The 57,671-nt window shown below is 49.7% G+C and carries 53 protein-coding genes and 1 tRNA gene (2 of these 54 only partly in view); 8 read left to right on the plus strand and 46 right to left on the minus strand.

The window, feature by feature from the left end; all coding sequences use genetic code 11:
* Together BM318_RS02275 and BM318_RS02280 are read right to left on the minus strand one after the other, a co-directional pair.
* Nucleotides 1-1,396, minus strand: partial view of a RagB/SusD family nutrient uptake outer membrane protein gene (locus BM318_RS02275; RefSeq protein WP_092980334.1) — the 5' portion only. It extends 332 nt beyond the left edge of the window; the window shows 1,396 of its 1,728 coding nt (coding positions 1-1,396); the start codon lies at nucleotides 1,394-1,396; its stop codon lies beyond the left edge, outside the window.
* 4 nt (nucleotides 1,397-1,400) lie between these two features.
* Nucleotides 1,401-4,649 carry a SusC/RagA family TonB-linked outer membrane protein gene (locus tag BM318_RS02280; protein WP_177218241.1) on the minus strand — a complete coding sequence of 1,083 codons (3,249 nt, stop codon included), beginning with the start codon at nucleotides 4,647-4,649 and terminating at the stop codon, nucleotides 1,401-1,403.
* A gap of 809 nt (nucleotides 4,650-5,458) precedes the next feature.
* Between BM318_RS02280 and BM318_RS14475 the strand changes: the two genes are divergently transcribed.
* Complete coding sequence (locus BM318_RS14475) at nucleotides 5,459-5,923, plus strand: helix-turn-helix domain-containing protein (protein WP_245759718.1); 465 nt, start codon at nucleotides 5,459-5,461, stop codon at nucleotides 5,921-5,923.
* Here BM318_RS14475 and BM318_RS02290 read toward each other — a convergent pair whose 3' ends face one another.
* The 25 genes from BM318_RS02290 to mraZ form a co-directional block, all read right to left on the minus strand.
* Nucleotides 5,924-6,514, minus strand: a complete 591-nt coding sequence (locus BM318_RS02290; protein ID WP_143099900.1) for a hypothetical protein — start codon at nucleotides 6,512-6,514, stop codon at nucleotides 5,924-5,926.
* Nucleotides 6,504-7,820 (minus strand): serine hydrolase domain-containing protein, encoded by a 1,317-nt coding sequence (locus BM318_RS02295; protein WP_092980341.1) that lies wholly within the window; start codon nucleotides 7,818-7,820, stop codon nucleotides 6,504-6,506. The genes BM318_RS02290 and BM318_RS02295 overlap by 11 nt, the downstream gene beginning before the upstream one ends.
* A 91-nt stretch (nucleotides 7,821-7,911) precedes the next feature.
* Nucleotides 7,912-8,136 carry a hypothetical protein gene (locus tag BM318_RS02300; protein ID WP_092980343.1) on the minus strand — a complete coding sequence of 75 codons (225 nt, stop codon included), beginning with the start codon at nucleotides 8,134-8,136 and terminating at the stop codon, nucleotides 7,912-7,914.
* Nucleotides 8,137-8,224: 88 nt separating this feature from the next.
* A complete protein-coding gene (locus tag BM318_RS02305) occupies nucleotides 8,225-8,620 on the minus strand; it encodes a VOC family protein (RefSeq protein WP_092980345.1) in 396 nt (131 codons plus the stop codon).
* 48 nt (nucleotides 8,621-8,668) lie between these two features.
* Nucleotides 8,669-9,055, minus strand: coding sequence for a helix-turn-helix domain-containing protein (locus tag BM318_RS02310; RefSeq protein ID WP_092980347.1), 387 nt, complete (start codon nucleotides 9,053-9,055; stop codon nucleotides 8,669-8,671).
* 3 nt (nucleotides 9,056-9,058) lie between these two features.
* A complete protein-coding gene (locus tag BM318_RS02315) occupies nucleotides 9,059-9,586 on the minus strand; it encodes a DinB family protein (RefSeq protein WP_092980349.1) in 528 nt (175 codons plus the stop codon).
* Nucleotides 9,586-11,055, minus strand: coding sequence for a serine hydrolase domain-containing protein (locus BM318_RS02320; RefSeq protein WP_092980352.1), 1,470 nt, complete (start codon nucleotides 11,053-11,055; stop codon nucleotides 9,586-9,588). Before BM318_RS02320 ends, BM318_RS02315 begins: the two co-directional genes overlap by 1 nt.
* 60 nt (nucleotides 11,056-11,115) lie before the next feature.
* Complete coding sequence (locus BM318_RS02325; RefSeq protein WP_092980354.1) at nucleotides 11,116-11,823, minus strand: DUF6090 family protein; 708 nt, start codon at nucleotides 11,821-11,823, stop codon at nucleotides 11,116-11,118.
* Nucleotides 11,816-12,406: an O-methyltransferase gene (locus BM318_RS02330; RefSeq protein ID WP_092980356.1), complete on the minus strand. Its 591-nt coding sequence runs from the start codon at nucleotides 12,404-12,406 to the stop codon at nucleotides 11,816-11,818. The genes BM318_RS02325 and BM318_RS02330 overlap by 8 nt, the downstream gene beginning before the upstream one ends.
* Before the next feature lie 68 nt (nucleotides 12,407-12,474).
* A complete protein-coding gene (locus BM318_RS02335; protein ID WP_317040330.1) occupies nucleotides 12,475-14,730 on the minus strand; it encodes a S9 family peptidase in 2,256 nt (751 codons plus the stop codon).
* A 295-nt stretch (nucleotides 14,731-15,025) separates the two neighbouring features.
* Nucleotides 15,026-15,099, minus strand: a tRNA-Arg gene (locus tag BM318_RS02340).
* Between the two features lie 67 nt (nucleotides 15,100-15,166).
* Nucleotides 15,167-15,619 (minus strand): GatB/YqeY domain-containing protein, encoded by a 453-nt coding sequence (locus tag BM318_RS02345; RefSeq protein WP_092980358.1) that lies wholly within the window; start codon nucleotides 15,617-15,619, stop codon nucleotides 15,167-15,169.
* Nucleotides 15,620-15,792: 173 nt separating this feature from the next.
* Nucleotides 15,793-17,745 carry a cell division protein FtsZ gene (ftsZ, locus tag BM318_RS02350; protein WP_092980360.1) on the minus strand — a complete coding sequence of 651 codons (1,953 nt, stop codon included), beginning with the start codon at nucleotides 17,743-17,745 and terminating at the stop codon, nucleotides 15,793-15,795.
* 37 nt (nucleotides 17,746-17,782) lie between these two features.
* A complete protein-coding gene (gene ftsA / locus BM318_RS02355; RefSeq protein ID WP_092980362.1) occupies nucleotides 17,783-19,099 on the minus strand; it encodes a cell division protein FtsA in 1,317 nt (438 codons plus the stop codon).
* A 6-nt stretch (nucleotides 19,100-19,105) separates the two neighbouring features.
* Nucleotides 19,106-19,825: a cell division protein FtsQ/DivIB gene (locus BM318_RS02360; RefSeq protein ID WP_092980364.1), complete on the minus strand. Its 720-nt coding sequence runs from the start codon at nucleotides 19,823-19,825 to the stop codon at nucleotides 19,106-19,108.
* Nucleotides 19,800-21,167 carry a UDP-N-acetylmuramate--L-alanine ligase gene (gene murC, locus BM318_RS02365; RefSeq protein ID WP_092982033.1) on the minus strand — a complete coding sequence of 456 codons (1,368 nt, stop codon included), beginning with the start codon at nucleotides 21,165-21,167 and terminating at the stop codon, nucleotides 19,800-19,802. Before murC ends, BM318_RS02360 begins: the two co-directional genes overlap by 26 nt.
* Complete coding sequence (gene murG, locus BM318_RS02370) at nucleotides 21,167-22,261, minus strand: undecaprenyldiphospho-muramoylpentapeptide beta-N-acetylglucosaminyltransferase (RefSeq protein ID WP_092980365.1); 1,095 nt, start codon at nucleotides 22,259-22,261, stop codon at nucleotides 21,167-21,169. Before murG ends, murC begins: the two co-directional genes overlap by 1 nt.
* Complete coding sequence (locus tag BM318_RS02375; RefSeq protein WP_092980367.1) at nucleotides 22,248-23,444, minus strand: FtsW/RodA/SpoVE family cell cycle protein; 1,197 nt, start codon at nucleotides 23,442-23,444, stop codon at nucleotides 22,248-22,250. Before BM318_RS02375 ends, murG begins: the two co-directional genes overlap by 14 nt.
* Nucleotide 23,445: 1 nt before the next feature.
* Complete coding sequence (gene murD / locus BM318_RS02380; RefSeq protein WP_092980369.1) at nucleotides 23,446-24,867, minus strand: UDP-N-acetylmuramoyl-L-alanine--D-glutamate ligase; 1,422 nt, start codon at nucleotides 24,865-24,867, stop codon at nucleotides 23,446-23,448.
* A gap of 2 nt (nucleotides 24,868-24,869) precedes the next feature.
* The gene (gene mraY, locus BM318_RS02385; protein WP_092980371.1) at nucleotides 24,870-26,090 is read right to left on the minus strand and encodes a phospho-N-acetylmuramoyl-pentapeptide-transferase; all 1,221 of its coding nucleotides are present in this window, start codon (nucleotides 26,088-26,090) and stop codon (nucleotides 24,870-24,872) included.
* 2 nt (nucleotides 26,091-26,092) lie between these two features.
* Nucleotides 26,093-27,556 (minus strand): UDP-N-acetylmuramoyl-L-alanyl-D-glutamate--2,6-diaminopimelate ligase, encoded by a 1,464-nt coding sequence (locus tag BM318_RS02390; RefSeq protein WP_092980372.1) that lies wholly within the window; start codon nucleotides 27,554-27,556, stop codon nucleotides 26,093-26,095.
* Nucleotides 27,553-29,559, minus strand: a complete 2,007-nt coding sequence (locus BM318_RS02395) for a penicillin-binding protein (RefSeq protein ID WP_092980374.1) — start codon at nucleotides 29,557-29,559, stop codon at nucleotides 27,553-27,555. The genes BM318_RS02390 and BM318_RS02395 overlap by 4 nt, the downstream gene beginning before the upstream one ends.
* Nucleotides 29,560-29,562: 3 nt before the next feature.
* On the minus strand, nucleotides 29,563-29,880 hold the full coding sequence (locus tag BM318_RS02400) for an FtsL-like putative cell division protein (RefSeq protein WP_092980376.1): 318 nt from the start codon (nucleotides 29,878-29,880) through the stop codon (nucleotides 29,563-29,565).
* Between the two features lie 4 nt (nucleotides 29,881-29,884).
* The gene (gene rsmH / locus BM318_RS02405; RefSeq protein ID WP_092980377.1) at nucleotides 29,885-30,802 is read right to left on the minus strand and encodes a 16S rRNA (cytosine(1402)-N(4))-methyltransferase RsmH; all 918 of its coding nucleotides are present in this window, start codon (nucleotides 30,800-30,802) and stop codon (nucleotides 29,885-29,887) included.
* Complete coding sequence (gene mraZ / locus BM318_RS02410) at nucleotides 30,780-31,244, minus strand: division/cell wall cluster transcriptional repressor MraZ (RefSeq protein WP_092980378.1); 465 nt, start codon at nucleotides 31,242-31,244, stop codon at nucleotides 30,780-30,782. The genes rsmH and mraZ overlap by 23 nt, the downstream gene beginning before the upstream one ends.
* Before the next feature lie 272 nt (nucleotides 31,245-31,516).
* Here mraZ and BM318_RS02415 point away from each other — a divergent pair, with 272 nt between their 5' ends.
* The 4 genes from BM318_RS02415 to glgP all read left to right on the plus strand — a co-directional run bounded on the left by BM318_RS02415 (nucleotide 31,517) and on the right by glgP (nucleotide 35,466).
* On the plus strand, nucleotides 31,517-32,281 hold the full coding sequence (locus tag BM318_RS02415; RefSeq protein WP_092980380.1) for an alpha/beta fold hydrolase: 765 nt from the start codon (nucleotides 31,517-31,519) through the stop codon (nucleotides 32,279-32,281).
* A 46-nt stretch (nucleotides 32,282-32,327) separates the two neighbouring features.
* On the plus strand, nucleotides 32,328-32,939 hold the full coding sequence (gene yihA, locus BM318_RS02420) for a ribosome biogenesis GTP-binding protein YihA/YsxC (protein ID WP_092980382.1): 612 nt from the start codon (nucleotides 32,328-32,330) through the stop codon (nucleotides 32,937-32,939).
* An 86-nt stretch (nucleotides 32,940-33,025) separates the two neighbouring features.
* Complete coding sequence (locus tag BM318_RS02425; RefSeq protein ID WP_092980384.1) at nucleotides 33,026-33,739, plus strand: pirin family protein; 714 nt, start codon at nucleotides 33,026-33,028, stop codon at nucleotides 33,737-33,739.
* A gap of 74 nt (nucleotides 33,740-33,813) precedes the next feature.
* Nucleotides 33,814-35,466, plus strand: a complete 1,653-nt coding sequence (glgP, locus tag BM318_RS02430) for an alpha-glucan family phosphorylase (RefSeq protein WP_092980386.1) — start codon at nucleotides 33,814-33,816, stop codon at nucleotides 35,464-35,466.
* A 45-nt stretch (nucleotides 35,467-35,511) separates the two neighbouring features.
* Here the strand turns inward: glgP and gldC are convergent, their stop codons facing one another.
* Both gldC and gldB read right to left on the minus strand, forming a co-directional pair.
* The gene (gene gldC / locus BM318_RS02435) at nucleotides 35,512-35,856 is read right to left on the minus strand and encodes a gliding motility protein GldC (RefSeq protein WP_092980388.1); all 345 of its coding nucleotides are present in this window, start codon (nucleotides 35,854-35,856) and stop codon (nucleotides 35,512-35,514) included.
* A gap of 4 nt (nucleotides 35,857-35,860) precedes the next feature.
* Nucleotides 35,861-36,874: a gliding motility lipoprotein GldB gene (gene gldB / locus BM318_RS02440; protein WP_449619005.1), complete on the minus strand. Its 1,014-nt coding sequence runs from the start codon at nucleotides 36,872-36,874 to the stop codon at nucleotides 35,861-35,863.
* Nucleotides 36,875-36,925: 51 nt separating this feature from the next.
* Between gldB and nadE the strand changes: the two genes are divergently transcribed.
* The gene (nadE, locus tag BM318_RS02445) at nucleotides 36,926-37,723 is read left to right on the plus strand and encodes an NAD(+) synthase (RefSeq protein WP_092980390.1); all 798 of its coding nucleotides are present in this window, start codon (nucleotides 36,926-36,928) and stop codon (nucleotides 37,721-37,723) included.
* A gap of 153 nt (nucleotides 37,724-37,876) precedes the next feature.
* Nucleotides 37,877-38,506 carry a response regulator gene (locus BM318_RS02450; protein ID WP_092980392.1) on the plus strand — a complete coding sequence of 210 codons (630 nt, stop codon included), beginning with the start codon at nucleotides 37,877-37,879 and terminating at the stop codon, nucleotides 38,504-38,506.
* 51 nt (nucleotides 38,507-38,557) lie between these two features.
* On the opposite strand, the gene dnaG is transcribed toward BM318_RS02450, so the two are convergent.
* The 13 genes from dnaG to rsgA all read right to left on the minus strand — a co-directional run bounded on the left by dnaG (nucleotide 38,558) and on the right by rsgA (nucleotide 53,646).
* Nucleotides 38,558-40,543 (minus strand): DNA primase, encoded by a 1,986-nt coding sequence (dnaG, locus tag BM318_RS02455; protein ID WP_092980394.1) that lies wholly within the window; start codon nucleotides 40,541-40,543, stop codon nucleotides 38,558-38,560.
* A 126-nt stretch (nucleotides 40,544-40,669) separates the two neighbouring features.
* On the minus strand, nucleotides 40,670-41,731 hold the full coding sequence (locus BM318_RS02460) for a porin family protein (protein WP_092980396.1): 1,062 nt from the start codon (nucleotides 41,729-41,731) through the stop codon (nucleotides 40,670-40,672).
* 86 nt (nucleotides 41,732-41,817) lie between these two features.
* The gene (locus BM318_RS02465; RefSeq protein WP_092980398.1) at nucleotides 41,818-42,573 is read right to left on the minus strand and encodes a hypothetical protein; all 756 of its coding nucleotides are present in this window, start codon (nucleotides 42,571-42,573) and stop codon (nucleotides 41,818-41,820) included.
* A complete protein-coding gene (locus BM318_RS02470) occupies nucleotides 42,560-43,120 on the minus strand; it encodes an RNA polymerase sigma factor (RefSeq protein ID WP_092980400.1) in 561 nt (186 codons plus the stop codon). The genes BM318_RS02465 and BM318_RS02470 overlap by 14 nt, the downstream gene beginning before the upstream one ends.
* Nucleotides 43,121-43,282: 162 nt before the next feature.
* Entirely contained in the window at nucleotides 43,283-44,260 is a 978-nt protein-coding gene (locus tag BM318_RS02475; protein WP_092980402.1) for a polyprenyl synthetase family protein, read from the minus strand.
* Nucleotides 44,261-44,362: 102 nt separating this feature from the next.
* The gene (gene rlmN / locus BM318_RS02480) at nucleotides 44,363-45,421 is read right to left on the minus strand and encodes a dual-specificity RNA methyltransferase RlmN (protein ID WP_092980404.1); all 1,059 of its coding nucleotides are present in this window, start codon (nucleotides 45,419-45,421) and stop codon (nucleotides 44,363-44,365) included.
* 3 nt (nucleotides 45,422-45,424) lie between these two features.
* The gene (queA, locus tag BM318_RS02485; protein WP_092980406.1) at nucleotides 45,425-46,474 is read right to left on the minus strand and encodes a tRNA preQ1(34) S-adenosylmethionine ribosyltransferase-isomerase QueA; all 1,050 of its coding nucleotides are present in this window, start codon (nucleotides 46,472-46,474) and stop codon (nucleotides 45,425-45,427) included.
* A gap of 148 nt (nucleotides 46,475-46,622) precedes the next feature.
* Entirely contained in the window at nucleotides 46,623-47,861 is a 1,239-nt protein-coding gene (locus BM318_RS02490) for a 3-phosphoshikimate 1-carboxyvinyltransferase (protein WP_092980408.1), read from the minus strand.
* 36 nt (nucleotides 47,862-47,897) lie between these two features.
* Nucleotides 47,898-48,224 carry a nucleotide pyrophosphohydrolase gene (locus tag BM318_RS02495; RefSeq protein WP_092980410.1) on the minus strand — a complete coding sequence of 109 codons (327 nt, stop codon included), beginning with the start codon at nucleotides 48,222-48,224 and terminating at the stop codon, nucleotides 47,898-47,900.
* Complete coding sequence (locus BM318_RS02500) at nucleotides 48,190-50,181, minus strand: transglutaminase family protein (protein ID WP_092980412.1); 1,992 nt, start codon at nucleotides 50,179-50,181, stop codon at nucleotides 48,190-48,192. Before BM318_RS02500 ends, BM318_RS02495 begins: the two co-directional genes overlap by 35 nt.
* The gene (locus tag BM318_RS02505) at nucleotides 50,178-52,079 is read right to left on the minus strand and encodes a DUF3857 domain-containing transglutaminase family protein (protein ID WP_177218242.1); all 1,902 of its coding nucleotides are present in this window, start codon (nucleotides 52,077-52,079) and stop codon (nucleotides 50,178-50,180) included. Before BM318_RS02505 ends, BM318_RS02500 begins: the two co-directional genes overlap by 4 nt.
* Nucleotides 52,080-52,212: 133 nt before the next feature.
* Nucleotides 52,213-52,665 carry a D-aminoacyl-tRNA deacylase gene (gene dtd, locus BM318_RS02510; protein WP_092980415.1) on the minus strand — a complete coding sequence of 151 codons (453 nt, stop codon included), beginning with the start codon at nucleotides 52,663-52,665 and terminating at the stop codon, nucleotides 52,213-52,215.
* A 30-nt stretch (nucleotides 52,666-52,695) separates the two neighbouring features.
* Nucleotides 52,696-53,646 (minus strand): ribosome small subunit-dependent GTPase A, encoded by a 951-nt coding sequence (gene rsgA, locus BM318_RS02515; protein ID WP_092980417.1) that lies wholly within the window; start codon nucleotides 53,644-53,646, stop codon nucleotides 52,696-52,698.
* Between the two features lie 84 nt (nucleotides 53,647-53,730).
* Between rsgA and BM318_RS02520 the strand changes: the two genes are divergently transcribed.
* Complete coding sequence (locus BM318_RS02520; RefSeq protein WP_092980419.1) at nucleotides 53,731-54,171, plus strand: hypothetical protein; 441 nt, start codon at nucleotides 53,731-53,733, stop codon at nucleotides 54,169-54,171.
* An 86-nt stretch (nucleotides 54,172-54,257) separates the two neighbouring features.
* Here BM318_RS02520 and BM318_RS02525 read toward each other — a convergent pair whose 3' ends face one another.
* The 4 genes from BM318_RS02525 to BM318_RS02540 form a co-directional block, all read right to left on the minus strand.
* Complete coding sequence (locus BM318_RS02525; RefSeq protein ID WP_092982035.1) at nucleotides 54,258-54,935, minus strand: head GIN domain-containing protein; 678 nt, start codon at nucleotides 54,933-54,935, stop codon at nucleotides 54,258-54,260.
* A gap of 63 nt (nucleotides 54,936-54,998) precedes the next feature.
* Nucleotides 54,999-56,087: a bifunctional 3-deoxy-7-phosphoheptulonate synthase/chorismate mutase type II gene (locus BM318_RS02530; protein ID WP_092980421.1), complete on the minus strand. Its 1,089-nt coding sequence runs from the start codon at nucleotides 56,085-56,087 to the stop codon at nucleotides 54,999-55,001.
* 5 nt (nucleotides 56,088-56,092) lie between these two features.
* Nucleotides 56,093-56,956, minus strand: a complete 864-nt coding sequence (locus tag BM318_RS02535; protein WP_092980423.1) for a prephenate dehydrogenase — start codon at nucleotides 56,954-56,956, stop codon at nucleotides 56,093-56,095.
* A protein-coding gene (locus BM318_RS02540; protein WP_092980425.1) for a pyridoxal phosphate-dependent aminotransferase crosses the window boundary here: on the minus strand, nucleotides 56,953-57,671 show its 3' portion. Its footprint extends 466 nt past the window's final position; 719 of the gene's 1,185 nt are visible here — the last part of the coding sequence; its start codon lies beyond the right edge, outside the window; it ends in the stop codon at nucleotides 56,953-56,955. The genes BM318_RS02535 and BM318_RS02540 overlap by 4 nt, the downstream gene beginning before the upstream one ends.

Here is a 57,671-nt window from a genome sequence, read left to right on the forward strand (position 1 = left end):
TATTCATAGCACGCTCACGCACCTGATTTACGTAGTTTAGTGCCGTTCCGGTATCCCCCAGTTCTGCAGCAGCCTCAGCGGCCATCAGCAGTACATCGGCATAGCGAATAATGTTGTAATTCAACCCGGAGTGCTGCTGTCCCCAGCCACCTACTCCCTGGCTTTCGCCAAGCTCGCTGGCCTGATAAACATTCTTCTTAGGCAGGTAAGGCCCGGAGATATCAACAAAACCGGCACGGATCCAGTCTTTACCGATATGCTCCCCGAAACCGTTATAGTCGATACCTCTTCTACCTACTGTATAATCCAAACGCGGATCTACAGGGGTTGTGGTATCCGGATCAAAAGCTTCACTACTTTCTATTCCGTAGTCATTCAGGAAATCCTGGTCATTAAAAGTATCGATAAGTGGAAGTCCGTTAGCATCTACCTGGAAGGCGTTGGCCAAATCAATGGTAGGCTGGTAGAATCCACAACAGGATCCGAATGGACCTCCTCCGGGGAAGTTCAGCGTACCCGCAATATTCCCATTAAAGGATTGCCCGGCATCAGCAGCAAATTGAATCGCAAAAACAGACTCCGGTCCATTCTCGCCAGCGGCATTGAAGTTATCCAGGTATTCTGCATTCAAAGCGAATTCGCCACTATTGATTACCGCATTAAGCTCGGTTAAGGCAGCGTTCCAATCCCCTTGATATAGGTGCGCTTTGCCCATATAAGCTCTGGCTACAAATGCCGTTGGCCGTCCCGGATCAGGTTGATCAGCACGCGATGCCGGTAGGTTGTCTATCGCAAATTGGAAATCAGATTCGATCTGCTCCCAGGCAGGACCCGTATTGGGCTGATTGAATTCAAGATTTTGGAAATTCTCCACACTAACGATGGACACATTCCCAAACAACTTAGTCAATTCAAAATAGAAATGTCCGCGCAAAAAACGCGCTTCTGCCTCCTGACCGGTGATCGTGGCTGCTTCACTGGGTAACAGCGATTCTCTATCGATTCCTCCGATGACAGCCAGTACATTGTTTGCACGATTCACACCGGCATATAAGGCTGTAAACTTGCCTCGGAAATAATCGTTGGCGGTCTGCCAATCTAACGTCTCAATTTGAAATAGTTCGATCTGGTCACCATCGTTACTCCCTTTATGGGCGTCATCAGTGATTACATCGCACCACCAGCAATCGCCTCCAACGGCAAACTGGTTTCCTTTATTATTTGATCTCCATCCATCGAGCATTCCGTAAGCTCCATTCAATAAGAGGTCTACCCCTTGCTGATTGGCCAAGGCCTCGTCGCTTAATGCGCCAATGGCCGGAGTTTCTGAAAATTCATCTCCACAGGAAAGCCCCACAAATAGAATTGACAATAAGTAAATAAACTTCTTTTTCATCTTTTTACATTTTTAAATTTACGCCAAACACAAAGATCTGAGGAACGGGGAACGTATTGAATTCCACCCCTTGAGTAAAAGCAGAGTTAGCTCCACTACTAGGCAGAATTTCCGGATCTACCCCATCGTACCCCGTGATTGTGAATAAGTTAGTAGCATTTGCATAAATACGCAAACTGGAAATCCCCCAGCTATCGGTAACACTAGCAGGTAGTGTGTACCCGATCACCAGGTTTTTTAATCTTACAAAAGAACCGTCTTCAACGAAGAAGGAACTCGGATTGGTCTCCCCGTTTAAAAGCGTAAAGCTCAAAGCCGGTTGTGATCCGTTAGGATTGGATTGCGCATCGAATGCGTCCAGTACCCTGGCATTACGGTTGGCATCGGGGAAGGTTGGAAAATCGGTAAAGATTCTTTCATAGTTGTAAATGTCGATCCCGGCTACCCCTGCAAAGAAGGCACTGAAGTCCCAGTTCTTGTAGGTGGCATTCAGGTTCAATCCGAAGGTAACATCCGCGATGGGGTCTCCCAAAAAGTCCCGGTCGTCGTCATTGATTACTCCGTCACCGTTCAAATCAACATAACGGATACGACCTACTCCAGCACTTGGGGAGGAGAATCCCTGATCGGGTCCGGCCTGTACTTCAGCTTCTGAACGATAAATTCCATCGGCAACACGCCCGTAGAAGGAAGAAATAGGTTGCCCTTCCTCGGTACGGGTTATGGGTCCACCACGGAACGATTGACCTACTATAAAGCCTTCCAGACTGGTAACTTCATTATCTACCAAGGAAACGTTCAGATCTGCTCCCCATTGGAAGTCACTATCTCCTGTACTCTGGTATCCCAGGGAGATATCAAAACCAGTGTTTTCAACATTTCCACGGTTTACGAAGGGCGCACCTGCATCAATAGCTGTATCGCTAATAATGGTTTCATCAGAAACAATAAGATCCTGGGTGGTGTTTTTGAAGAATTCCACAGACAGGTTCAATGCATTATTTAAGAATCCAAAATCAGCACCGATATTTAACATTTTAGTAGTCTCCCAGGTCAGGTCAGGGTTACCAACTCCGGTTAAAGCTGCACCAGCTCTCAGATTGGATCCCCCGTCGAAAACATAATCTGCGATGGTATTGTTCAGACTATTGATATTAACCCCAGGGTTGCCAGATGGCAATTCCTGGTTTCCTACTAATCCGTAAGAGCCAAATAATTTCAGGCGGCTAACTACTCCGTCTGAAGGAAAGAAATCCTCGTTGCTCATTACCCAACCTGCACTAACGGAAGGAAATACGTCACTTTGGTTATCCCCTATAAAGCGCGAGGAACGATCCCTACGTACTGTTGCGGTAACCAAATACTTGTTCGCGTAAGAGTAATTTACCGAACCAAATACAGAAGACAGGGTGTTGATGAAATCAAATGTACCCCCAGGGTTTACAATGGGAGCTCCTGATGCATTACTCAATAAGTAGAAATCAGGGGTCTCAAAAAGGAAACCTGTCGCCAAAACCTGCAGACTCTTCCCGGTGTTTTCAATCGCTTCAAGTCCCAGGATAGCATTCACGCTGTGATCCCCGAAATTCTGAACATAGTTAAGCGTATTGGTCCAAACCCAGCTTTGGGTCTGTTGGTTCCTTTCCGTAAGTGTATTTGTAGAACGAGGTTCTGCGGATTCCGGATCCAGAGCCAGGAAATCCCGTTGGGCGAAAATACTCAGATTCCCCCCTAAGGTAGACTTGATGGAAAGGTTATCTGTGATTGCCAAACTGGCATAGACATCTCCGATAATTCGCGTTTCCCTGAAAAAGTCATCACCGTTCCGCGTGAGGGTAGCCACAGGGTTAGGCGAATTGGAGAGTCCGAATGGGTTTCCATAAGGTCCTGCAAATCTGCCGAGGTTATCCCGTACCGGAATCAGTGGGCTGGTACGCATCGCGCGGTTGGTTTCACTGGCGCCGATATTCTGGGTATTACTGTAAGCGACATTTAAGTGTTCCCCAATCGTGAGGCGCTTCCCTATTTTAAACTCAGAATTCAGTCGAATTTGCGCCCGTTTGAAGCCGGTAGCCAATTGAATACCCTGACGATCCAGATAACCGATAGTAGCAGAAAACTTCGAATTTTCAGTACCGTTTGATAGTGTAATGGAGGCGTTTTGCGTAAGCGCGCTCCTGAAAATCTCATCCAGCCAGTTGGTGCCTCCTGGTCGTACAGGTGCCACAACTTCTTCACCGGTACCCAAGAAACTAACTCCTAAGAGTTGGCTTGGGACCTGTGGTTGTCCTCCATTGGGGAAGAATTGTGGGTGGCTGATATCAGCTACAGGGGTCCCATTCCGAATGGCGTCATTAGTTAAACTTTGAAAGAATACGTCTCCCAACTGCTCCGGATTTAACAAGTCCGGAAGTCGATTGGCTCTTGAAAATCCTGTTGATACATCGACGTTAACAGAAAGCTTATTCTGATTGTAGTTACCTCCTTTGGTGGTGATGATAATTACCCCGTTTGATGCACGCGCACCATAAATTGAAGCAGAACCATCCTTAAGGACGTTGATCTGTGCAATATCCTGAGGATTAAGAGTATTCAGAATATTTGGATCCTGTGTCTGGGTCCCATCAATAATGTAAAGCGGGTTGTTGTTGTTCGGTGTTCCCAAACCACGGATCCTTACGATAGGAGCAGCTCCGGGATTACCTGTATTGGTAATGGTTACACCGGTCGCACGGCCTTCCAGTGCCTCCGCAACGTTAACCAAAGGTTGTTTCGTGGCTTCAGAAACATCAACTGAAGCAACCGCTCCGGTAAGATCACCCCGGGTTTGCTGTTGGTAACCGACGATAACCACCTCATCTAGCTGACTGGCTTCTTCTGTCAATTGAACATCGACGGTGGTGCGGCCATTAACCGCCACCTCTACCGTTGCAAAGCCGACATAACTAAAAACAAGCGTGGCATTCGGGTCGGTATTAATCGAATAATTTCCGTCGAAGTCTGTTTGAGTTCCCGTTGTAGTGCCTTTCACCAAAACGTTAACTCCTGGGAGTGGTGCTCCATCTGCATCCAATACCGTTCCAGAAACTGCGTTCTGTAGTTCTTCTGACGCAGGGAGAGATTCGTTCATTGCATAAGCATAGTTACTTCCGCAAATCAGTAAAGCCATAATGGCAACCACAAAATTGCGCGGCAAACAAAACCTCCTTTTGGACATATCGAACAAGGCGAGTATTCCATTGGATTTTCTCATAATCATGTGCTGTTAGTTAATTGAATTAGGAATAATGTGTAGGCATTTTTTGCCTGCAAAAACATAAAAATGCCATTTGACTACTAAAAGTATCTAAAGCAAAACTTTAGTTTATATATTTTTTTGTCATTTTATAGTACTATTTTGTCATCAAACGTTTGCGGAATGACTCGATTTAATCTTATCATTCTGTTTATCAAGTATTTATAATTTTAACCTTATTTTTCTTACATACTGAGAATTTGCCATTTTATCAATGTTTAGGTCCAATTATTGTCAAGGTAGAAGCCAATTAATAATTTCTTTATTGAATTCTTATTAATAAGATTGCGCTTCTCCAATTCCTAATTCTTGACAAATTACAACGCTTGCATTTTCATAAATCAATCGAATAGCCAATGAGTCTACTTCAGACATACGAAAGAGAACTTACTCCCCTATCTCCCCAGGATTGCTTTTTAGTATTGAATCGAATCCGGGACAATCTCGATTACCCAATTCATTTTCACCCTGAACTTGAATTGAACTTTATTGCAAATGGCAAAGGAATACGCAGGACAGTTGGCCTGAGTTCCGAAGTAATTGATGATTACGAATTGGTACTGTTAGGACCCAATGTTCATCATAACTGGGAAATGCACTATTGTGATCATAACATACACGAAATAACTATTCAATTTCACAACGATCTCTTAAGCAAAGGCCTTTTAAAGCGAAGTATGATGCAACCCTTAAGAGATATGTTTGCCCGATCTACAAGGGGTATTTTATTTGACAAGAAAGAAGTGATAAAAATCGCACCCCGGCTAATGAATTTATCTAAGCTGAATGGTTTCGAAGGCCTAATAGAATTATTCAAAATTCTTCACGATCTCTCCAAAACGAGCGGGCAGCGTATTCTCTCCCATGAAAAACTCGCTTCCGACGAATTTGGGAATAGCGATCAAACCCGGGAGTTCTATTTCTACATACAGGAAAACTATCATAAAAAAATCAGCTTAAAAGAACTGGCCGATCAATTGAACATGAGTGCAGTATCGCTGAATAGATTTGTAAAGAAAACCACTCACACCACGTTCGTCAATTATTTAAATAAAGTTCGAATAGAGGAAGCCGGAAAAATGCTTATTCTGGAAGATTTCCCCATATCTGAGATCGCATATCGATGTGGATTCAACAATATGTCCAACTTTAATAGAGTTTTCAAAAAACTAAAGCTTTCTACCCCACTGCACTACAGGAAACTAAACCGGTCAGATCAACGCATACACTAGTTATTGTGTAACGCCCGCTGCAGCATTTTCATAGAATTCCATGGCCTGCATATAATTCTGAGCGCCTTGCATGCTTAGATCATTGATAAAGCCGTCGAGCTCCTGGTGGTTTCTTGCAACCCAGCGCACCAGGCTATCCCGGCGTGCCTCCCAGGTTTCCCAATCGGCCGAAGGGCATTCCCCGATGGCAATGTTGCGAATCTTCCCATCCTTGAAATAGATCCGACGCTCGCAACTGAGTGGATTATTCCGGAGGAATTCGTAACGCACCGATCGGGAAGCGACCATGGCGACAATTTCGTCGCCTTCCTCCTGCATCTCCAGGATTTCATAACCGGGTTGGAAAATCGAATCCCATCGAAAATGCTCGTAATAAACTTCCCCGTAAAAATCGGTGCTGAAATCCCCTTCGGAAATGGTCAGGGTGTCTGAAATAACTGCCCGGGCCCTATCAATACTTCCGATATTCAGGGCAGCGAAATATTCTTCAACTTGGGTTTTGTGGTCTGCTGTACCGGAACTACAGGCGAAAAGAAACCCCGTTATCAAAATCACCGTAAGCGACCAAATATTGAATCGTTTAGTTTTCAAGTACACCTTTTAATTTAATCCCCTTCCATCCCATCATTACAAAGTATGCGCCGTCCTCGTCCTGCAGGAACTCAAAGCTCTCAGCAGCCTTGGGATCCTCAAAAAATACGCTGTCAGATTCGGCTTGCAGGATACCGATCGATTCCCCATCCTGGAATACCTCAAGACCGCCGGAGGCCGCCTTAAACTCCAGGGGAATATCCATATCGGCAAAGTAATAAGTTCCTTCGTATTGTTCCAATATTTCATCTGGCAAGGTAATCCCTGTCCTGTTGATTGCCTTGGGCACCTGATAGGGATCTCCATTCAACAGGGCAACCATATCTACAATGGTTCTCTGAAAGGGCATTTCGTCGTAGTTCGCGAGCAACACAAAATTAAAGTCGGCCGCTACATCGGTGTAGATCTGAGCGCGGATCCCATCAGAGCCCCCGTTCTTTTCAATAATCCCCGACTCATCCCGCAACAAGGAAACATAAGGCTCTTGTTTCACATGGTCCAGGAATAAATTGAGGTCATGTGCTGTGGAATAAATTCGGGATGTTCTGAGCTCTTCCGGCAGAATATTAGGCACCTGTACCAGGGAATCGGAAACCAGCTGATGATTCTTTGCCAACCGGCGAAGATTATCTTGTTGGGTATAAAAATGAGATCCGGTATCTTCCATACCCAGTGGCTCAAATATTTCATTCTGTAAATACTGGGCAAAGGGCTTCCCAGAAATAGCTTCCAGCACGTAATAAACCATTTCATAACCGACATTAGAATACTGATAGTCTGTTCCCGGGGTAAATAAAAATTCCTGTTGCTGCGCCCAGAATACAATTTCCTCAGGAGTCATATCCAAGGCGTCGCCTTCATAGCCTTCAAAGTCGCGTGGGAGCCCGGAAACGTGATCGAGCAGCATTTCCAGGGTAATCTGATCGCCCATGGGGAAGTCCGGGAGAAATTCATCGAGGGTTTGTTTTCGGCTTGCCTTTTCTTCCAATTCCAATTTCACCAGAAGATAGCGGGCCATAAGCTTGGTTACGGAATGAATATCGAATTGGGATTCCGCAGTTACGTAAGTGGAACTACCCGGATCCTCATTCAGGTTATAGGCCTTGGCGAGGAGCAGCGAATCTCCCCGGGTAGCCAGGATAACCCCATTGAACTCATCCAGTTCCGTGAGGGCATTGAAATAAGTGTCGAGCTGGACAGCTAAGGTATCGGACTCATTTGCAGTGGCATCTGCGTTTTCTGGAGCATTCTGTTTGCAGGAAATTAGTAAAGTACAAACCAATAAAAGGGAAACAAACGACTTCATAGACTTGAGTAGCGGATTAATTGCATGCCTACCGGGGATTGCATAGGCTATCCATAAGTAGTCGTACCCGGGAATTCGTTACAGGAGGAAGTTATGTTGGTAGTAACCCATAAGTAATGAGCACATACATCAAAATGGCTGTGCCGGCGGTGCTCGCGAATATCGCACTCTGCCAGAAATATACCTTATTACCCCAGACACTGAGCCAACGCTGACCAAAGGACTTTTGGACATAGCCACGCATGCCTACGTAGTATAACAGGTTAATAAGCAGGAAAATAGAAATCGCAATAACCAGTGTCCAGACGTTATCCATAGCCAAAGGGTTTACTTAAGGCTTAAGATACGGAATTCTCGCTAAGCCCATGGATATTCAAAGCAGCCAGAAGAAAAGACAGGGCGGCCTAAAGGTATTCGATCAATTGAATATAATTCCCGCAGGTATCGTCGAAAACAGCAATTTTTACCGTACCCATTTCGGTTGGTTTTACGCTGAATGAAACACCCAGGGCAAGCAAACGATCGTACTCGGCTTGTACGTCGTCTACGTCGAACTGCGTATAGGGAAATCCGGCTTCGGTTAGGGCATCCTGAAATACCCTGGAGGGTTCAAAATGCAGAGGAGCGGGTTCCAAAACCAATTGCACCCCATCCTGGTCTTCCGGGGACACCACGGTTAACCAACGATCCGTCTCATTGACCGGGATATCCAACTTCTTGATAAATCCGAGGATCTCGGTATAAAATGCTAATGCCTTGGCCTGATCCCGTACCGGGATGCTTATCGCAGTTACTCTCATGACTATCGGTTTGTTTACAGGGCTTAATTTCCGATAAATCAGATAAACTTACTTGTCGAAAATTGCTCTTTTGCGAAATTCCCGGGGCGAAACCCCATTCCTGCTCTTGAAAAGCTTGCTGAACGAACTGGGGCTTTCAAAGCCCACTGCAAAGCAGGTTTCGGTTACCCCCATTCCCTCCCTGAGGTATTCCTTGGATTTATTCAGGCGGGTGGAAATCAGGTACTGCTTGGGGGTTTGCCCGTAATACTTCCGGAATAAGCGCAGCAGGTGATACTTGGATACAAAACGGTCCTTGGAGAGTGCTTCCAAATCCAGGTTTTCGGAAAAATTATGCTCGATTAAGTTGCGCACACGAATTACCGTTTCCAACTGCCCGGGGTTGGCGTTGATCTTTTTTTGGTACTTGGCGAGTTCGGTCAGGTAATTTTCCACCTGCTATTCTGGTTTTCGAATTCCATAATCATGGGGCTTATCGACCATGCGTTTCCAGGTAGCCATCTGCCCGCAATGCCACATCGTGTGTTTGATATTCCAGTCAATGGCGTCGAATTTGGTTATGGCTACCGGATGTGGCATTTTGGTAGGCTCAACGGGCTTGTCCAGGTCCTCCTCGGTTAGCGAGGCAATGACCTCAAGGGATTTGTCCTCCATGAGCTTTAAGTCTTTCCGCAATTGATCCGGGCTAAACTTCCCTGCAACAGACTCTGGTCGGGTATCATAGCCGCTTAATTTGGTATAGGATCTGAGGTCAATAGTCTCCAGCAATTCCGGTAAGTGCCCCACTGTGGTCATGATGGTATGGTAGTAAATGCTAATGATCTGGTGGCCTAGTTGCCAGCTCAGGCTGGAATCCATTCCTGGGGCTATCGCATCCCATTTCTCCTCGGGAACCGTATCCTTGAGCTTATGCACCCAGGAATAGGCTTGTTTGGTTTGTTTTAATAAAACTTCTATGGTCGTCATTATTCCAGTTTTATCCACTCCGATTCTTCCCCTTGTTCGAGTATACAGCTTGTAATAGCCTCAGTTTCGTTCGAAATGAATTCGATGGTGGCTTGTGGACGAACCCCGTCGAAGACAAATTTGGCGCGATCCAGGGGCGTCAGGGAGGAGCTCCATTTTCCCTTTTCCGCAACCTTTAATTTTCCCTTTTTCATGCTTACGATGATCTCCCGCCCCTTAAAACTAAAAGTACCTGTATACTTTTTGAGGTCCTCTGAAGAAAGGTTGAGATCAGTGTTGGCGGCGAGCGGTTCCATACCTGGCCACTGATATACAGCGGCAACGCTACGGATAATTTCCTCTATGATTTCAGTGTTGGGTCCGTTGACCATGACCACAACTCCATTACCGCTTAGGGTTCCAAAATAGAATTTGCCGCGAAATCCTTCGTTCGATCCCGAATGCTGGGCATACGCTTCTCCAGGATTCTCCTCAATAAATACCCCCAAGGCAGAAAAAGCATCTTCCAGGGTTGGCTGAACCAATTCCGCGCTCGATTCTCCGGACAACACCTTTGCTCCCAAGCCTTTAAGGCTCGTTTGGACGTCAATAATCAAATTAGCCAGATCCGAAGGGGTAGTCCACAATCCGGCCGCTGCAGATTCCGGATAATAATGATACTTACTCCTTAAGGGCCTCGCCTTTTGATTATGCCCGTAAGCCATGTCTGGAGTATAGCGCTCCAGGGAAATAGAATAAAATGAATGGTCCATTTTTAGGGGATCCAGGACAAGCTGCTGAACCAGCTCCTCGTAAGGCGTTTCAGAATTCTCCGTTAGGATGAGCTGGCTTATCGTAGTCCCTCCCCCGGAATATTTGAATGCTTCCCCCGGCGCCATGATGGTGCGTACCCGCTGCGAATTCGCAGGGCCTTCGCTGTTCAGGATTTCGATAAGGGTGGGCAGGTTATCCGAACTTTTATACCCCCCAAATCCGTGGGTAGACAATCCCGCTGTATGACTTAGGAGTTGCCTTACGGTTACCGGCAGGCCCTTGGTATATTCGAGCTGCCAGGAGGAAAGCAAAGTATTGATATCCACATCCAGGTCAATCCCGGAGGACTCCCGCCACTTTAACCAGGTAACCCCATTGACAAATTTGCTGATGGAAGCTGCCTGAAAAACTGTCTCCGTAGTTACCTCCTGGCCGGACTCATTGTTGGTTTTTCCGTAGGCCTTGGCCCAGTCTATTTTAAAGTTGTGGATTACCGCCAGGCTAAGCCCGGGGAGATTATGGGTTTTCATCCGCTCCTCGATATTCCAAAGCGGTCCCCCCGCTTCAGCGACTAAAGGACTCAGGCTGTTCTCGACCAAAGCAATACGCTCCTCGAGGGCCTCTGGGATAGCTTCGTTATTGGATTGGGCCTGAAGTTCAGCAAGGAAGCCGAAGGCGATGAGCAATAAGCCTGCGAGGCGTGTTTTTATATTCATAGAATTCTATTTGCGTCGCCTACAGCGACTTAAGGGCATGGCTTGGGGATGGCCACACAGCTAATATATTGTCTCGATATTCTCGATTTCCTGGTTTATAAAACCGATCAGCGTTTCGGCGTCAGCCTGGTTTTTTTTGTACCGTTTCATCTGGGCCTCGATTAGGCGCATTCTGTACTTTATGGAATTGCGTAGCCTGTTGAGATAATCACTATCCGTAATTTTTGCGTTTTCAAAGGGTAGGATTAAATTTCTGGTTACCTCTCGATTATTTTCCTGGATGGCCCCGTCAACCCCTATCCGTAACCGATCTGTATTCCTGTAATACTGCATTATATTTTCTACCAGGTTATTACTGCGTAAGAGCTCAATTTGACCGGAGGAAATGAGGTTGTCAATAACGGTTCGATTCGCGGTAAAGAGGAAGGTTTTCTTCAAAAATTGAAATCCGTTTAGCGGGTCGGTAATCGTGTCGAGTGTGGTGGTGAGGTTGTTTTCGATGTCCAGGAGGGAAGCCAAGTGCAGACTATCCTCCCGAATAACGGCCTCGAACAAATCGACATCCCTTCCCAGGTTGGTAGTAAGCCGTGTGAGATAAAGAATTTCTTTCTCCTCGTTTTGAAAACTGATGTTCCAGTTATTGATGGAGAGGGCTATCAGGATCCCGATGACCACCAGGATTATTTCCCCGATAGCGTACTTAAAGTATTTTCCCATATTACCTTCGGCGAGCAGTTCTTGCCGGATTTTGCGAAAGAATTTAATCATTAGTTGCGATTTTCACAGCAATAATTGCGCCAGTAGACCAATTCATTTTAGTCAGGGTTAAATCCCTGCGATTTTCCAGATAGGATATCAGGCTATCGACATTTTCCTGATGGCCCTCCGGCCAATTGGGTTGGGCAGTCATGTCATCAATAACATAAAACCCTCCAGGCTTGAGCAAGGCCAGCGCCTCCTCGATTTCCCCGTATTTACCTGGCCAGGCATCGGCGAAAATCAAATCAAATTGGCTTCCCCTGTAATTCTTTAGCCAGGCCGCTCCGTCCTCACAAACAAGCTGAATACGCTCGTCCTGTCCGAAGTGCTCCAGGGCCAGGGCAATCAGCTTTTGGTCATTATCGATGGAGATTAGGCCCGATTGAGCATCCATACCGGCAATCATCCAGGCCAGGGAGAGCCCAATCCCTGTACCCAATTCAAGGAAAGCGCCTCCGGGTTTGGAAGCGATCAGGGTTTTGAGCAAGGTGCCGATATACAGGTCCGAGGGCATATCGAATCCGATTTCTTCGCACTTGCTTTGGATGCGGGGATAGATCTCGGGAATATCCGAAATTCGGGTGTCCTTCATGGGTGGCCTTTCTGCAGTCTAGGCTTAAAGATAATCGTAATCCGTATACGGACGCGAGAATAGTAGGATTACTCGCTGGCGCTCTTAAGTCTCACTACGGGTGCATCCAGGTGTCGGTCAAAGTACTCCATGATCTTACCAAACAGGTAGCGATCGTAATTCGGCTCACGGCTCCATCCATGGGTCGCACCCGGTGCAAAAGCGAAGTCAAAGTCCTTGCCCTGTTTAATAAGTTCCTCGGCCAATACAGCCGTAGTCTTGAATGGCACAACATGATCCTGGATCCCATGGACGAACAGTAGTTTATCCTCCAAATTCGCTGCATAGTTGAGCGCTTTTCTTTCAAAGATCTCGGGATTCGTCTGTGGACTACGTACAATCGCAACGTCGTCCGTGCCAAAGAATACCGGATCCACAGCCGCAGCTGCAGCAACACCCACCTGGAATAAGCCAGGCTTCATCAACAGCGAATAAACGGAAAGAGTACCCCCGTAACTGCTGCCCCAGATGCCGATGCGATCAGGATCCACATAGGCCAGTGACTCCATGTAGGCAACGGCGCTGGCATAATCCTCAATGTCCTGGTCGGCGAAGCCCAGCAGGAACTCCTCACGAAATGCCCGGCCATAACCGTTGCTACCGCGTGAATCTACCTGCACGATAATATATCCCTTCTTGACCAACAGCTGTTGTACGAGGCTGTAATTGCCGGCCCAGCGGTTCCTAGCTGTATTCGAATACACGGGTCCAAACAACACCGGATACTTTTTGCCGGCCTGCATGTTAGCGGGTTTCAGAATTCGGGCATGCAGCGTATAATCATCTACCAAACTAGGGAAAGTAACGTATTCCGCAGCCGTCCAGGTTCGCTCCGTGAAGGCAGGCAATGGCGACTGGGTAATTTGGGTAGCGCCACCGCCTTCGCTGCTTACCGCGTAAAGCTCAGGCGGTGCTATGTCGTTGCTATGCCTGAATGCCAAATGGCGGCCATCCGGTGAGGGGTAGCCCACGTTCTGGCCAGCAAGATTTGTCACCTGCTCGGGATCGCCGCCCGACAAATCCAGGCGATACAGGTGTTGTTCGTAAGGATTAACGCCATTACCAGCATAAAACAGCACATCACCAGCAATAATCGGGGCGGACAGTACATCGTAGGATGGATCCGTCAGGAGCTGCGGGCCATCCTCAGGAGTTGCGACATCGATCGCGTAAAGGCCGTAGCGATCACCCATATCGCTTAAGAAAATGACTTGCTGCCCATCCGGATGCCAGGCAGATCCAAATGATGTGTACATACGGCTCTCCCGAACACCGCGCCAAATCTCCTGTAATTGGCTTTCTCCGGCTGCCAGTACGAACAACTTTCGTTCAACAGCTGTGTCGGACGCGATATCGACCAGCAGATCACCACCCGGCGACCAGTTGAAGTCGATGACCTGGTTAGCGTGCGGGTCTGGCAAATCGAGGTAAATAATATTTCCGCTTTCTACATCGAGCACGCCAACCCTGCGAATTTCGTTGGGATCGCCGGGGTAACCTCGGCGTACTTCATTGGGATCGGTTTCCTCAGCAAGGTAATTTGGGAACGGGACCTTTCGCATCTCGCGTCGGTCGACAAGGTGAAATGCGATTTTCTTGCCGTCAGGAGACCACTTGTACGTTGGCCCACTCCAAATTCCCGGGCCGATTTCACGTTCCGGTCGGCTGTAGCGCCCCTTGGGCAAGCTGGAGAGACTGGCTATGCCGATCTCAGTGAGCCGGCGATTCTGTTTGGAATGGAAGTCGGCAAGCCACAGGTCGCCGTTATTCACATACGCAGCTTGGTTACCGCCTGGTGCTATCGACAAGTATCGTGCACCTGCCTCGACGCGCATAAGCTGTTGGTCGACTTTTTGGCTGAGTGATGTCTGCCATAGGTTGTTACCTCGAAGGCTTACGATAGTGTTCGGGTCAGCCCAGACAATATCGCGTACTGACGGGGATGTGGTATTGGAACTGAGGCGTACCTCCTTCCCATCGCTTGTGGATACCCAGAGGCCACGCCCAGGATTTCCCGGTTCACTCCAGGAAAAGGCGAAATGTTCACTGTTCGGGGCCCACACAGGTCTGGAGGGGGTTGTTCCTGTTAGTTTTGGCGTTGCGAACAGGTCGTCGAGAGTGAGCTCAGCTTCCTGTGCTGTGACTGTTGCGGACAACATCATCAGTAAGCCTGCCACCATCCATGTTTGCCAAAAAGCTATTTGTTTCATGAGTTTGCTTCTATAAGTGTCAGGTAAATTAATGGTATACTGCTGAATTAGTGCTCTTGTCATTGGAGGGTGCATTTTGCACTTTACCTAAGGGAGACAACAAGGTAAAAATACGAACACTAGTATTAAAGTATTTAGAAGGGCACTTGAGGATTACTCGCTGGGGCTCGTGAGCTGGGCAGAAGTAAAGTGAGGATTACTCGCTTGCGCTCGTGATCCTCATTGCGCTCGCGACTGCAAATACGAAGCCTTGCAAAGCGCTATGCACTTTGCAGCCCTTTTTGCCCGTATGCTCAGGCCGAAGTAAACTTCGCCTGAACTTCCGAACAAAAAGCCCTGCAATTTTCATTGCAGGGCTTCGTGCTTGATGTGACCGCGGGAGGATTCGAACCCCCAACCCTCAGAGCCGAAATCTGATATTCTATCCAGTTGAACTACGCGGCCTAAAAGCGGGCGCAATTTACACAAAAACTGCGGTTACGCCCGAAATATTTAAAATGATTTTTGAGGCTTAGGAACTCAGCTTGGCGCGGACGATTGCCGAGATGGTCTTCCCGTCGGCGGCCCCTGCCAGTTCCTTGGTAACAGCACCCATGACCTTCCCCATATCCTGCATCCCGGACGCCCCGAGATTATCGATGGTCATAACCACAACCTTCTCGATTTCTTCTTCGCTAAGCGGCTCGGGCAGAAAGCGTTCCAGCACTTCGATCTGGGCGCGTTCCGGCGCGGCCAGGTCTTCCCGGCCCTGCTCAGTAAAAATCGCTGCGCTGTCCTTGCGCTGCTTTACGAGTTTTTGAACCAGACTTATTTCATCTGCCTCGCTTAAGGTCTGCCCACCACCCTTGTCGGTTTTGGCCAGTAGGATAGCCGATTTTACGGCACGCAGGGATTCCAGGGCTACCGTATCCTTGGCCTTCATGGCGGCCTTCATTTCTGTCATTACACGTTCTTCCAGTGTCATAGGATGTGTCTTGAGAGGTTCTTTTTATTGAGGTTGCAAAGATAAGCATAATCAAGAGGCCTTGAAAGCGCGACAGTGAGGTCCGGGACAGCGAGGTTACCAAACAAAAACCCCCGGCTGGAACGGGCCGGGGGCTTTGCAGAGGCTAACTCTCAAATAACTAATCTACTGCATTAATCAACATTATCGTGCAGGAAGGAATTGTTGGAGCGCAGGCGCATTTCCTCGTTGCTGTCCTCGCTGAGGGAAGTGCGGCTAACCTGTGCGGCATTGTCATTGCGCTCATTCAGGTCCACACCCTGGCGCTTGTACGCGGGCTCCTTCTCTATATCGTCTATACTATTGCGGTTGTGCTGGAACTTGTAGTTGAAATCCTTGAGTTTTGCACGACGCTCATCGGCGCGCTCCGCCAGGATTTCAGAAATGGGACGGTCTGTTGGATCCCCACCGGTGGCCACATCCGCAGCTTCTTCTTTTTTTGCGATTACCTTTTTCTCGAAAATGAGCTCATCCTCCATGAGTTTGGGCTCGAATTCTTCGGCTTTGGATTTGGCCCCGGTCAGGCGTTGCTCCAGTTCCATATATTCTTCCAGGTCGTAACGGGTTTCCCCGTCCTTACGGTACTCGAGTACCGGAGTGACCTCAATATGTTCTTCGACAGGCAGATCCCGGAGGTCGTCGGCATCCAGGTCAAAGGTGACCACGTTGCTGGATTCCTCCTCAGGTTCGTTTTTATCGGCGTTCAGGGGCATATCAAAGAGCAGGCTCATTTGATCTTCCTCTTCTTGTTCTGACTTCACAACAATGGGGTCAATGACCTCGATATTGTGGATGAGTTCCCGGGAATCAATAATCACGAATTCCTCCTCAGCGGCCGGCTCAGCCACCACCTCTTCATAGAAGACGTTGAAGTTGCGGATATAATGGGTCGTCGGGATCAGCTCGTCGGTTTCCCCCAGGGGTTCCAGAGGCGTTACTTCAGGAGCAACATCCACTTCCATATCGTCCATCTCGAGGGAGTGCACTACCCGGTCAGGGGTGCTCGTGGCGATGGGCCGGGATATAACCTCGCTCAGATCGTGCTGGGCCTTTTGTTCGTCTTCCAGGGTATGGATGATCTTCTTGCTTTCGGTATTGACAATCTCATCCTGCTGGTCCAAATTAAAACCCGTGGCAATAACCGTTACGTGGATGGCTTCCCCGAGGTCTTCGTCTTCCCCGACTCCCATGATAATATTCGCGCCATGACCGGCCTGTGCCTGGATGTGGTCGTTGATCTCCCCGATCTCATCGATGGTGATCTCCTGGGATCCGGAAACGATTAACAGGAGGACGTTCTGTGCTCCGGTGATTTTATTATCGTTCAGCAGTGGAGAATCCAGGGCCTTGACGATCGCTTCCTGCGCCCGGGTAGATCCGGTAGCGCTGGCGGAGCCCATAATAGCCGTGCCACTATTGGAAAGTACGGTCTTGGCATCCCGCAGGTCAATATTCTGGGTGTAGTGGTGGGTAATTACTTCTGCAATTCCGCGAGCTGCCGTGGAAAGGACTTCATCGGCCTTGGAGAAACCAGCCTTAAACCCGAGGTTTCCATAGACTTCCCGCAGTTTGTTGTTGTTGATTACAATAAGGGAATCGACATTGGCCCGCAGCTTTTCAATCCCCTTCTGTGCCTGAAGACAGCGCATCTTGCCTTCGAACTGAAAAGGAATGGTTACGATACCCACGGTGAGGATGTCGAGTTCCCGGGCCTGCTTGGCAATAACCGGAGCGGCTCCGGTTCCCGTTCCCCCACCCATGCCGGCAGTAATAAATACCATCTTGGTATTGGAGGAAAGCATCTGCTTGATATCCTCCATGCTCTCCAGGGCAGCCTGCTCCCCTACCTCGGGGTTGGCACCAGCCCCCAAACCTTCAGTGAGCCCTACGCCCAGTTGAATTTTGTTGGGTACCGCACTGTTTTGCAGGGCCTGGGCATCTGTGTTGCAGATTACAAAATCCACACCGATGATCCCCGCCTGGAACATGTGGTTGATTGCGTTGCTTCCGCCTCCGCCTACTCCGACAACCTTTATCACGTTGCTTTGATTCTTCGGAAGGTCGAAGGTGATGTTCTCCATTTCCATAATAATGCGCTTTTAAGTTTATTTTTTATGATCGGGTTTATTCTGCGTTATCTAAAAACTCCTTGAGCTTGTCGGCCCATTTGTCAAAGACCGTGCGGCGCTCCAACTTGGTGCCTGCTGCCTGCTGTGCTCCTTCTCCCGCGGGTTCCAGAACCATTTCTTCCTCGGATTCCGTACCGGCAAAGTGGCGGTGTTGGTTTTCTACGGCGTTCATCAATAGCCCCACCGCAGTGGCATAGGTTGGGCTGGCGATATCCGTATCGGAGTCTCCGGCCAGGTGTTCGTTCGGATATCCGATGCGGGTATCCATCCCGGTGATGTACTCCACCAGTTGTTTCAAATGCTTGAGTTGGCTGCCACCTCCGGTAAGGACGATTCCGGCAATTAGCTTTTTCTTCTGTTCCTCGTGCCCGTAATTCTTGATCTCCAGGTAAACCTGTTCAATGATTTCCACCACACGGGCATGGATGATCTTGGAGAGGTTCTTCAGGGTGATCTCCTTGGGCTCACGACCGCGAAGGCCGGGAATGCTCACAATTTCGTTGTCCTTGTTCTCCCCGGGCCAGGCACTTCCGAATTTGATTTTCAGGAGTTCGGCCTGCTTTTCAATGATGGAACAGCCTTCCTTGATGTCTTCGGTAACCACATTACCTCCGAAAGGAATCACCGCAGTGTGGCGGATAATTCCATCCTTGAAGATGGCCAGGTCTGTAGTACCACCCCCGATATCGATAAGGGCCACTCCGGCTTCTTTTTCCTCCTGGCTCAAAACAGCATTAGCGGAAGCCAGTGGTTCAAGCGTTATATTCTGCAGGTCCAGACCAGCACTCTTAATGCAGCGTCCGATATTCTTTATTGAGGAGATTTGACCAACTACCACGTGGAAATTGGCTTCCAGACGGCCGCCGTACATTCCTTTTGGAGCCTTGATCTCGGCCTGCCCGTCTACCTTGTATTCCTGTGGGAGTACGTGGATGATTTCCTCTCCGGGAAGCATTACCAGTTTATAAACCTGGTTGCAGAGTTTATCCAAATCCCCATCGGAGATAACCTCTTCGGAATCCGGACGGGTAATGTAATCGCTGTGTTGTAGGGAACGGATGTGTTGCCCGGCAATACCCACGGTAACTTCCTCTATGGTCAGTCCGGAATTTGCCTGAGCCTGTTCCACAGCTTGTTGAATGGATTGAATGGTCTGGGTTATGTTGTTGACCACCCCGCGGTGAACCCCCAGGCTCTTGGATCGGCCAATGCCGACCACTTCAATCTTGCCGTACTCGTTTTCCCGCCCAATAATCGCTACGATTTTGGTCGTTCCAATGTCCAGTCCTACGGAATACTTTGCTGCTTCCATGTTTGTTTAAATTTTAGTGCACACTACCTGGTTGGAAAACGCAAGGTTTACCTCCCGGTACTGTGCCAGGGTTTGGTCTTGAGTAGCCTTCAGATAGAAGGCTTTAAAATTCTTGAACTTCCGATCCAGGTCGGTGCTGTCTCCCAGGCGAACCAGAAAATCCTCCATGCGAAACTTCAGCCGGTAATCCGCCTCATCCTCAATATGGATACCGATCACATTCTTGCTGAGAAAGGAATCCGCATTAATGTATTTCAGGATTTCGTAGACGTCCTCCAGGCTCTTGCCTGTAATCTTACCTGTAATGATGGGCACACGTGCTGAATGGTTTGGGGATAAGGGCATTTTTAATCCCTGGTCGTCCAGATAAAAGGACGTTGTTCCCGCCACGCGGCCGATGGGATGCCTCTGGATTATTTTCGCGTGCAACGTGCCGTCGACAGCGAGAAAAACCTCGGCATTTTTCACCATGTCACAGGTCCTCAGGACCGATTCCATAGTGTTCAAAACTACCGCATCTTGTGGGACGTTACGGAGGCTCCCATAATTTTGTATTAACAATTTATTAACCATCCCTTCGGTCAGATAGAGTTGGTCTTCCCCTACAAATTCCACCTGTATGCCGGTGATCTCACGCCGTTCAGCGCGCCGATCCGAAAAGGCGTAAAGCCCTGTTATACAGATTATTAATCCTGTTATCTTAAGAGTGTTCCACGGTATTCTCATCGCTCAGTGCATTTTTTATTCTCGTGACTTCCAGGCCGATATCCCCTGCGCCCAGCGTTAGGAGGATGTCGGGTAAATTCCGCCCCAATTCGGGCAGTATTTCATCTTTGGTAATTAGTCTTTTGTGGGGGTTTGTAATCTGTTCGAGCAGCCAGGAGGAATCGATTCCGGGCAGGGGTTCTTCCCGTGCCGGATAGATCTCCAAAAGCCAGATTTTATCGAATCGGGAAAGGCTCTTGGCAAAGGCCGCTCCGAAATCCCGGGTCCTGCTGAACAGATGGGGTTGAAAAATGGCAAGCACTTCTTTTCCGGGGTGCATTTCCCGCACGGCTTCATACACCGCATCGATCTCCGCCGGGTGATGGGCGTAGTCATCGATAAAGAGCAGGTTGCCGGTTTTAATTTGATATGAAAATCGCCTTTCGACGCCGCGAAACGACGCCAGGGCCTTCACCAAGCGGTCAGGCCGGGAACCGGCCTGTAACGCCATGGTAAAAGCAGCTAATCCATTGAGTAAATTGTGCCGTCCGGGCTTTGAAAAACTCACGGACGAATAGGAGGCATCGGGGGTACGGATATCGAAGCGATACTGTCCGGACTCAGTCCTCAAGTTTTCGATACAATAGGCGGCATCGTCTTCTATCCCATAGGTAATGCCTTCCAGCGGAAGTCCATTGCGTACCACAAGGCTACCTTCGGGCCGCACCTTTCCCGCAAACTCCTCAAAAGAAGCTACCAGGGACTGGTGGTCTCCATAGATGTCCAGGTGATCGGCATCCATAGAAGTCACGCAGGCAATCTCGGGTTCGAGCCATAAAAAGGATCGGTCGTATTCATCGGCTTCAACGACCGAGAATTCCGAGCCGCTGAAATAAAAGTTGGAATTAAAGTCTTCAGAAACCCCGCCCAGGAATGCCATAAAATCCATCCCTGCTTCCCGCATTAAATGCGCCAGGATGCAAGAGGTAGTTGTTTTGCCGTGGGTTCCGGCCACAGCCAGACACCGGGTGACCGAGCTGATCATCCCCAAAACCTGGGAGCGTTTAGCCACTTCAAAGCCCGCCTCCCGAAAATAGATGAGCTGGGCATGAGAGGCAGGTACCGCTGGGGTATAGACCACTAGGGTGTTCTGCGGTTCACGGTAGGCCTCGGGGATGGCCTCAATATTCGTTTCAAAATTAACTACGGCACCTTCCGACTGTAATTTACCCACAAGCGGGGTGGCCGTCTTATCATAACCGGCTACCGTTTTACCGCTGCGCATGAAATATCGCGCCAGGGCAGACATACCAATCCCACCAATACCGATGAAATATACACGGGCTATGTCTTTAGGTTGCATCATCCGGTTTGTAATATTTTTTCCAATTCGTCTACAATGGTTGCCGTGGCCTTTGGTTTTGCCAGGACCTTCATTTGCCTACCCATGCGTTGTTGCCTGGCGTTGTCCGAAACCAGCCCGGTAAAAACAGCCTCAAAGTTCTCCTCCAGTTCACCCTCCCGCAGCATGATCGCAGCGTCCTTGCTCACCAGTGCCTCGGCATTCTTGGTCTGATGGTCTTCGGCCACATTGGGGGAAGGGATAAATAGCACCGGCTTGCCGATAAGGCAGAGTTCGGAAACTGAACCGGCGCCAGCCCGGGAAATTATCAGGTCGGCTGCCGCGTAGGCCTGTTCCATTTCGGCGATAAAAGGAGCTACCCGGACGGTATTGGAGTCGTGTTTTTGGTACTCCTGGTAATATCCTTTACCGCATTGCCAAAGCAGTTGCACCTGCTGTGACTCAAAAAATTCGAGACGGGAAGCAATCAATTGGTTGATGCGTCTTGCCCCCAGGCTTCCCCCGATAATCAAGAGGGTAGTCGCCTCCGGGTCCAGGCCAAAATGCTTTCGGGCTTCTGCAGAATCCGGAAGCGCAGCACTAAGGGTTCCGCGCACGGGATTTCCACTGAATTGAATGCGATCGGATGGAAAAAAGCGCTCCATTCCTTCGTACGCCACAAAAATCCGTTCTGCACCCTTAGCCAGCCATTTATTCGTGATTCCGGCAAAAGAATTTTGCTCCTGCAGCACATAGGGAATCTTCATGCTTCCTGCCATACGCAGGGTCGGCCCACTGGCAAAGCCCCCGGTCCCTACTACGAGGTCGGGTTTGAATTCCTTGATGATGGCTCGAGCCTGGTACATACTTTTTATCAGTTTCAGTGGAAACATCAAATTTTTCCAACTGAGTTTGCGGGCCAGCCCGCTTATCCAGAGGCCGCGAATCTCGTAGCCTGCCTGGGGTACTTTTTCCATTTCCATCCGGTCCTGTGCCCCTACAAAGAGGAACTGAGCATCCGGATGCCTCCTTTTTAATTCATCGGCGATTGCAACCGCCGGATATATATGGCCTCCGGTACCTCCCCCGGAGAGCAAAATCCTATAATTGCCCACTTAGTATCTCTAAGGGGTTTTCTTCATCGATTCGTTCCCCATCGCTTTCCACCAGGGGTTTTCGACTGGCGCTGAGCACAATTCCGATCGCCAGGCAAGTCATCCATATCGAAGTTCCCCCGCTACTGATCAGCGGCAGGGTTTGGCCCGTTACCGGAAATAGTTCCACCGCCACAGCCATATTAATCAGTGCCTGGAATACGATGGGCAGGCCCACGCCTACCACAAGGAGTTTTCCAAAAATGGTGGGGTTTGCATTGGCTACCACCACAATCCGGAAGAGCAACAACATGTAGAAAAACATGAGGCTGAGGCCTCCAACCATCCCGTATTCCTCAATGATGATGGCATAGATAAAATCGGAGCTACTCTGCGGCAGGAAATTTTTCATCACGCTTTTGCCGGCACCGTTGCCCAACAGACCACCGCTTGCAATGGCGATCTTCGCTTTTTCGATCTGATAGTCTCCTTCGGTGTCGCCTCCATCCCAGAAGTTTTCCACCCGGCTGATCCAGGTATCCACCCGATTGGGAAACAATCCGGGAGCCGCTTTAGCGAGTAAGACAAACAGGGTCAGGAATACCACGCCAGCCCCGATGATCCCCATCAAATACTTCATGGGGTAGCCCCCCAGGAAACAGAGCACCAGAACCATGGCAAAAAGAATGGCCGCCGTGGAAAAGTTGGCGGGCAGGATCAGCATGATCACTATAAATACCGGAAGCCAGAGCGGCAGGAGGCTCTGGGTAAATTTTATTTCCTGCTCCCTTATTTTGGTTAGGTAACGAGCCACATAAATCATGAGCACTACCGCAGCCAGGTTGGAAGTCTGAAAGGTAAAGCCCACCAGGGGCAATTGAATCCAGCGGCTGGCATTGGCCCCTTCGATGGTATTTCCCTGGGCAAGGGTATAGATAAGCAGGAGGATGGTAACCGGAAGGGCAATCAGGGACAGCCCTTTGAAGAAATGCGTGGGGATTCTGTGGATGCCATAGATGATCCCGAAACCGAGCAGTAAGAGTAAGGCATGCTTGAATAAGTGCCCCATGGTGGTACCGTTGCCCACCACATAAACCAGGTTGCTACTGGCGCTATACACAGGCAAAAAAGAGAACAGGGCCAACAAGGCGGTAACCGCCCAAATGGCTTTATCTCCTTCCAGATGCCTGAATATATTCCGCATTTCAGAGTTCTTTTACGGCCTGCTTAAACTGATCGCCGCGATCCTCGTAATTTTTAAATAAATCAAAACTGGCGCAGGCCGGGGAAAGCAATACGGTATCCCCGCGTTCTGCAATCTTGTAAGCGACCTTAACCGCCTCACTCATGGCATAAGTCTCCACCATTAAATCCACTGCCCGGCCAAAGGCCTCGATAATTGGGGAGTTATCGACCCCAAGGCAGATGATAGCCTTTACTTTCTCCCGAACCAGTGGCATCAGGGGCAGGTAATCATTCCCTTTGTCCACACCGCCCACGATCCATACCGTAGGGGTAGTCATACTTTCCAGGGCATAGTAGGTTGCATTCACGTTGGTTGCCTTGGAATCATTGATGTAATTGACATGTTGGATACGCAAAACCTGCTCCAGGCGGTGAGCCGCTCCCTGGAAATTGGCAACACTGGCACGGATACTCTCCTTGCGGATCCCCAGCAATCGCGCTACGGTTGCCGCAGCCATTGTGTTTTTGATGTTGTGCCTGCCCTGCAGGGCCAAGTTGTCCGTTGTCATGGTCAATTCCGATTTATCGGTTCGAATATTAATTTCATTGCCGCGCAAAAACGCGCCTGTTTCTTTTTCTGTTGTTTCAGATGTACCCCCTGCTTCTTCCCAACTACAGGGCCAGAGCCTTGCAGCGGTTCCTGCTTTTGGAATCTCCTCACCGAGTACCGGATCGTCCCGGTCATAGATCAAGTGGTCAGCTTCCTCCTGGTTCTCCGTTATCCGCAACTTGGAAGCGATGTACAATTCCATTTTGTACGCATAGCGATCCAGGTGATCCGGGGTGATGTTGGTGATGATGGCCAGTTTCGGGTGGAAGGCCATAATGCCATCCAACTGGAAACTGCTTACCTCCAGCACATACACCTCGTGGGTTTCACGCGCCAGCATGCCGGCAAAACTGTCGCCGATATTGCCTGCCAGACCGGAATCCATCCCGCCTTCCTTCAGGAGATGGTGGGTGAGCATAGCGGTGGTCGTCTTCCCATTACTACCGGTTATCGCAACTATGGGCGCCTGGCAGTACCAGGATCCGAACTCGATTTCCGAGATCACCGGAATTCCCTTTTCCCGTAAGGCTACCACCAGGGGAACCGTATCGGGAATGCCCGGGCTCTTGATACAGAAATCGCAGGTAAGGATTCGCTCCTCGCTGTGCCCCCCTTCTTCCCAGGGTACTTCAATCTGATTCAGAACGTCTTTATATCGGGCTGCGATTTGTCCTTTGTCCGAGACCAGGATCTCAAAGCCCTTTTGCTTTGCCAGTTCAGCCGCTCCCACTCCGCTTTCGCCGGATCCCAGGATGGCGACAAAACCGCCTTTTTTCAGTTTTTCAACCTGCGCTTTTACCGCAGTCTTCTCCGCCTTCCCCTCAGAGCTCATGGTTAGCGAACCTTGAGGGTAACAATGGTCACGATTGCCAGTAAAATCCCGATAATCCAGAATCGCGTTACGATTTTACTTTCGTGATACCCTTTCTTTTGATAGTGGTGGTGCAGGGGCGACATCAAAAAAATGCGCCGGCCTTCCCCGTATTTTCTCCGGGTGTATTTAAAGTAGCTCACCTGCATCATCACCGATAAGGACTCGGCAAAGAAGATTCCACACAAGAGTGGAATCAGTAATTCCTTGCGCACGATCAAGGCGATCACTGCGATTACCCCACCTATAGTAAGACTACCTGTATCGCCCATAAAAACCTGTGCGGGATAGGCGTTATACCAGAGGAATCCCACCAGCGCACCTACGAAGGCGGCGATAAATACCAGCAGTTCCCCCGCCCTTGGGATATAAAAGATGTCGAGGTAATCGGAGAATATGATATTACCACTTACCCAGGCGAAAATGCCAAGGGTTAGTACAATGATAGCCGAGGTCCCGGCTGCCAGGCCATCGATACCATCGGTTAGGTTGGCGCCATTGGAAACGGCAGTTACGATAAAGATGACGATGGGGATAAAGATGAGCCAGGCATATTTTTCTGCGTTGGGGCCTATCCAGCTAATCCATTCGCTATAATCGAGTTCGTTATTCTTGAAAAATGGGACGTTGGTCTTCAACGCTTTTACCTCTTTGCCTTCTACCTGTTCTACCTGGTAGTCCGCCGTAATCCGGGAGGTGTTGCGCTCCTTCATGGTAACTTCCGGGTGGAAGTACAGGATGGCACCGACCATAAGACCGAGCACCACCTGGCCCATAACCTTAAATCGACCCTTGAGGCCCTGTTTGTTCTTTCTGAAAATTTTGATGTAATCGTCGATAAAGCCGATGACCCCCATCCAGACTGTGGTAACGATCAGCAAAATCACGTAGATATTATCGAGGCGGGCAAACAACAAGGTGGGGATCAGGGTAGAGAGAATAATGATTATCCCTCCCATGGTTGGGGTTCCGGCCTTTTGCTCCTCCCCTTCCAGGCCCAGTTCGCGAATTGTCTCCCCGATCTGGCGCCGACGTAAAAATCGAATGATGCGCTTTCCATAGACGGTAGCCAATACCAGGGAAAGCAATACAGCCAGGGCCGCTCGGAACGTCAGAAATCGGAAGAGCGTAGCCCCGGGGAGCTGGTATTGTTGTTCCAGAAATTCGAATAGATAGTACAACATAGCTAACTCGTGGCTTCTTGTAGTACGGACTTGACAATACCGTAATCGTCAAAATCCCTTCGTTTTCCTTTGATTTCCTGATAGGTCTCATGCCCTTTCCCGGCGATGAGGATGATATCCCCGCTTTGTGCGAGTTTACATGCCGTGCGGATGGCCTGCAGCCGGTCTGTCACGGTAAGTACTTTTCGTGTATTCTGGGCTTCCACCCCTGCCTCCATTTCCCGGATTATTGCTTCCGGGGGCTCTGACCTGGGGTTGTCAGAAGTAAAAATGGCTGTTTGGCTCATCTCTGAAGCGATATGACCCATAACCGGACGCTTAGACTTGTCACGATCACCACCACACCCCACTACGGTGATGACGTTTTCATTTCCAGTCCTCAATGCATTGATAGTTACCAACACATTTTTTAACGCGTCCGGAGTATGGGCATAATCGACAATAGCCGTTATACGCTGCTTCGAGACAAAATATTGAAACCGCCCATCGACGGTATGCAGCCCGCTGAGTAACTTCAGGATTTCCAGCGGTTCAAGACCCAGAATATGGGCCGTGGCGTAAATCGCCAAGATATTGTAGGCGTTGAAAGCGCCTATCAGTTTGGTCCAGACTTCCTGTTCCTGGATCTTGAGCAATTGCCCATCGAGCTGTTGCTCCAGGATTTGAGCCCGGTAATCGGCGTAGGTTTTCAAGGCATAGGAATACTTGCGAGCGCCCGTATTCTGTATCATGTACAAGCCGTTCTTGTCGTCCGCATTGGTCAGGGCAAAAGATCCCTCGGGCAGGCCATCGAACAACCTTTTCTTGGTATCCCGATACGCGGCGAACGTTTTGTGGTAATCCAGGTGGTCGTGGCTGAGATTCGTAAAGATCGCGCCCTCAAAATGCAGTCCACCCATCCGTTGCTGGGCAATACCATGGGAGCTGACCTCCATAAAACAGAACTCGACGCCGGCCTCACTCATCTTGTCCAGATACGAATTGATGGTGATTGCATCCGGGGTGGTATGGGTGGTGGGATACACCGCCTCCCCGATCTTTATGGATATGGTAGAAATAAGTCCGGTTTTGAAACCAGCTTTCTGAAATAACTCAAACAAGAGGCTGGTGACGGTAGTTTTGCCGTTGGTACCGGTAACCCCAATCAACTTCAGGTTCCGAGAGGGATTGCCATAGAATATCGATGCCATGATCGCCAGGGCGTACTGGGAATCGGCTACCTCCACATAGGTAATTCCCTCTTGCAACGATTCCGGCAGGGTTTCACAGATCACGGCAACCGCTCCTGAGGCAATACTCTTTTCGATGAAAGCGTGCCCATCGGCAGCTACGCCGCGAATGGCAACAAAGGCACTGCCCTTGCTGACTTCCCGGGAATCAAAACACAGTTTTTCAATTCCGATAGCGGTACTTCCGCTTACCGCCTGCAGGGGCACCCCGTATAATAGATCCTTGAGTACCTTCATGAGAGCTCCAGGATTACACGTTTGACCTGACTAATGTCCGTTCCCTTGGAAACGGATTGTCTTTTAACCTTGCCATTACCCCGAACTTCCACTTCCAGACCGAGATTTTCGAGCAGGGACACAGCGTCCATTCCGGACATGCCCCGCAGATCAGGCAGCGTCTGCATTTTCTCCTGCGCCAGGGAATAATAACCCTCATAGGCTTCATCCAGGTCGGGTTTCTCCAGGGTGAATTCAGGCAAGTGAGATTCGATTGGCCGGTTGGCGAGGATCTTTTGCGCTACGGATTGAAAAACCGGTCCGCTTACATCCGCCCCGTAATACCCGACACTCTTATCCGGTTCGTGGACCACCACAATACAGGAATACAAGGGCTCCTCAGCAGGGAAATAACCTGCAAAAGTGGAGATATATGCCAGTTTCTCAGGGTCCTTCCCGACGTAGTTCTTTTGAGCTGTACCGGTTTTACCCGCAAGGGAAAGGAAAGGCGTATCGAGCTTATGCCCGGTACCATGTTTTTCTGAAACCACTTTCCGTAGCAGCTCCTGTACCTTACCCACGGTCTCTGGAGAACAGATTTGCGGATGCAGGACTTCCTTATCGAATTTTTCCACGGTGCGATCCCATTCCCGCACTTCCCGGATTAATCGCGGACGCAGCAATTCCCCACCGTTGGCAATCGCGTTATAGAAAGCCAGTGTTTGCAGCGGTGTCATGGATACTTCATACCCATGGGACATCCAGGCCAGGGATATTCCAGACCAGCCCTTATCGCCGGGATTCCGGATTACGGGTACCCCCTCCCCTTTGATAGGCATGCCCAGGGGCTCATGAAGCCGCATTTCCATAAGGCGGTTGACAAAGTTCTGGGGTTTTTCCTTGTAGCCGTTGTGGATGATCTTGGCAAAAGCGGTATTGGAACTTACCTCGAAGGCCTTGCTGACCGTGATCTCTCCATATCCGCCGTGCTTGGAGTCGCGCACCACCCGATCGTAGAGACGCCAGTATCCGCGTTCGGTGTCGATTACGGTGCTGGTATCGACCACCCCATCTTCCAGGGCAGCCACCAGGGACATCAATTTAAAGGTAGACCCGGGCTCATGGGATTCCCCGATTGCGTAGTTCAGGCGCTCGTAGTAGGTGCCTTCTTCGGTACGTCCCAGATTGCTAATGGCCTTGATCGCTCCGGTTGCGGTCTCCATGACGATTACCGTACCGTGCTCCGCCTTGTAATGCTCCAGTTGGCGCAATAAGGCATGGTGTGCAATGTCCTGAATATTAATATCTATGGTGGAAACGACGTCGTATCCGTCCTTGGGCTCAATAATGTTATCCAGGCCAATTGGCTTCCATTGGCCTTTGGCAATTTTTTGTTTCAGGCGCTTGCCTTCCTTACCCCGAAGGTAGTCCCCGAAAGCGCCTTCCAGGCCCACCCGGGTTACATAGCCATTATCGTCATAGCGCTCATAGCCGACACTGCGCTCCGCAATTTTTCCAAGGGGATGTTCGCGAACGGTACGTTGTTCGATAATAAGCCCTCCTTTGTAGGGACCTAATTCAAATAATGGAAACTCCCGAACCGCCAGAAAGTCCGAATAATCCAGATCCCGGGCAATTAGCGCATAGCGATTCTTGTTGGTACGCGCCTTCTTCAAAAGCTTTTCGTAATAATCGGCAGGCTTGCCGAATTGTGCGGCCAAGGCTTTGGCCAGGGGCTGTACTGTGGCGCGAAAGGTCTCCTCCTTTACTGTTACTGCATCGAATCGAATGGTATACTTAGAAACCGAGGTTGCCAACAAACTTCCATCATCGGAATAGAGGTTGCCGCGATTCGGGGCTATGGTAAAGAGTTTCTCAGTGCGCTGCATCGCCAGGTCGCGATATTTTTCCCCCTGGGCAGCCTGCAGGTTGACCAGTTTAAATACCACAGCTCCCGCGAAGAGGAATAAACCTCCGGCAACGAGATATAAGCGACGTAATATGTGGGATGGGGTGACGGCCACGAATTACTCTTCCTTTTGAACTATTATTTTAACCGGCGGTGTTTCGGCAGGCTCCAGGCCGGCCTGGGCTACGCTTGCGCGTATGGCCGATTCCAGTTTGAGGCGCTGGGCTTCCGCCCGAACCTCAACAAACTCACTGCGCAGTTCTTTTACTTCTTCACTGAGCGCTGCAATGTTGTGCACTTTGCGGTCAGCAGCATGAGAACTGGCAATCATTACCGTTGCCAGGGCGGAAGCAAAAACAATAAAGGTCCAGTTCTTGGGGGCGTCACCGCTCACCAAAAACGTTCCTTTCAATAATGCTACTACCCTTTTCTTCATAATTTTAATTTTTCAGTGCTACGCGTTCTGCAATCCTGAGCTTGGCGCTTCGGGATCTTGGATTTCGTTCCAGTTCTTCTGACCCTGGTACAATCAGGCCACCTACCTTTCGGAAAGGAGCCAGTGGATTTCCGTAAAAATCCTTGTCGACTTCCCCCTGAAATTTTCCGGTACGGATAAACCGTTTTACCAACCGGTCCTCCAGGGAATGGTAACTGATCAAACTCAGGCGCCCTCCCGGGCGGATCAGGGGCTCGCATTGCAGGAGGAATTCTTTAAGCGCCTCCAACTCAGCATTGACCTCGATGCGAATGGCCTGGTAAACCTGGGCCAGCATCTTGTTTTCCTTCCGGCGTTCCAGATGTGGTTTCAGCACCTCATTGAGTTGCCCCGTGGTAACGATGGGTTGCTTTTCCCTTTCCTGCACAATGGATCGGGCCATTGGAGCCGCCTTGCGGAGTTCCCCGTATGTGCCTAGCAACTCCCGCAGGGCCTCAAAGGGGTAGGTGTTTACCACTTCTTTGGCTGTAAGGGTTGCCCCCTGGTCCATTCGCATGTCCAGCTTCGCATCCATCCGCAGGGAAAATCCGCGTTCTGCCTGGTTAAACTGGTGGGAACTCACTCCGAAATCCCCCAGGATACCGTCGACTTGCACTATGCCATAGAACTTTAAATACTGCTTTATATACCGGAAGTTTGCCGCGACCAACGTAAACCGCTCGTCTTCCGGAACATTGACCCCGGCATCGCCGTCCTGGTCAAAGGCTATCAATTTTCCATCCGGGCCCAAACGCTTTAGAATCTCCCGGCTATGCCCGCCCCCTCCAAAGGTGACGTCTACATAGGTACCCGACGGATCGGGGTTGAGACCGTCTACTGCTTCCTGCAGCAGAACCGGATCATGATAGGTCATCCCCGTCATCTCCCATTACTTCTTCTGCCAGATCGGCAAAATCCGCAGCGGTTTCTTCCAGGACTTCCTCATAGCGATCCTTATCCCAGATCTCTACAATATTTATCGCCGAACTCAGTACCACCTCCTTCTCGATGCCGGCAACCGACATCAAATTTTTAGGAATGAGCAAACGCCCGGTGGCATCGATCTCGACTAGCTTGACACCGGCGGTAAAGCGCCGGATAAAATCGTTGTTCTTTTTGCGGAATCTGTTCTTGCGGTTCATCTGCTGCATCAGCTGATTCCATTCTGCCATGGGGTAGAGTTCCAGGCAATTGCGAAAGACCGACCGCTTGATCACAAATCCCTCATTGAGGATCGGCACCATCTGATTTTTCAAGGCCACAGGGATCATGATACGCCCCTTGGCATCGGCCTTACAATCATATGTTCCGATGAAACTGGTCACTTAAAAACTGGTCGGTTTTGTTAATAAAACTCAAATATATAGAATTTATTACCACATAATACCACTAATTACCACATTATTTCCAATTTTAGCGTTTAAACCGATCGTTATGAGCTAAAACTGCTGTAAACAGGGGATTTCTTAAGTGGGAGAAATCGAGTCAGAACAGGGGAAGCAGGGACCCTGGCGCCCCCCGGGCACAATCCTTCAAAAGCCCTTGTAGTTAGGGGGAAATGGCTATATTTGCGAACTCAAAGCAGCTGCATCCGCGTATGGAACAGGACATCATCACGGAGGGAAAATACCGCTACATCGAAAAGGGGGAGGGAACCCCAATGATTATACTGCATGGTCTGATGGGCGGGCTCAGTAACTTCCAAGGGGTGAGCGATTACTTTCCCGAGAAAGGCTACAAGGTGTTGATACCCGAGCTGCCGATCTACGATATGCCACTGATCAAAACCAACGTCAAGAACTTTGCGAATTTCCTGGAGAAATTCATTGAATTCAAAGGGCTTAAAGACGTGATCCTGCTGGGGAATTCCCTCGGCGGGCATATTGGGCTGTTACATACCAAAATGTATCCTGAAATGGTCCGGGCTCTGGTGATTACCGGAAGCTCTGGCCTGTACGAAAGCGCCATGGGCGATGGTTACCCCAAACGCGGGGATTACGAGTTTATCAAGAAAAAGGCCGAAGATGTCTTCTACGATCCCAAGGTGGCGACCAAAGAGATCGTCGATGAAGTCTTTGCTACGGTCAACGACCGGATGAAGTTGGTTAAAACACTGGCGATTGCCAAAAGCGCCATCCGCCACAATATGTCCAAGGATCTTCCGAAAATGAAGACGCCTACCTGCATAATCTGGGGGGAAAACGATACCGTGACGCCTCCGAAAGTGGCCAAAGAATTCCACCAGTTGCTCCCGGATTCTGATCTGTTCTGGATTCCGGAATGTGGGCACGCGCCCATGATGGAGCATCCCAATGACTTCAATCGTATCCTGGAGGCCTGGCTTCAGGAGCGAAATTTCTAGACGATAAGGTCTTAGACTCACGCGCCCATTTTAGAACGTTGTTACCATGATCAGGAAAGCCGAATTTGTCATCAGCAACACCGCTGTGGACCGGTGCCCCAAGGAACCGCTGCCCGAATATGCCTTTATTGGTCGTTCCAATGTGGGGAAGTCATCCCTGATCAATAGCCTTACCGGTCAGCGTCACCTGGCAAAGACTTCGGGACGGCCGGGAAAGACCCAGCTTATCAATCACTTTCGAATCGACGACAACTGGTTCCTGGTAGATTTACCCGGCTATGGCTATGCCCGCACATCCAAAAAAGACAAGGCGGCCTTTCAAAAGCTGATCCGCGCCTATTTCACCCAGCGCAAGCAACTCCTGGCCGCGTTTGTCTTGATCGACATTCGTCATGAGCCCCAGCCCATAGATCTGGAATTCATGGAGTGGCTGCACGACCATCAGATTCCCTTTGCCCTGATATTTACCAAAGCCGATAAACTCAAACCAGGTGCCCGCACCCGCGCAACGGAAGCCTACTTTAAAGCTATGGCCGAGGTAGGTTGGGTAGAAGCTCCCCCACATTTTGTCACCTCTTCCTCCAAGAATTTCGGACAGGAAGAACTACTCAATTATATCGAAGGGATAAATGCCGATTTCCGGGCTGGTCAGGCCTGAGGTTTACCCCTGTTTCCTTTAACCTTTTCTTAGCGTAAGGTTCTTGTTTTCGGGCGTAAATTTAGGCCACCAAAACACGCATACCTATGAAAACGGAATACCATCCTGCCGACAGTCGCGGCCATGCCAGTCATGGTTGGCTGGAGAGCTACCACAGCTTCAGCTTCGCCAGTTACTATAACCCAAATCGCATGCAATTCGGAAAGCTCCGTGTGCTCAACGATGATCGGGTAGCCCCCGGCCAGGGATTTGGCACCCATCCCCACCGAAATATGGAAATCATATCCATCCCTCTGGAGGGAGACCTGGAGCACAAGGACAGCATGGGCAATGTATCGGTAATCCGCCAGGGCGATGTACAGGTCATGAGTGCCGGCACCGGGGTTAGCCACAGCGAATACAATAAGAACTCCGATGCCGAAGTCAAATTCCTGCAGATCTGGATTCTACCCGATACCCTCAATGCAGAACCGCGCTACGACCAGATAAGTCTGGAGGTCGAAAACCTCAAGAATACCTTGTATCCTGTACTGGGGCCAAAGGGAAAACACGACGGGCTCTGGATTCATCAGGACGCCTGGTTCCATATGGGGCACTTTTATGCGGGTACCCAGGTTACCCATAACCTTCAGAATCCGGAGCATGGCCTTTACCTGTTCCTATTGGAAGGTTCGGTAAATGCGGGTGGAGTTGCCATGCACCGCCGGGACGGTCTGGCCATACGGGATACCGGGGAGGTAGCTTTAAATTTTACTGCGGATTCTCAAATCCTCTTGATGGAGGTACCCATGGCTTCCTGATCGAAGCAAGGGGTAAATTGCTGCAGGCTTTTATTTTTTAAGTACATTCACGGTTTTGAAGAAAATCAGCCGAAATGTCTGCATCCCATACCCCCTATGCCCAATGGCATCACCCCTACACCCCAGCCAAAGCTTTTAAGAAACGCGCCGCGTACTTCAGTATGGAGTTCGCCGTGGACCAGGGGCTAAAAATCTATAGTGGCGGCCTGGGTTTTCTGGCGGGTTCCCACCTGAAATCCGCCTTTGACCTCAAACAGAACATGATCGGCATTGGTATGTTGTGGTCGTACGGATATTACAACCAAAACCGCCATGAAGATGGCAGCATGCGTGCCGAATTCATTGCAAAACATTATTCCTTCCTCCAGGACACGGGAATTCAGGTTCAGGTCACCATTAACGACAATCCGAATGTACATGTCCGGGCTTATGTCCTCAGTCCTGAGATATTCGGGACCGTTCCCCTTTACCTCCTCAGCACAGATGTACCTGAGAATGACCACCTCTCCCGCACCATTACCGCCAGGCTGTACGATGCGAACGACGACACCCGAATCTCTCAAAATATCGTCCTGGGAATTGGCGGGGCAAAAGTGGTGGAAGCCCTCGGAGGAGCCGATATCTACCATCTCAATGAAGGGCACGCCCTGCCTGCATTCTACTACCTGCGGGACCGCGGTATTGGGGAAAACCAGCGGGTATTTACCACCCATACACCGGAAGCAGGGGGAAATGTCGTCAGAAATGGTTACATGCTCAACCAACGCGGCTTCTTTGGCCGGGTACTGCGGCCGGATGAGCTGCAGGAAGAACTCGTCGGGGATCAATTGAATTTTACGGAAGCAGCACTACGGCTTTCCCGCAAGGCGAACGCGGTGTCCAAATTACATGCGGAAGTTGCACGGGGCATGTGGCAACCCTTTGGGCAGAACCATAAAATTATACCCATTACCAATGCGCAGCATGCACCGAGTTGGACAGATAGCATTCTGAGATCGGCATTCGAAAAGAAAAATACCGCGCGTTTCAGAAAGCGAAAAAAAGAACTTAAAGCCACCCTGTTCCGGGAAGTCCTGGACCAATGCGGAAAAGTCTTTGATCCCGATGTAATTACCATAGTGTGGGCGCGGCGTTTTGCTGCCTACAAACGGGCCGACCTGCTGCTTCGGGATTGGGAAGCCTTTGAGGCCTTGCTATCTAACACGGAACATCCCGTACAGATTATCTGGGCCGGAAAACCCTATCCCTTCGATTATGAAGCGATTAATGTGTTTAACCGCCTGATCCAGACCAGCATTTCCCGACCGAACCTCGCGGTCCTGACCGGCTATGAGCTGGGCCTGTCCAAATTGCTTAAGGACGGTTCAGACATCTGGCTCAACACACCGCGAATTACCCGCGAAGCTTCCGGCACCAGTGGTATGACCGCAGCAATGAATGGCTCAGTAAATCTGTCGGTTAATGATGGTTGGATTCCGGAATTCGGCAAGGATGGTGAAAATGCTTTTGTGCTCCCCGAAGCCGACTACATGACGCCCCATTCTGTTCAGGACGACTTTGATTGTGCCAACCTCTACAAGAGCCTGACCACTCAGGTATTACCCAGCTATTACGATTCCCCCCAGCAATGGGACGACATCGTATTCCAGGCAATGCAAGAGGTGGTCCCGGAATTTTCAAGCCATCGGATGGCTACGGCCTACTACGAGGAATTGTACCGGGAATAGCAGTAAAAAATACAAGCAAGTCCCGACAGGTATTGAGATTGCGGGTTATTGCTTTGCTGCGTCCGCATCGATTACTTCCTTAAAGTAATCGCAAAAATCGCGGAATGCGCCGGTAAGTACTTCGTCCTGGGTGGCGCGCAGGTAGGTATCGGAAAGGGCTACCAGACTCTGATGGAAGAAAATTTTCATATCGTCCAGCGGCATATCCTTAGTCCACAAGTCTATTTTCAGGGATTCCCGCGCTTTGCTGTCCCAAACGGATAACAACATGGCCTTAGCTTCAGCGGATTCTATGCCCCCATCTTCAGCTGACCATTGTAATTTTTCGGGCACCCGGTTTTCATCGAGGCTAACCTGCAAGCGAATTTCCGAAGTATGTAATTTGGACATGTGATTATTTTGGTGGTTTGTACTTGGAGGCCCTGAGGATTTCCTCCCCGCTCATTTGTAACAGTTCTTCAGGGCTTAAGGAACCGTCCTCCATCAGGGCGCGGACGATTTGCCAGCCCATATAGCGACCAATGCGTCCGGGGGATTCATTATCGAGGACCAAGCGGAATTTACTGAAAGGCGCCGGATCCAAAAACCGGGCATTCAGGGTGGCATCCGTGTCATAGAGCAATTCCTGCTCAATAAAATAGCGCCAGATTTGCCCTTCGTTCTCCCGGGTCCATTGCAATTCCTCCTGGGTGTACTGGATTTTGATGGCGTCCTCTTCCTGCGGCATTAGCAGGTCTTTGAGGTAGAGTATCTTTCCGTGATACACCATGCGGTCCAGGAAACTGCGCTCACGGGAAGGCGTAACCAAACGTCTGGCGAGGGCTGTACCCACATCCGAAACCAGGTAAGCAGGGTCGAGGCTGTTGGCCTGATAGCGATCGATTCCGGCATAAAATTCGTGATCCCGCCCGAGATAACTGTCCAAACCAATGAGCAACAGGCTATCGGTTAGGATTATCCGGTTATCCATGTCTACCCGGGTAGTCAGGGTTATCACCTTTTCAGGTAAGGGGAGATACGGAAAATAGTATCGGGCGTGTTTAAAGAGCAATTCCAACTCGGCCTGATATCCGTCAAAATTGGGATAAACCCGCGCCACCTCGTTGCGCAAGTCTACCTCCAGGGTATCGGCCTGCTTGGCCAACCAGACACTATCTGGCACCCCGGCAGGGAAAAGAAATGGAAACCGACCTTTGAGCCCGTCCAGGCCATCTACCGGCATTGCGTCGAATTCCCGATCAAATCGCTGTACCTCCAGGGAAATGGGAACGGCGAGAATCTCCTGCTGAACTGCTGCATCCGATTCCCCACACCGGGTCAAACCAAGTAGCGTGATAGCGCAGAAAAGCCCTAGAGCAAGGCGCCTTAAACGGCGTAAAATCCTGGTTTTAGATTTCGGGTTCAGCATCGTATTTTTACGCTTCAAAGGTAACGGATTTCCAACAAAATTAAAGGCCGCATGCAAACTGAAAAAATCATTGATTATATCGTAAACTGGTTACGGGACTACGCCCAGAATGCCGGCATGAAGGGTTTTGTAGTTGGGGTTTCGGGAGGAATTGATTCGGCCCTCACCTCTACCCTATGCGCCAGGACCGGCCTGGAAGTCCTTTGCCTGGAGATGCCTATCCACCAGGCCAAATCCCAGGTTAGCCGTGCGGCCAACCACATTGCCTGGCTCAAGGATCACTTTCCAAACGTGCGTTCGGAATGGATCAACCTCACCCCGGTTTTCGATAGCCTGATCAGTGTGATGCCTGCCGTGGACAATGAAGAAAAACGGCATATGTCCCTGGCCAATACGCGGGCGCGCCTGCGGATGACCTCCCTGTATTATTTCGCCGCCCTGGAAAAATACCTGGTGGCCGGTACCGGAAACAAGGTAGAGGATTTCGGCGTCGGTTTCTACACCAAGTACGGTGATGGTGGCGTGGATTTAAGCCCCATTGCCGATCTGTTGAAGACCGAGGTCTATGCCCTTGCCGCCCAATTGGGAATTAATCGGGAAATACAGGTAGCGCCGCCAACCGATGGACTCTGGGGAGACAACCGCACTGACGAGGAGCAGATCGGGGCCAGCTACCCGGAACTCGAATGGGCTATGGCAATGGCCGATGCCGGGAAATCTGCAGACGACTTTGAGGGGCGTCAAAAAGAGGTTTTTGAGATCTACATGCGGTATAATACCGTTAATCGACATAAAATGCTTCCTATCCCCGTTTGTGAGATACCACAATCCCTGAAAGAAACCTCTTAACTAGGAATCAGTACATTAGCACGATTTTTTGGGCCAATCTCGAGCGGGGTCAGAAATTTTTTAACACCTTTGTGAAGCATTCATGGAATTTTAGCCTTACATTACATGTCAGTTTTTGATGACATGCTGGCGAGAAAATAAACCCCCTATCCAATGATCAACGTAGTAATAGCGGACAGCCACCCAATTGTTCGCCTCGGCGTCAAAAAAGTACTGGAACAACACGGAGATTTGGAATTCCTCGGTGAAGCCGATTCCACCTCCAGTCTTTTCCAATTATTACAACAAAAAACACCAGACGTTTTGCTTCTGGAGATGGATATTCCTGAAATAAATGGAATAGCCGCCCTGCGCAAAATGAAGCAGGATTTCCCTTCTGTAAAGGTCCTTATCTATAGTGGTCAATCCGAAGATGTGTATGCCTTGAGTACCATCCGTGCAGGAGCCAGCGGGTATCTTTCGAAAACGGCCAGCGCAACTTCCCTTGCAGATGCCGTATCCAAAGTTGCCCAGGGAGGAATGTTCATTACCAATGAACTTGCACAACGTCTCGCCTTTGATGAAGGCACTAAGAAACCACGTCGCTTCTTCAGGAAACTCTCTACCCGCGAGGTAGAAGTATTAAAAATGCTCGCTAACGGGAAACGCAACAAGGAAGTGGCCGAAGGACTCAACCTCAATGAGAAAACGGTGAGTACCTACAAAGCACGCCTGATGAAAAAACTGAATGTCGATAACATGGTCGACTTGCTGCAACAGGCAAAAGCGCTGGAATTATACTAACGATTTGGTTCAGCTTACTAATAGACAACGGGATCCTTTGGGTCCCGTTTTTTATTGAAATTCCTTGATTACCAAATCGTTGTATTGTGCCAGGCGGGTTTTCAATCCAATGTAATCCTTTACCTGTATCAAATCTTCTACCTCCAAAGCGGGTTGCTCTTCCTCACCTTTCTGGGTCATTTCACTAATCAGGTCATGAATCAGCTGCATGCGCATACTCAGTACGGTCTGGGTCAGGCGTAATTCAATATCCGCCTCTTTGGGTTTTACATAAATATCTTTGCGTTCCCAGCCGTGTAACTCGTGGAGTGTTTCCTGCATGATCAAATCGGATACCAGGGCACCCTGTTCTTCGTCAAGTCCTTTTATCCAGGAATCCACCCGGAAGGCCTCATTGTTTACGAGTTCCCGAATCAACTCCGCATAAAGATTGCGGAACTTGGGGTTCGAAAATTCGATTTCGTCTTCCTGGAGGTCCAGGAATATTTTTTCACTTACCGTGCGTTGCTCTTCCCGAGGCATTAGTTCCAATTCGCCTTCAGAATTTTCCGTTTGCACGTATTCGGTAAACTGGACCTTTTCACTTCCGTATTGCAATAGAATTTTCAGGATCTCGCGCTCGTGCACATCGTGAACGCTAACCTTGTCGGCCTGGGCCGTGCGCATAACTTCCATCGGCGGCTGAGGTGCAGGCTTTCGCGCCGCCTCCTGCTGTTGCTTGCGACCCATTTGGGCCAGGGTATTAAAGAGCACGTCTTCGCTGATATTCATTAGAGAGGCACACTCCTGAATATAGACTTCCCGCTTAATCCTGTCGGGAATCCGGCTTATGCTGCTGACAATATCCCGGATGGTTTCGGCCCGTTTAATGGGATCATTGGCTGCCTCACGGGTCAAAAGCGTTGTTTTGAACTGGATAAAATCCTGGGCATTTTCCGCCAGGTATGCCTCTATGCCTTCCCGGGTATTCTTGCGGGCAAAACTATCGGGGTCCTCCCCTTCAGGAAAACTGCAAACCCGGACATTCATCCCCTCTTCCAGAATTAAATCAATTCCGCGAAGCGATGCCCTCAGGCCCGCGGCATCCCCATCAAATAGCACGACGATATTGCTCGTAAGTCTGCGGATGAGCCGTATCTGTTCCGGGGTTAGCGCCGTTCCACTGGAAGCTACTACATTTTCGATTCCGCTCTGATGCATCTGGATTACATCCGTGTACCCTTCGACCAGGTAGCAAACATCTTCCTTCGCGATTGCCTTTTTGGCGAGGTAGATCCCGTAGAGCACCTTACTCTTGTGATAGATATCGCTTTCGGGGGAGTTCAGGTATTTGGCAACCTTCTTATCCGAACTCAAGGTCCTGCCCCCAAAACCAAGGATGCGCCCACTCAACGAACGTATGGGAAACATAACTCTACCCTTGAAACGATCGAATTTTCGTGTTTCCCCGCCTGGTTCCCGAGGATCCTTGACAATGGTGAGCCCCGTCTTTTCCAGAAATTCCAACTGATAGCCTTCCTCGAGGGCGGCATTCGTGAGGGCATCCCAGGAATCCGGGTTGTACCCCAGCGCAAAGGTCCTTATCGTCTGATCCGAAAACCCGCGTTCCTTAAAATAACTCAGGCCAATGGCCTTCCCCTGTTCCGATTCCCACAGGGTCTTTTCGTAATAGCTGCTGGCAAATTCGGTTACCAGCATCATACTTTCCCTTTCGCTGGCTTTTTCCTTTTCCTGGTCGGTTTGCTGGGTTTCCTCGATTTCGATCTGGTATTTCTTGGCCAGATAGCGAATCGCTTCGGGATAGGTAAAGTGCTCGTGTTCCATTAAAAAGGCCACTACATTCCCGCCTTTGCCACTACTGAAGTCTTTCCAGATCTGCTTAACGGGGGAAACCATAAAGCTGGGGGTGCGCTCATCGGTAAAAGGGCTTAACCCCTTGAAGTTGGAGCCCGACTTTTTGAGATTCACGAAATCACCGATCACCTCCTCCACCCGGGCGGTTTCGTAAACGCGATCAATGGTACTTCTCGAAATCATGGCGGGGTACAAATGTAGCCCCTAAAAATAGCAAATCGGGTTGGGTTGGAAAAGCAAAAAGACGCCTGGAATACAGACGCCTTTTTCAAAGTGGAGTGATGCTCCGCTAATAGATGAAGCTAACTCTTATAAGTCAAATCGCAGTCCCAGGGAGATATTGCGCTGTTCTACAGCGGCATCCTGGAATATCGGATTCAGGTCGTATTTAACGTAAAGCAGAACTCCCTCTACTCCGGCGTAGGCACTCAACCCATAGATAAAATCACTGGTGTTGTACCTTCCTTTGAGTTTGTCCTTTCGGTTATCCCCGTTCTCGCTGTATTTGAGTTTTTGACGGGATCCCAAATTAATACCTGCATACCCACCAAACCCGATACGGAATTGATTGTGCAGGGAGTAACGCACGCGATCCTCATACTCTTTGAACTTTGATGGCCCAAATTCGAAATGCAGGGGGAAAACCAGGTTATCCATGCGGAATTTCGATTTATCCAGATCAAATTCGAATTCTTCGAGGCGGGTTTCCCCGTTGTCCCGGACAAAGTATTGGTTGTTCTCTGGCTTGAGTCCATTGAACTGGAAAGAAAATCCATAGTTTATCCGCATGAAATTGGAGTTCTTGAAAACACGGGTTCTCCACCCATAACCAATTTCAAAGAAACGGCTGCCTCCAAGGCGATATGGGGAATCCTCCAGGTTCTCACCATCGATGATGGCGTTGTTCAGACCAAAGGCAAAAACCAGGTCGGAATAGGTTCGGCGGTCGTACTTGAAATCGCGGTCGCTTTTCCAGTGTACCCAGGATCCTTCTCCGAAACCGAAATCGACTTCAATGTATTCCACATTATCCTCTTCTTCCGGATCTTCGGCTACCTCTCCGGCATTTCTTTCGAGCAGCGCGATCTCGCGATCGATCATCTGTCGGCGATCTTCAATGTTCAGTGCGCGCTTCTCAGCAGCTTCCTGCTTGAGTCGCTGCGCTTCTTCCGAATTAATTTCCCCGGCCTCGAGGCGTTTCTCGATATCCAGGATTTCCATTTTCAGGGCTTCTTTCTCCGAGATCTCAACTTGTTCCCGAGCTTCTCGCAGTTGCTCGATTCGATCGGAATAATCTCCTTCCTGCGCCAGGACCGAACTTGCGATGAGGCAACATATAAAGACGATAGTAGTGCGTAAAATGTGATTCATGATGTAGTGATTTGATGAGTGATGAATAAACTAGGCTTGATGATTAAATTTTGATTGATGAATAAACTTCTGTTGGATTATGCGGTTTATTGATTGCGTTGTGCCATCGCCAGGCGCACTTTGGTAAACCGACTTTTTAACTGATCAAACAATTCTTCGCGAAAACTGCGATCGAGTTCCACCTCAACCTCGCTGAGCAAGGCCGTGGCATCGACGGTTCCTGTATTACTAATTTTCGGGGCACCCGCCAGGGCAACTTCAGCCTCGCGCAACAGGGAATCGATGGTAGCATCGCTAATCTGCTCGCCATCCGACTCCAGTACAGCCAACCGTGTTAGCAGGCTGTCGATCTCCCGATCAATACGCTGATTCATCAGGATACTGTCCGATTCTATGTTGGAGTTTTCGGATTCCATAGCGAGGACTTCCTCCTTGATTGGCTCAGGCTTGATCCCGCCGTAAAGAATTTCTTCACGCTTCTTTTCTACTTCCGGGGCGATATCCTCCTGGATATCCTGCTCGTCAGGTAAGACCGACTCCCCTTCGTTTTCCGAACGCTCCGGTTGTTGCTTATCTTCTTCTGATACTTTTTCAGTTTCCGGGCTAACCACTACCTCCTGGGTTGGCGGTAATTCTGCCCCCTGAAAAAGAACAGTCCGAAGTGCCAGGAAGAGGACCACGGCTGCAGCCACCGCATACATCCAGGGCTTGATTATGGCTTGCTTGCGCTTTGGCTCAGGCCCCAGTTGGGAGGCAATACGATCCCAGCTATCTGCGGCTGGCGTGATCTTGCGGTCGCGAAGTTTCTCGCGAAGGTTCTTTTCAAATTCAACGGGTGCCATAATGTAAATTTTTGTTTTTGGCCAGGTACTCCTGCAATAATTTTCGTGCCTTGTACAACTGCGATTTTGAAGTACTCTCACTGATATCGAGCATGTCTGCAATCTCGCTGTGCTTGTAACCCTCAACCGCATAGAGCACAAAAACGGTTCGGTAGCCTTCCGGAAGGGAATCGATCATTTTTTCGATCTCTTCGACTTCGAGGAAGTCAGAGGACTGCCATTGGATCGTTACGGGTTCGGGAATTTCTTCCTCGAAAACGACAAATTGCTTTTTGCGTAAAAAGTCAATGGCTTGTCGTACCATGATCCGGCGAACCCAACCTTCAAAACTCCCTTCGAAGCGATAGGATTCCAGGCGTTGGAAAACCTTCACAAAACCTTCGATCATTACGTCTTCGGCGTAGTGCAGATCGGGTATGTACCGCCTGCAGACCGCCAGCATGGTGGGAGCCATACTCTCGTACAAGGCGTGCTGGGCTTCCCGGTTACCGGAGCGAGCCTTTTCCACCAGGCTTCGTTCATTGCGAAAGAGCGAAATAATCTTCACGGTTCTCGTTGGTTTCTATTGGATAGACGGGGCGGTTTTAAAAAAGGTTGCCTTAGGGTGAAAAAAATTTAAAATTTTTGAATGGGCTGTTGCCGCTTGTCGATTGCAGGGGGAAGGATTATCTTGAATTAAGGGGCGAGGGGGACATCCCCAAAATGGAAATTACTGTTTCCGATCCACCACATAATTCACCATCAACTCAAGGGCCTGCCGGTATTCATTGTTTTCGAATTCTTCGAGCATCTCAAGGGCACTGGCTTTGTACTCCTGCATTTTGGCCTCTGCATATTCCAAACCTCCGGAGTCTTTTACAAATGCAATTACTTCCTTGACTCGCTTGCGATTTTTATTGTGATTCTTAACAGAATTAATCAACCACTTGCGATCCTTGGGATTGGCCTGGTTCAGGGCATAGATCAGGGGCAGCGTCATTTTCTGCTCCTTGATATCAATACCAGTAGGTTTCCCGATCCGGTCTTCCCCGTAATCGAATAAATCGTCTTTGATCTGAAAAGCCATTCCGCAGCGTTCCCCAAAGGTCCTGAAGTACTCTACCCACTTGGAATCCGGTTTTACGGAGGCAGCCCCTAGACTGCAACAGGCAGCAATCAGGGTTGCGGTTTTCTGGCGGATAATTTCATAATACACCTCCTCGGTAATGTCCAGGCGACGCGCTTTTTCGATCTGCAGTAATTCCCCTTCACTAATCTCCCGCATGGCTACCGAAATTATTTTCAGAAGGTCAAAATCGTCGTGATCTACCGAAAGGAGCATCCCCCGGGCTAGCAGGAAATCACCGACCAGGACGGCAATTTTATTTTTCCAGAGGGCATTGATCGAAAAGAATCCCCTGCGCTTGTAGCTTTCGTCTACCACATCGTCATGTACAAGACTGGCAGTATGGATCAGCTCGATAACCGACGCCCCCCGATAGGTACGATCATTGACTTCACCCGCGTTTAGGAGTTTGGCGGTCAGCAGGACAAACATGGGTCGCATCTGCTTCCCCTTGCGATTTACAATATAGTAGGTGATCCGGTTGAGGAGAGGGACCTGGGAAGACATCGACTGGTGGAACTTCTTTTCGAAGAGTTCCATTTCGGCCTCAATGGGTTCCCGGATTTGCGCGCTGATCTTCAAGAATTGCGAATTTGGAAGGCCTGCTTTTTGGCCGTATAAAAGTACGGAAAATACAGGGATAAGCCCTTAGGGAACGGATTTCAAATTCCCACCGAAAGCAGATCAGGAATCCTTGGGTACCGACTTATTTGCCAACTGTCCGCAGGCCGCATCGATATCCTTACCCCGGGAGCGTCTGACGGTCACCGTAATTCCCACATCCTCCAGGGCCGTAATGTACATTTGTAGCGCTTTTTCAGAAGCCTGTTGGAAGGCCCCTCCGTCAATAGGATTGTATTCAATAAGGTTCACCTTACAGGGGGCAGCCCGGCAAAAATCCAGTAAAGCCTGCACATCTTCCGGGGTATCGTTAATCCCTTTCCAGACAATGTATTCATAGGTGACCCGGCTTTTGGTTTTCTCATACCAGTAAGCGACCGCCTCTTTTAATTGATCGAGTCCCATCCGGGCATTGAATGGCATGATATCCGTCCTCACGGCATCCCTTGCGGCATGTAGCGACACAGCCAATCCAAAGCGGGGCTGCTCATCGGCCATTTTTTTCATGATTTTGGGCACCCCGGAAGTAGACACCGTTATGCGGCGCGGAGCCATATTCAGACCATCTTCCGCCGTGATGCGCTCAATGGCCTTCATGACATTGTTGTAATTCATAAGCGGCTCCCCCATCCCCATAAATACGATATTGGAGAGCGGTCGTCCAAAGTAATGGCGGCTTTGCTGGTCAATTACAAAAACCTGGTCGTAAATCTCATCGGGATTCAGGTTGCGCATTCGCTTCAGGCTGGCTGTTGCACAGAACCGGCAATCCAGGCTGCAACCCACCTGGCTGGAGACGCAGGCGGTTGTTCGGTTTTCAGTGGGAATCAGTACAGACTCCACCAGCAAACCATCGTGGAGTTGCACGGCGTTTTTTATGGTTCCATCCGCACTGCGCTGCATCTGGTCCACGGCAACCTTGTGAATGGCAAATTCCCTGGAGAGCTCTTCCCGCAATTCAAGGGGAAGGTTGGTCATGTCCTCAAATCCGCCTTTACCCTTGGTCCACAGCCACTGGTAAACCTGGTCGCCACGGAAAGCCGGGCGGCCCTGCTCTTTAAAAAATGTACGGAGTTCCTCCCGGCTCAAGGCACGTATATCCTTTTTGACGGGCTGGCTCATGGCTTAGAGAATTAGCATCGCGTCTCCGTAGGAGTAGAAGCGATACTGTTCCAGGATAGCCTCCTTGTAGGCGCGCTTCATCAGGTCGTGGCCCATAAAGGCACTAACCATCATTAACAGGGTAGACTTAGGCAGGTGGAAGTTGGTCACCATGCTGGTCGCAATGCTGAAATCGTACGGAGGGAAAATGAATTTATTGGTCCATCCTTCATGAGTATTCAGCGTGTGCTCAGAGGACACAGCGCTTTCCAGGCCGCGCATTACGGTTGTTCCGATAGCACAGACCTTACGCTTGTTCTTTTTGGCCCGGTTCACGATTTCCGTAGCCCGCTCATCGATGATCAGCTCCTCGCTGTCCATCTTGTGCTTGCTCAGGTCCTCCACCTCAACAGGGCTGAAGGTCCCAAGCCCCACGTGCAGGGTAAGTTCTGCAAAATCTATTCCCTTGATTTCAAGGCGCTTGAGCAGGTGCTTGGAAAAGTGGAGTCCGGCAGTTGGTGCAGCTACGGCACCTTCGTGCTTGGCGTAAATGGTCTGGTAGCGGCTTTCGTCCTCTGGTTCCGGCTCCCGCTTGATGTACTTGGGTAGCGGGGTTTGTCCGAGTTCCCGCAGCTTGCGGCGGAAATCGGTATACGATCCATCGTAGAGGAAGCGAAGGGTTCGCCCTCGGGAAGTGGTATTATCAATGACTTCGGCAACGAGGGTTTCATCCTCTCCGAAATACAATTTATTTCCAATCCGGATTTTCCGGGCTGGATCTACTAAAACGTCCCAGAGACGTTGTTCTTCATTGAGTTCACGCAGCAGGAATACTTCGATGCGTGCCCCGGTTTTTTCCTTGTTTCCGAACAAACGGGCTGGAAAAACCTTGGTATTGTTGAGCACCATTACATCCCCCTCGTCAAAATAATCGATCATATCCTTGAACATCTTGTGCTCAATTTTACCGGTATCCCGGTGGATGACCATGAGTTTGGATTCGTCCCGGTTTTCGGCGGGATATTCGGCGAGAAGTTCTTTAGGTAATTCGAAGTTAAAATGCGATAGTTTCATATAAAGTGCTGGGCGTTTTCAGTTCGGCGGCAGCAAATATACGATCTGCGAACAGGGGATGTCAAGTAAAGTGCAAGTTAATTGCAGTAAAGTGCTCGCTCGGCTTATTAGAAACTGAACGCTCGGCTATTGGAAAATGGAGTTTAAGTTATTCGGAAACCTCCTCGCTTGTGAAACCCAGGACCTCCAGGTCCTTCCAGAAGTCCGGATAGGATTTGGACACTACCCCGGCATCTTCGAAACTCAGGGGGGCTACCATGGCTAGCGGAGCAAAGGCCATAGCCATCCGGTGATCGTTATAGGTAGCAATACGCTTATCGGAAAGCATCTGATGTTCGGGTTTCAGATAGAGGGAGCGATCGGTAACCCGAATGCTTCCTCCTAATTTGGTAATCTCATTATACAGCGCCTGAAGGCGATCGGTCTCCTTGATTTTCAGGGTGTGCAACCCGGTGAGGTCACATCCGATCCCCAGACCAAAACAACAGGCGACCAGCGTCTGGGCCAAATCGGGGGTCTGAATCAGGTTGTGTTTTATTTTAGGTGGAAGCGGTTCATCTCCTTTGCTTAGGGTAATCCGATCGGCTTCGAAGGAGGTATGCACCCCTAGGGGTTTAAAAAGGTCTACAAGGGCGCTGTCGCCCTGCAGGGAATCCTCCCTATAGAAACGCAGTGTAATACGGGTGCCCGGTTCGCTCAGGGCCACAATACTGTAATAGTAAGATGCCGAGCTCCAGTCCGATTCTACGGTGATTTGCCGCTCGCCGCTTATGCTTTGCGCCGGAGCAATCGAAATTTGGTTCCCTGTAAAAGAATTCTGTATGCCCAGGCGCTTGAGCAGGCCCAGGGTCATATGGATATAGGGCATGGAAGTGATGTTCCCCTCCAGGGTCAATTCCAGACCTTCCGGGAGGCTGGGGCCAATCAAGATCAGTGCCGAGATATACTGGCTGCTGACCGACGCGGGCATGGTAACCCGCGGGCCTTTAAGGTGCTGTCCCTTAATGCGTAAGGGAGGGCAACCTTTCTTGCCTTCATAGGTGATTTCTGCACCGAGATCCTTTAAGGCATCCACAAGAATTTCAAGCGGCCGCTGTCGCATGCGCTCTGAGCCGGTCAGCACCACTTCCCTTCCTGCCCGACTGGCAAAATAGGCCGTTAAAAAACGCATGGCCGTACCCGCATGGTGGATATCTACGAGTGCCCCATCTGAAGCTAAACCCTGCTGCATTACCTGGGCGTCGTCGGAATTCGAAATATTGTCGATTTCCAACTCGGGAAACAAGGCTTGCAGCAGCAAAAGACGGTTGGTTTCACTCTTGGATCCGGTAACGGTCAATTCCGCGTTGAGCCTTTTATTTGAAGGGCCTGAAAGCTTGAGATTCACAGGAAGATGCTTAAAAGGAAAAAGCCCAAATATAATCTATTTGAGCTTCTTGTTTTGTTGGTGCCGATCCTTGTCGCGGCGGGTTTTTAACTCCAGTTTCCGGTCAAAAGCAGCTTCCAGGTCAATACCGGTCTGATTGGCCAGGCAAAGCACGACAAACACGACATCGGCGAGTTCCTCTCCCAGGTCTTTATCCTTGTCCGATTCCTTTTCGCTTTGTTCGCCATAACGGCGTGCGATTATCCGCGCTACCTCCCCGACCTCCTCGGTAAGCTGCGCCATATTGGTCAGCTCGTTAAAGTATCGGACGCCATGGGCTTTTATCCAATCATCTACCGCCTGTTGTGCTCCCTTGAGATCCATTGGCTGTGGTTTTTGTCAAAACTACTTGTTCCGACTCTTTTTCCACAATCTGACGGAAGAATTCTTTCATAATCCCGTATTGCTCTGCTGGAATACTGGCCTGATCCAGGCTAATAGAGACATTCAGACTTACTGCCGCCCCGCGTTGCCTGGCGACAAATTTGAAACTTCCCATATTGTTGGGAAGTCCCATACTCACAGATTCGGGGAGTTGTGCCACCTGATAGCCTTCAGGAATCTGGACATTGACAATAAAGCTGTCCTGCCATGGAAATCCAAAATCCATGGGATACTCCCGCTTATCGGATTTCAGGGGATTCTCATCCTGGGCCAGAAAAAATAAAGGGCTGAACAGGATTTTATCGCCAACGACCTGGCTTACATCCTCGGCATAGACTGTAAAACTTTCCTCCAGTGGTTTTTCGGTTTCCGCGGCGCCACCCAGCGTGAAGTCCGATATTTCAATATCCCCGTATGCTGCTTCCATCTCGGTGAGGAAATCCTCCTCAGTACCTTCGTGATAGTCCGAGCGCTCAATCATGGCGTAATGATTGGTAAGTCTTCGTTTTACCTGACCTTCCAGGACGCCATCCTCCGACATACTCACGTTCATCATAATCATCTCCACAGCCTTTTCTGTGGGGTTTAAGCCAATGATTTCGGTAGCGCTTTTCTCCGTAAACTTATGCCCCAGCCAATTCAAAGCCCGAACAGGCAATACACCTACTCCGGAATACTTGTCACTGGCATCCAGCAAATAGGTCTGCCCGCCGATCTCGGCAGCAGCGATTACATAATTAAAACCTTGCAAGGTGGGAAACAGGGGAATCCCATTATCCCGGGTACTCAATAATACCGGTTGGGTAGGAATTCCGGCGTGGCGCAGCATTGCAATCATCATCAGGTTGATATCCCCGACATTTCCCTCGCCATCCTTGTACGCTTGCTTTACCCCCTCACTGGCTCCATATCCCCGGGATTCATTCCAACGCACCTTCTTTTTAACGAAGGCAAGGATACGTTCCGCGCGCTGCATGGCCGATTCAGCTCCCGCCAACTCGGCGTCCAGCTCGTCTTCAAAATAATTTTTCTTGTCGAGCTCGCTCCCAAAAGAGCTGCTTTTATAAATGGCATCGGTTACATCTTCCCAGGATTTGGCAAAGCTCTCGTACTCCCTGCCAGGAATTTCCAGGGAAACAATTTCGACTTTGACCGCATCGCGATAGTTATCCATATTCGTGACAAAGGGCTCCTTTTTCAAGGGCTGAATATTGGTCAGGTCGTAGATGATCTTGGTTTCATCCAACCCCAGGGTATTGTTGAAAGTCGTTTCTGTCTTGGGGGGATAATAGCCCGTGCCCTTGGTGCGGATCCGATACTTGAAATACTCAATGATCCTCAGGCTGGAATGCAATTGCCGGGTCGGGATGTCCTGTTGAAATACAAACTCATCAATGCTGGAAAAGAACGGAGAAGTAATCTTGTAGGTAAGGTCTATTACCGTTCCTTCCTTTACGTCGGGGAAGCTGATCTTGACCTCATCCAGGTAATCGTTGTAATCCGTTTCAAAGATCTGATCCTTTTCGAGCTTGGTCTTTTCAACACCTTTAGCCCCCAGATTAAAGGCAAATCCCTTTACATTCCCGAGCATTTCCTTGGTGCTCCCCGATTTGTAGAGGCGAATGGTCCGCGTAGCGTATTCCAACCCAGCCTTGTCATAAATTTTAATGCGTTCGTGGATCTGGGTGATCAGACTCAGCCCGCTTCCCTGATAATAATTTATATAGGAATTCCGGGAGCGATACAGAAATTCCGCCGAAGCGTTCGGGGCAATTTCACTGGCCGTGGCTTCTAATTCTGCCTTATCTACCTTCCCAAATTTTATTTCTTGGGCAGTAAGCGGCAACACAGCTGCCAGCATTAATACGGAGATTGCTTTCTTAATCGGTTTTTTCATTTGGGTTGTAATAAAAGGTTGATGTTTTCGGCCCGAGCCACTTCCCTACGGAAGTTTCGATAATCGGAATACCTGTTTTTGGCATACTGCCCCGGAGCGAGTTCCAGACTGCGCTGGTAACCAATTTCTCGTTCTGAGATTCGGATGATCTCCATTTGATATTTCCCGAAATCGCTGTCAATAGTAACGGGTTCCGGGATTTCCGGAAGTACGTAACCCTCCGGGAGTTCTATAACGAATTCGGCCTTGTGCAAATACCCGCGGGGCACTTCAAAAGGCAATTGACGATTTCGGTACCGATTGGGCACACTTAGGTGCCGGTCTACGGTATTGGGTTTAAAGAAAAGGTCATTACCCGCCTGGGACAAATAATCCAGCACAGCCACCTCCATCTTTTCCCCAAAACGAACAGAATCCTTTTGGTTGTACCAGGCGACCTCGGAAATCTTGATGCCATTGAGGTAATCCCAGTAATTTTTGTAATAAGTGTCCCGCCGTTCTTCCGAAAAGTCCCGCATCGACAGACGTTGATCGTATTCCACGCCTTCGCTCAGGATTCCTACCTCCCCTTTTAGGGAACCATCAGTAGCCAGGGCAAGTTTGGCCTTAACAAGGCGTAGATTCTCGGCTCCGTTGTAGGCCGGAGTATGTTTGAGGTATCCACCCTTGGGATCGAGGACCAACACCTTGCGGTCGTCCGTAAAATCCCCCAGGAAATTAAAGGGCATGGTTTGGCTGGTACACTCCAGCCATATCTCATCCTGCTCCAGGGGTACATTGAGAATCACATGATTTCCCTGCATGGAGGCAAAGTCGGCTTCCATATCGCGCTTTTCCGCACCGGCCCATACCACGCAGTAATTCGAGGGAATGCCCTGGGAATTCAGCAGTGCCTTGGTATAGTTCGTAAGTCCTTTACAATCGCCGAATTTATCTTTATCGACATCTGCTGCACTTATGGGCATCCAACCTCCGATACCCAACTGAACGCTGATGTAGCGGGTGTTGTCCTGTACATACTGGTAGATGCGCTTAACCTTCTCCCTCGGGTCGGTGATCCCTTCCAGCATTTGACTCACTTCAGCCACGGTTTCCGGGGGAAGCTGATCGCGGTTTTCAATCAGGTTGTGATACTGCCAGCGTCCCATTGAAGTCCAGTCTGTTGCCGAACCATCCACACCCTCCAGATGAAATTCATTGAGGGATACCAGGAGTTGAGGCGCAAAGGCCCGATATACAGGGCTCATCTCCTCTGCTTCAAAGGGAGGGATATTTTTCAGCCGATACTGCAATAGCCGTCCTGAACTGTTATTTTCGATGGCAAAGCCTTCAAAATTTTTCTCCTTGATCCGGAAGGGAATCTGCCCGTCGATTTCAAGTTCAAAGCTGCTGTTTACCAAACCGACCCCGTAGCCCGATAAAGGTGACCAGGCTGGTATGAATGCGGTATTGCTGGTATTGAACTCATAGCTAAACACCACCGTATAAGGATATCTCGGAGCAGTGTAGCTAAAATACTTAAGCCGGGTATCGGTAATAACACTGAAGCCGTCCACGGCAGCCTGATCGATGAAATCCCGGGATTTAATTTTTTCGATAAGGGATCCGTTTCCATCGTAAATCTCGGCCTGTAGGTTGCTGAGGGATCTCGAGTCGTCGTAGAAGGCAACCCGCTCCACATCGTATTCCCCCTGTTCATTAAAAACTGTAACGGCTTTAAAGAAGGAGCCTTCTGCCCGATCAGGGCTGAGGATTTTCATTTGATGCCGCTCTTTGAGAATCACCGCGTCGGCTCCGGAAACCAGGCTATCGGGTAACTGGCTGGCCTGATACAGGTTTCCCTGGCTGAAACCTGCCCAGGGCAGGAGCAGTAAAAGGAATAATAATCGGGGGGTCAAAATTTGGGTTGGGTTAGGCTGCAAAAACATTCGGTTAGACGGCCTGGCGGCCTGAAATACTAACGTAAATATGCTATTTTTCTTACAATCTCCGAGCGATTATCGATCAAATCAAAGAATTGTCCGTAAAGTGCTATTCGCGGTTTCGGCTGTCGATCCAAATGGTCACCGGCCCATCGTTGGTAAGACTTACTTTCATGTCGGCACCAAAGGCTCCGGTGCCGACTGGTTTCCCGATCAGGGCTTCCATATCGGAAACAAAGGCTTCGTATTGGGGTATGGCTTCCTCGGGACCGGCAGCTTTGATATAGGAAGGACGGTTGCCTTTCTTCGTTGCGGCCAGGAGGGTAAACTGGCTTACCACAATGAGGTCCCCTCCGGTATCGAGCAGCGAATGATTCATAACCCCATCCGGATCATTGAAAATTCTTAGGTTAGCCACTTTACGGGCCAGCCACTCCCGGTCCGCTGCAGTGTCCCCTTCAGCAACACCCAACAATACGAGTAATCCGGGACCTATGGCGCTTACCGTTGTTCCCTCAATGACCACACTGGCCTGGCTTACCCGCTGAATTAGTGCTCTCATTTGTTTGCCTTTCCTGTACTTCCAGATTAATCAGGTCTCCTGGAAGGGATCCTGGCGATAGGTATCGTCTTCTTCAGTTATAATCTGCACATAGGACCGATACCGGCTCATAGCCAATTCCCCGGATTCCAAGGCTTCCTTGACGGCGCACTTGGGCTCGTCCAGGTGAAGGCAATTGTTAAACTTGCACTCCCCCTTGAGGGCGAAGATTTCCGGAAAGTAATCTCCGATTTCCTCCACCTCCATATCCACTAGCCCGAAACCTTTAATTCCCGGGGTATCGATAATGCGTCCCCCGAAGCTCAAATCATACATCTGGGCGAAGGTGGTGGTGTGCTGTCCCTGGCGATGTGTTTCGGATATTTCAGAGGTTTTCAAATCCAACTCCGGGGCCAGGCGATTGATCAGGGTAGACTTCCCTACACCGGAGTGCCCGGCAAACATGGATGTCTGATCTACCATCATGGCTTTGACCCGGTCTACGTGCTTCCCGGATTTAGCCGAAATCGCAAGGCAGTCATAGCCGATTTCCCGGTAGAGTCCCATCAGATAGGCAATTTCGTCCTTGTCTTCCTCGCTGGCGACATCGGTTTTATTAAATAGCAGGGTACAGGGAATTTCATAAGCCTCGGCAGTGGCCAGAAAACGATCGATAAAAATCGTGTAAGTCTTGGGATTATCCAGGGTTATCAGTAAAAATACCCGGTCAATATTAGCCGCGATAATATGCGTCTGGGCAGAGAGTTTAACTGATTTACGGATAATATAATTCTGCCGTTCCAGGATTTCATCAATATGGCCAACGGTTTCATCGCCCAGGGTTTCCAAGCGGAAGCGCACCTGGTCGCCAACAGCTATCGGATTGGTGCTTTTAATACCTTCTATTCGGAAACGCCCTTTAATCCTGCAATCGTAGAATTGGCCATCTTCGGCTTTCACCTGATACCAGCTTCCTGTCGATTTATAAACTATTCCCTGCATTTGATACGTTGCGGCTTCGCAAAATAACAATTAATGGTTAACGTTGTAGTCGTAAAATAACCAACATTATCAAACCCAGAAATTATGAGAAGTTTACTTGTACTTGCCCTGATCTTAACACTATCGGTCGCTGACCTGAGCGCGCAAACCTACAAAGTCATAACTAGTGTGGAATCTATCGTACCCAATGGTTTGGGGCGTTCGCGAATTGTCAATGCCCTGGAGGATAAAGACTATAAAGAATTCACATCTGTCCAGACTGAAGATGATAAAACCCGGAATAAATCTGATAGAAGTGAAATCCGAGTAAAGAATTTTGAAGAAACTAAACTTCTGAACTTCTATAATATTGGTGGAATCCGCTTTCAGAATATCGCCGCCAACGATGCCCTGATCTCTTCTATGATTAATACTATGATCTCTGAAGGCTGGGAACTTGTATTTGTGACCAGCGCTGTTGAAAGTGAAGGCGGTAAAGGAGATGGACAGGGAATCTTCATTACCCGCTACATCTTCAGAAAATAACAATCGCGGTAGCGCAAAACAAGCACTGCGAAACAAAAAACCCGGAGCCTTGCCGCTCCGGGTTTCTTTTTTTGGGGTAAAACAGCTTAGTCCCTAATATAGATACGACCCCCAAAAATCTGATCTTTCCGCACTTCTTCTGGATTGCCGTAAACATAGACATCCCCTCCGGCGCGAATTTCAATATCGACCGCCTGGGCCGCGAATAATTCCGCCTCTCCCCCGGCAGAAATCCGGATGTTGCTGTATTCAGTATGCAGTTCCCGGCCTTCAAAGATGCCACCTGTATTGATCCGTATTACCTGGTTGTTGGCCATGCCGGAAGCCTTTACGATTCCACCCGTTACCGCACGAATATCGGCATCTTCCACTTCAAGGCCCACACGGATCTCCGCGCCTTCCTGCGCCCGAAGCTCGATACGCTCCTGGCTTATGGTGGAATTAGAAACAATCCGCGCACCTTCATTGGCATCGATGACATCCAGATCGGTATAATAGACTTCGATAAAGGTATCTTCCCCGGTGAACTTCTTCTCCAGTTCCATACGCAATTTCAGGACCCCATCTGCGTTGGTAAACTTGATATCATAGACATTTTCGCCTTTGATCAGGATCCGGTTTTCATCGGACTGGATCAGGTTTACTTCGATCAGGTCAAAAACCTTGATTTCGTGAAATTCGCCAACCTCACGGTCTATGGTGCGTTGTGCAAAGCCGGTAGTGGTAGCCAGGAGGAGGACGATGAAGGTTTGTAGTATTCTCATGATGTTGGATTTATTACATTTTTCATTTTCGATCTCCTTAAAGACTACCCACAACTCCTATTGTTACACCTGGGCGTTGATAATTTTCTCCTGGTGGTTGATAGACTCCTGGTGGATAGCTTTGAACATCCTGAGGACAAATTCCTCGCTCAGGCCATGGGCCTCCCCTTCCAGGATCATACTTCCCAGTATGGCATTCCACCGACCAGTCTGAAGCACCGCCACGTTACGGGACTTCTTTAATTCCCCGATGGCATCGGATACCTTCATTCTTTTGCCCAGTAAATCGATCAGTTGGTTGTCCAGAACGTCGATCTGGGCCCGTAGGTTGCTGATGGCGCTGTTGTATTCGGCCTCCTGATCGGTCTCCTTTCGAATCCGCAGGTCGTCCATGATCTGAACCAGACGGTCCGGGGTTACCTGTTGAGCGGCATCGCTCCAGGCATTATCGGGATCCCAGTGGGTTTCGATCATGAGTCCGTCAAAATTCAGGTCAAGAGCGGTCTGGCTTACGTCGAAAATGAGGTCGCGACGACCACTGATATGCGAGGGATCGTTGATCAACGGCAGGTCTGGAAAACGTGTCTGCAATTCAATGGCCAGCTGCCATTCCGGAATATTCCGGTACTTGGTCTTCTGATAGGTGGAAAATCCGCGGTGGATTACCCCCAGGTTAGGGATATCTGCTTTATACAGACGCTCCACGGCCCCAAGCCATAGCGAAAGATCGGGATTGACCGGGTTCTTGATCAGTACAATTTTATCCGTTCCCTGCAGGGCATCGGCGATTTCCTGAACGATAAAAGGGCTAACGGTAGATCGGGCTCCGATCCAAAGCAAGTCTACATCGTGCTCCAGGGCCAGGTCTACATGGGCTTTGTTGGCGACCTCGGTCGCGGTTTTAAGTCCTGTTTCCTCCTTGACCTTCTGCAGCCATTTCAGTCCGATGGCACCAACCCCTTCAAAATTGCCCGGGCGGGTACGTGGCTTCCAGATCCCGGCCCGATAGTAATTTACATCGGTATCTTTGAGCTGGTGTGCAATCTTCAACACCTGCTCTTCGGTTTCTGCGCTGCAGGGCCCGGCGATAACCAGGGGGTGCGGTAGGTTCATATCATCCAGCCAACGGCGGAGTTCTTTTGAATTTTCCATAGTATTTATTCCTGTTTCTGCTGTGGTATTCCTTTTAAAATATCTTTTATACGGTTGGTATTATCCATTTGACGGTAGAGATCCTCATAGCGGTTTTCACGCAACTGATCACTAAATTCCTGTAAGTTCGCGATGTACTCATCGAGCGTTTCCAGGACGTTTTCCCGGTTTTGCTCAAAAATCGGGGTCCACATGGCCGGGGAACTTTTTGCCAGGCGTACGGTACTTTCAAAACCACTGCCTGCCATATCAAAGATGTCCCGTTCGTTCTGTTCTTTTTCGATCACTGTTTTCCCCAACATAAAGGAGGAAATATGCGAGAGATGGCTTACATAGGCGATGTGCCTATCGTGGGCCTCCGGGCTCATATAACGGATGCGCATCCCCAGGTGCCGAAAGAGTTCCAGGGCGCGCTCCTGAATGCGAAAAGCCGTTTGTTCCACCTCGCAAATTATATTGACCTTCCCCTGAAACAACCCGCTGATCGCTGCATCAGGACCGGTGAACTCGGTTCCTGCAATCGGGTGGCAGGCCAGGAAATTGCGGCGCTTTTCATGCCCGCTTACCGCCTGGCATATCGGTGCCTTCGTAGATCCCGCGTCGATGACCAGGGTCTCTTCCCCAACTTTCGCAAGTAAACCGGGTAATTCGCGTACCACGTGATCTACTGGAATACTGACAATTACCAGGTCGGCAGTGGCCAAATCAGCCGGCTCGGCCGGGGCATCGATCAGGCCCAGGCTAAGGGCCTGGTCCAGGTGATCCGGGTTCTTATCCATACCCAGAACGGATGGTCTCTCCGGTAATCCGCGCAAATCACGAACCAGAGAACCCCCGATCAACCCAATGCCAATGACAACTATCTTCATGCTTTTTCAATGCTTTTTGAGAACGGCAGGTCCGAACCAACTCGTCGGAGTGCCTCCCGGATTTTTTCCTCGGGTACGCAGAGTGAAAACCGGATATACCCTTCGCCCTGATGGCCGAAAATGGTTCCCGGAGCCACAAACATATCGTATTGCTCCAGCAGTAAATCGATACTGGTTTCAGAATCCGGGCTCCCTTCGGGCAATCGTGCCCAAACGAACAGGCCTGTAGTATCTGCCTCATAGGTACACCCCAGAGCTGTTGCCAATTCCTGAACAGCACGGCGTCGCAGTCGATAAATTTCGTCTTGTGATTCATACCAGGAGGCATCGCAGCGCAAGGCGGCAATAGCCCCTTGCTGGACCCCGTAAAACATACCGGAATCCATATTGCTCTTAACCTTGAGCACACTTTTCAGTAAGTGACCTTCCCCCACAAGCATTCCCACGCGCCATCCGGCCATGTTAAAGGTTTTGCTCAGGGAGTTCAGCTCCAGGGCTACCCCGGCCGCGCCAGGCACGGATAAAATGCTCAGGGGTTCTCCTCCCAGGATAAAACTATATGGGTTATCGTTGATCAACAATATGTTGTGCTCCCGGGCAAATGCGATGAGGCGCGTAAACTTTTCGCGGTTGGCGCTTGCCCCGGTAGGCATGTGCGGATAACTAACCCACATCAATTTCACCTTGCTGAGATCTTCCTTCCCGAGCGCTTCCA

This window comes from Robiginitalea myxolifaciens (assembly GCF_900115205.1).
Taxonomy (GTDB): Bacteria; Bacteroidota; Bacteroidia; order Flavobacteriales; family Flavobacteriaceae; genus Robiginitalea; species Robiginitalea myxolifaciens.

What these genes read in the sequence shown, in the direction of transcription:
- BM318_RS02280 (WP_177218241.1), bottom strand. Translation starts at nt 4,649, where the DNA reads ATGAGAAAATCCAATGGAATACTCGCCTTGTTCGATATGTCCAAAAGG.
- BM318_RS14475 (WP_245759718.1), top strand. Translation starts at nt 5,459, where the DNA reads ATGAATTTATCTAAGCTGAATGGTTTCGAAGGCCTAATAGAATTATTC.
- BM318_RS02295 (WP_092980341.1), bottom strand. Translation starts at nt 7,820, where the DNA reads ATGAAGTCGTTTGTTTCCCTTTTATTGGTTTGTACTTTACTAATTTCC.
- BM318_RS02300 (WP_092980343.1), bottom strand. Translation starts at nt 8,136, where the DNA reads ATGGATAACGTCTGGACACTGGTTATTGCGATTTCTATTTTCCTGCTT.
- BM318_RS02305 (WP_092980345.1), bottom strand. Translation starts at nt 8,620, where the DNA reads ATGAGAGTAACTGCGATAAGCATCCCGGTACGGGATCAGGCCAAGGCA.
- BM318_RS02315 (WP_092980349.1), bottom strand. Translation starts at nt 9,586, where the DNA reads ATGACGACCATAGAAGTTTTATTAAAACAAACCAAACAAGCCTATTCC.
- BM318_RS02320 (WP_092980352.1), bottom strand. Translation starts at nt 11,055, where the DNA reads ATGAATATAAAAACACGCCTCGCAGGCTTATTGCTCATCGCCTTCGGC.
- BM318_RS02325 (WP_092980354.1), bottom strand. Translation starts at nt 11,823, where the DNA reads ATGATTAAATTCTTTCGCAAAATCCGGCAAGAACTGCTCGCCGAAGGT.
- BM318_RS02330 (WP_092980356.1), bottom strand. Translation starts at nt 12,406, where the DNA reads ATGAAGGACACCCGAATTTCGGATATTCCCGAGATCTATCCCCGCATC.
- BM318_RS02335 (WP_317040330.1), bottom strand. Translation starts at nt 14,730, where the DNA reads ATGCACCCTCCAATGACAAGAGCACTAATTCAGCAGTATACCATTAAT.
- BM318_RS02345 (WP_092980358.1), bottom strand. Translation starts at nt 15,619, where the DNA reads ATGACACTGGAAGAACGTGTAATGACAGAAATGAAGGCCGCCATGAAG.
- ftsZ (WP_092980360.1), bottom strand. Translation starts at nt 17,745, where the DNA reads ATGGAAATGGAGAACATCACCTTCGACCTTCCGAAGAATCAAAGCAAC.
- ftsA (WP_092980362.1), bottom strand. Translation starts at nt 19,099, where the DNA reads ATGGAAGCAGCAAAGTATTCCGTAGGACTGGACATTGGAACGACCAAA.
- BM318_RS02360 (WP_092980364.1), bottom strand. Translation starts at nt 19,825, where the DNA reads ATGAGAATACCGTGGAACACTCTTAAGATAACAGGATTAATAATCTGT.
- murC (WP_092982033.1), bottom strand. Translation starts at nt 21,167, where the DNA reads ATGCAACCTAAAGACATAGCCCGTGTATATTTCATCGGTATTGGTGGG.
- BM318_RS02375 (WP_092980367.1), bottom strand. Translation starts at nt 23,444, where the DNA reads ATGCGGAATATATTCAGGCATCTGGAAGGAGATAAAGCCATTTGGGCG.
- murD (WP_092980369.1), bottom strand. Translation starts at nt 24,867, where the DNA reads ATGAGCTCTGAGGGGAAGGCGGAGAAGACTGCGGTAAAAGCGCAGGTT.
- mraY (WP_092980371.1), bottom strand. Translation starts at nt 26,090, where the DNA reads ATGTTGTACTATCTATTCGAATTTCTGGAACAACAATACCAGCTCCCC.
- BM318_RS02390 (WP_092980372.1), bottom strand. Translation starts at nt 27,556, where the DNA reads ATGAAGGTACTCAAGGATCTATTATACGGGGTGCCCCTGCAGGCGGTA.
- BM318_RS02400 (WP_092980376.1), bottom strand. Translation starts at nt 29,880, where the DNA reads ATGAAGAAAAGGGTAGTAGCATTATTGAAAGGAACGTTTTTGGTGAGC.
- rsmH (WP_092980377.1), bottom strand. Translation starts at nt 30,802, where the DNA reads ATGACGGGGATGACCTATCATGATCCGGTTCTGCTGCAGGAAGCAGTA.
- BM318_RS02415 (WP_092980380.1), top strand. Translation starts at nt 31,517, where the DNA reads ATGGAACAGGACATCATCACGGAGGGAAAATACCGCTACATCGAAAAG.
- yihA (WP_092980382.1), top strand. Translation starts at nt 32,328, where the DNA reads ATGATCAGGAAAGCCGAATTTGTCATCAGCAACACCGCTGTGGACCGG.
- BM318_RS02425 (WP_092980384.1), top strand. Translation starts at nt 33,026, where the DNA reads ATGAAAACGGAATACCATCCTGCCGACAGTCGCGGCCATGCCAGTCAT.
- glgP (WP_092980386.1), top strand. Translation starts at nt 33,814, where the DNA reads ATGTCTGCATCCCATACCCCCTATGCCCAATGGCATCACCCCTACACC.
- gldC (WP_092980388.1), bottom strand. Translation starts at nt 35,856, where the DNA reads ATGTCCAAATTACATACTTCGGAAATTCGCTTGCAGGTTAGCCTCGAT.
- gldB (WP_449619005.1), bottom strand. Translation starts at nt 36,874, where the DNA reads ATGCTGAACCCGAAATCTAAAACCAGGATTTTACGCCGTTTAAGGCGC.
- nadE (WP_092980390.1), top strand. Translation starts at nt 36,926, where the DNA reads ATGCAAACTGAAAAAATCATTGATTATATCGTAAACTGGTTACGGGAC.
- BM318_RS02450 (WP_092980392.1), top strand. Translation starts at nt 37,877, where the DNA reads ATGATCAACGTAGTAATAGCGGACAGCCACCCAATTGTTCGCCTCGGC.
- dnaG (WP_092980394.1), bottom strand. Translation starts at nt 40,543, where the DNA reads ATGATTTCGAGAAGTACCATTGATCGCGTTTACGAAACCGCCCGGGTG.
- BM318_RS02460 (WP_092980396.1), bottom strand. Translation starts at nt 41,731, where the DNA reads ATGAATCACATTTTACGCACTACTATCGTCTTTATATGTTGCCTCATC.
- BM318_RS02465 (WP_092980398.1), bottom strand. Translation starts at nt 42,573, where the DNA reads ATGGCACCCGTTGAATTTGAAAAGAACCTTCGCGAGAAACTTCGCGAC.
- rlmN (WP_092980404.1), bottom strand. Translation starts at nt 45,421, where the DNA reads ATGAGCCAGCCCGTCAAAAAGGATATACGTGCCTTGAGCCGGGAGGAA.
- queA (WP_092980406.1), bottom strand. Translation starts at nt 46,474, where the DNA reads ATGAAACTATCGCATTTTAACTTCGAATTACCTAAAGAACTTCTCGCC.
- BM318_RS02495 (WP_092980410.1), bottom strand. Translation starts at nt 48,224, where the DNA reads ATGGATCTCAAGGGAGCACAACAGGCGGTAGATGATTGGATAAAAGCC.
- BM318_RS02500 (WP_092980412.1), bottom strand. Translation starts at nt 50,181, where the DNA reads ATGAAAAAACCGATTAAGAAAGCAATCTCCGTATTAATGCTGGCAGCT.
- dtd (WP_092980415.1), bottom strand. Translation starts at nt 52,665, where the DNA reads ATGAGAGCACTAATTCAGCGGGTAAGCCAGGCCAGTGTGGTCATTGAG.
- rsgA (WP_092980417.1), bottom strand. Translation starts at nt 53,646, where the DNA reads ATGCAGGGAATAGTTTATAAATCGACAGGAAGCTGGTATCAGGTGAAA.
- BM318_RS02520 (WP_092980419.1), top strand. Translation starts at nt 53,731, where the DNA reads ATGAGAAGTTTACTTGTACTTGCCCTGATCTTAACACTATCGGTCGCT.
- BM318_RS02525 (WP_092982035.1), bottom strand. Translation starts at nt 54,935, where the DNA reads ATGAGAATACTACAAACCTTCATCGTCCTCCTCCTGGCTACCACTACC.
- BM318_RS02530 (WP_092980421.1), bottom strand. Translation starts at nt 56,087, where the DNA reads ATGGAAAATTCAAAAGAACTCCGCCGTTGGCTGGATGATATGAACCTA.
- BM318_RS02535 (WP_092980423.1), bottom strand. Translation starts at nt 56,956, where the DNA reads ATGAAGATAGTTGTCATTGGCATTGGGTTGATCGGGGGTTCTCTGGTT.